The sequence below is a fragment of the Janthinobacterium sp. GW823-FHT06H09 genome, assembly GCF_058794735.1.
In genome coordinates this window covers 1-55,577 of record NZ_JBXAHC010000003.1, presented here as the reverse complement: position 1 = coordinate 55,577, position 55,577 = coordinate 1, and the positions used below count along the sequence as shown (strand labels likewise).

At 64.2% G+C, this 55,577-nt stretch carries 55 protein-coding genes and 1 pseudogene (1 of these 56 running past the window's edge); 37 read left to right on the top strand and 19 right to left on the bottom strand.

What is annotated here, in order from left to right; genetic code table 11:
• Positions 1 to 410: the 3' portion of a helix-turn-helix transcriptional regulator gene (locus AC1Q6X_RS05010; protein WP_492495478.1), read on the top strand. It extends 628 nt beyond the left edge of the window; the window shows 410 of its 1,038 coding nt (coding positions 629–1,038); its start codon lies off the left edge, out of view; it ends in the stop codon at positions 408 to 410.
• A 220-nt stretch (positions 411 to 630) separates the two neighbouring features.
• Here the strand turns inward: AC1Q6X_RS05010 and AC1Q6X_RS05005 are convergent, their stop codons facing one another.
• From AC1Q6X_RS05005 to AC1Q6X_RS04995, 3 genes are all read right to left on the bottom strand, one after another.
• Positions 631 to 3,699, bottom strand: coding sequence for an efflux RND transporter permease subunit (locus AC1Q6X_RS05005; RefSeq protein ID WP_492495476.1), 3,069 nt, complete (start codon positions 3,697 to 3,699; stop codon positions 631 to 633).
• Positions 3,696 to 4,802 carry an efflux RND transporter periplasmic adaptor subunit gene (locus AC1Q6X_RS05000; RefSeq protein ID WP_492495474.1) on the bottom strand — a complete coding sequence of 369 codons (1,107 nt, stop codon included), beginning with the start codon at positions 4,800 to 4,802 and terminating at the stop codon, positions 3,696 to 3,698. Before AC1Q6X_RS05000 ends, AC1Q6X_RS05005 begins: the two co-directional genes overlap by 4 nt.
• An 82-nt stretch (positions 4,803 to 4,884) precedes the next feature.
• On the bottom strand, positions 4,885 to 5,505 hold the full coding sequence (locus AC1Q6X_RS04995; RefSeq protein WP_070218495.1) for a TetR/AcrR family transcriptional regulator: 621 nt from the start codon (positions 5,503 to 5,505) through the stop codon (positions 4,885 to 4,887).
• Between the two features lie 94 nt (positions 5,506 to 5,599).
• Between AC1Q6X_RS04995 and AC1Q6X_RS04990 the strand changes: the two genes are divergently transcribed.
• On the top strand, positions 5,600 to 7,075 hold the full coding sequence (locus tag AC1Q6X_RS04990) for an efflux transporter outer membrane subunit (RefSeq protein ID WP_492495472.1): 1,476 nt from the start codon (positions 5,600 to 5,602) through the stop codon (positions 7,073 to 7,075).
• A gap of 220 nt (positions 7,076 to 7,295) precedes the next feature.
• Here the strand turns inward: AC1Q6X_RS04990 and AC1Q6X_RS04985 are convergent, their stop codons facing one another.
• Entirely contained in the window at positions 7,296 to 7,691 is a 396-nt protein-coding gene (locus tag AC1Q6X_RS04985; RefSeq protein WP_070218572.1) for a winged helix-turn-helix transcriptional regulator, read from the bottom strand.
• A gap of 162 nt (positions 7,692 to 7,853) precedes the next feature.
• Here AC1Q6X_RS04985 and AC1Q6X_RS04980 point away from each other — a divergent pair, with 162 nt between their 5' ends.
• From AC1Q6X_RS04980 to AC1Q6X_RS04965, 4 genes are all read left to right on the top strand, one after another.
• Positions 7,854 to 8,426 carry an FMN-dependent NADH-azoreductase gene (locus AC1Q6X_RS04980; RefSeq protein ID WP_492495470.1) on the top strand — a complete coding sequence of 191 codons (573 nt, stop codon included), beginning with the start codon at positions 7,854 to 7,856 and terminating at the stop codon, positions 8,424 to 8,426.
• A gap of 121 nt (positions 8,427 to 8,547) precedes the next feature.
• Positions 8,548 to 8,835: a putative quinol monooxygenase gene (locus AC1Q6X_RS04975; protein ID WP_492495468.1), complete on the top strand. Its 288-nt coding sequence runs from the start codon at positions 8,548 to 8,550 to the stop codon at positions 8,833 to 8,835.
• 79 nt (positions 8,836 to 8,914) lie between these two features.
• A complete protein-coding gene (locus AC1Q6X_RS04970) occupies positions 8,915 to 9,487 on the top strand; it encodes a hypothetical protein (RefSeq protein ID WP_492495466.1) in 573 nt (190 codons plus the stop codon).
• Positions 9,487 to 9,747, top strand: coding sequence for a hypothetical protein (locus AC1Q6X_RS04965; RefSeq protein WP_492495464.1), 261 nt, complete (start codon positions 9,487 to 9,489; stop codon positions 9,745 to 9,747). The genes AC1Q6X_RS04970 and AC1Q6X_RS04965 overlap by 1 nt, the downstream gene beginning before the upstream one ends.
• 28 nt (positions 9,748 to 9,775) lie before the next feature.
• Here the strand turns inward: AC1Q6X_RS04965 and AC1Q6X_RS04960 are convergent, their stop codons facing one another.
• Complete coding sequence (locus AC1Q6X_RS04960) at positions 9,776 to 10,072, bottom strand: hypothetical protein (protein WP_070218501.1); 297 nt, start codon at positions 10,070 to 10,072, stop codon at positions 9,776 to 9,778.
• A gap of 74 nt (positions 10,073 to 10,146) precedes the next feature.
• Positions 10,147 to 10,494, bottom strand: a complete 348-nt coding sequence (locus tag AC1Q6X_RS04955; protein ID WP_492495462.1) for a hypothetical protein — start codon at positions 10,492 to 10,494, stop codon at positions 10,147 to 10,149.
• Positions 10,495 to 10,991: 497 nt separating this feature from the next.
• On the opposite strand from AC1Q6X_RS04955, the gene AC1Q6X_RS04950 reads away from it, so the two are divergent.
• The gene (locus AC1Q6X_RS04950; protein ID WP_070312467.1) at positions 10,992 to 11,252 is read left to right on the top strand and encodes a hypothetical protein; all 261 of its coding nucleotides are present in this window, start codon (positions 10,992 to 10,994) and stop codon (positions 11,250 to 11,252) included.
• Positions 11,253 to 11,387: 135 nt separating this feature from the next.
• Here the strand turns inward: AC1Q6X_RS04950 and AC1Q6X_RS04945 are convergent, their stop codons facing one another.
• The 6 genes from AC1Q6X_RS04945 to folE2 form a co-directional block, all read right to left on the bottom strand.
• On the bottom strand, positions 11,388 to 12,926 hold the full coding sequence (locus AC1Q6X_RS04945) for a cryptochrome/photolyase family protein (protein WP_492495460.1): 1,539 nt from the start codon (positions 12,924 to 12,926) through the stop codon (positions 11,388 to 11,390).
• A 31-nt stretch (positions 12,927 to 12,957) separates the two neighbouring features.
• Complete coding sequence (locus AC1Q6X_RS04940; protein ID WP_492495458.1) at positions 12,958 to 15,408, bottom strand: penicillin-binding protein 1A; 2,451 nt, start codon at positions 15,406 to 15,408, stop codon at positions 12,958 to 12,960.
• A 74-nt stretch (positions 15,409 to 15,482) separates the two neighbouring features.
• The gene (locus tag AC1Q6X_RS04935) at positions 15,483 to 15,878 is read right to left on the bottom strand and encodes a hypothetical protein (protein WP_083287869.1); all 396 of its coding nucleotides are present in this window, start codon (positions 15,876 to 15,878) and stop codon (positions 15,483 to 15,485) included.
• Entirely contained in the window at positions 15,875 to 16,693 is an 819-nt protein-coding gene (gene blaOXA / locus AC1Q6X_RS04930; RefSeq protein WP_070312470.1) for a class D beta-lactamase, read from the bottom strand. Before blaOXA ends, AC1Q6X_RS04935 begins: the two co-directional genes overlap by 4 nt.
• Positions 16,694 to 16,779: 86 nt before the next feature.
• Positions 16,780 to 16,947, bottom strand: coding sequence for a hypothetical protein (locus tag AC1Q6X_RS04925; RefSeq protein WP_175445233.1), 168 nt, complete (start codon positions 16,945 to 16,947; stop codon positions 16,780 to 16,782).
• Between the two features lie 33 nt (positions 16,948 to 16,980).
• Positions 16,981 to 17,892: a GTP cyclohydrolase FolE2 gene (gene folE2, locus AC1Q6X_RS04920; RefSeq protein ID WP_492495455.1), complete on the bottom strand. Its 912-nt coding sequence runs from the start codon at positions 17,890 to 17,892 to the stop codon at positions 16,981 to 16,983.
• A gap of 127 nt (positions 17,893 to 18,019) precedes the next feature.
• On the opposite strand from folE2, the gene AC1Q6X_RS04915 reads away from it, so the two are divergent.
• The 3 genes from AC1Q6X_RS04915 to AC1Q6X_RS04905 are packed head-to-tail and all read left to right on the top strand — an operon-like array spanning position 18,020 to position 19,100.
• On the top strand, positions 18,020 to 18,352 hold the full coding sequence (locus AC1Q6X_RS04915; RefSeq protein WP_492495453.1) for an ArsR/SmtB family transcription factor: 333 nt from the start codon (positions 18,020 to 18,022) through the stop codon (positions 18,350 to 18,352).
• Positions 18,353 to 18,373: 21 nt separating this feature from the next.
• Positions 18,374 to 18,631 (top strand): hypothetical protein, encoded by a 258-nt coding sequence (locus tag AC1Q6X_RS04910; RefSeq protein WP_121669662.1) that lies wholly within the window; start codon positions 18,374 to 18,376, stop codon positions 18,629 to 18,631.
• A 37-nt stretch (positions 18,632 to 18,668) separates the two neighbouring features.
• Positions 18,669 to 19,100, top strand: coding sequence for a hypothetical protein (locus AC1Q6X_RS04905; RefSeq protein WP_230502793.1), 432 nt, complete (start codon positions 18,669 to 18,671; stop codon positions 19,098 to 19,100).
• On the opposite strand, the gene alkB is transcribed toward AC1Q6X_RS04905, so the two are convergent.
• Positions 19,072 to 19,734, bottom strand: a complete 663-nt coding sequence (alkB, locus tag AC1Q6X_RS04900; RefSeq protein ID WP_492416343.1) for a DNA oxidative demethylase AlkB — start codon at positions 19,732 to 19,734, stop codon at positions 19,072 to 19,074. The genes AC1Q6X_RS04905 and alkB overlap by 29 nt on opposite strands.
• A gap of 83 nt (positions 19,735 to 19,817) precedes the next feature.
• Here alkB and AC1Q6X_RS04895 point away from each other — a divergent pair, with 83 nt between their 5' ends.
• Positions 19,818 to 20,300, top strand: a complete 483-nt coding sequence (locus tag AC1Q6X_RS04895) for a heme-degrading domain-containing protein (RefSeq protein ID WP_492495449.1) — start codon at positions 19,818 to 19,820, stop codon at positions 20,298 to 20,300.
• A 57-nt stretch (positions 20,301 to 20,357) separates the two neighbouring features.
• Here AC1Q6X_RS04895 and AC1Q6X_RS04890 read toward each other — a convergent pair.
• From AC1Q6X_RS04890 to AC1Q6X_RS04880, 3 genes and pseudogenes are all read right to left on the bottom strand, one after another.
• Positions 20,358 to 20,560, bottom strand: a pseudogene (locus AC1Q6X_RS04890) (aspartate racemase); the annotation flags it as partial.
• A 17-nt stretch (positions 20,561 to 20,577) separates the two neighbouring features.
• Positions 20,578 to 21,345, bottom strand: a complete 768-nt coding sequence (locus AC1Q6X_RS04885) for an SDR family NAD(P)-dependent oxidoreductase (protein WP_083293625.1) — start codon at positions 21,343 to 21,345, stop codon at positions 20,578 to 20,580.
• On the bottom strand, positions 21,320 to 22,048 hold the full coding sequence (locus AC1Q6X_RS04880) for a GntR family transcriptional regulator (RefSeq protein ID WP_070218514.1): 729 nt from the start codon (positions 22,046 to 22,048) through the stop codon (positions 21,320 to 21,322). Before AC1Q6X_RS04880 ends, AC1Q6X_RS04885 begins: the two co-directional genes overlap by 26 nt.
• A gap of 143 nt (positions 22,049 to 22,191) precedes the next feature.
• On the opposite strand from AC1Q6X_RS04880, the gene AC1Q6X_RS04875 reads away from it, so the two are divergent.
• Both AC1Q6X_RS04875 and AC1Q6X_RS04870 read left to right on the top strand, forming a co-directional pair.
• Positions 22,192 to 22,632, top strand: a complete 441-nt coding sequence (locus tag AC1Q6X_RS04875) for an acyl-CoA thioesterase (RefSeq protein WP_492495447.1) — start codon at positions 22,192 to 22,194, stop codon at positions 22,630 to 22,632.
• A gap of 151 nt (positions 22,633 to 22,783) precedes the next feature.
• Entirely contained in the window at positions 22,784 to 24,148 is a 1,365-nt protein-coding gene (locus tag AC1Q6X_RS04870) for an amino acid permease (protein WP_492495445.1), read from the top strand.
• Between the two features lie 100 nt (positions 24,149 to 24,248).
• Here AC1Q6X_RS04870 and AC1Q6X_RS04865 read toward each other — a convergent pair whose 3' ends face one another.
• A complete protein-coding gene (locus tag AC1Q6X_RS04865) occupies positions 24,249 to 25,853 on the bottom strand; it encodes a hypothetical protein (protein ID WP_492495444.1) in 1,605 nt (534 codons plus the stop codon).
• A gap of 423 nt (positions 25,854 to 26,276) precedes the next feature.
• Between AC1Q6X_RS04865 and AC1Q6X_RS04860 the strand changes: the two genes are divergently transcribed.
• The 6 genes from AC1Q6X_RS04860 to AC1Q6X_RS04835 all read left to right on the top strand — a co-directional run bounded on the left by AC1Q6X_RS04860 (position 26,277) and on the right by AC1Q6X_RS04835 (position 32,403).
• Complete coding sequence (locus AC1Q6X_RS04860; protein WP_492495442.1) at positions 26,277 to 27,989, top strand: methyl-accepting chemotaxis protein; 1,713 nt, start codon at positions 26,277 to 26,279, stop codon at positions 27,987 to 27,989.
• 24 nt (positions 27,990 to 28,013) lie between these two features.
• Complete coding sequence (gene cysC, locus AC1Q6X_RS04855; protein ID WP_070218576.1) at positions 28,014 to 28,643, top strand: adenylyl-sulfate kinase; 630 nt, start codon at positions 28,014 to 28,016, stop codon at positions 28,641 to 28,643.
• Positions 28,644 to 28,676: 33 nt separating this feature from the next.
• Positions 28,677 to 29,795 carry a sulfotransferase family protein gene (locus AC1Q6X_RS04850; RefSeq protein WP_492495439.1) on the top strand — a complete coding sequence of 373 codons (1,119 nt, stop codon included), beginning with the start codon at positions 28,677 to 28,679 and terminating at the stop codon, positions 29,793 to 29,795.
• Between the two features lie 327 nt (positions 29,796 to 30,122).
• On the top strand, positions 30,123 to 31,463 hold the full coding sequence (locus AC1Q6X_RS04845; protein ID WP_492495437.1) for a sensor domain-containing protein: 1,341 nt from the start codon (positions 30,123 to 30,125) through the stop codon (positions 31,461 to 31,463).
• Between the two features lie 41 nt (positions 31,464 to 31,504).
• Positions 31,505 to 31,891, top strand: coding sequence for a hypothetical protein (locus AC1Q6X_RS04840; RefSeq protein ID WP_492495435.1), 387 nt, complete (start codon positions 31,505 to 31,507; stop codon positions 31,889 to 31,891).
• Positions 31,892 to 31,959: 68 nt separating this feature from the next.
• Positions 31,960 to 32,403 (top strand): DUF411 domain-containing protein, encoded by a 444-nt coding sequence (locus AC1Q6X_RS04835; RefSeq protein WP_070218523.1) that lies wholly within the window; start codon positions 31,960 to 31,962, stop codon positions 32,401 to 32,403.
• Positions 32,404 to 32,511: 108 nt separating this feature from the next.
• Here the strand turns inward: AC1Q6X_RS04835 and AC1Q6X_RS04830 are convergent, their stop codons facing one another.
• Together AC1Q6X_RS04830 and AC1Q6X_RS04825 are read right to left on the bottom strand one after the other, a co-directional pair.
• On the bottom strand, positions 32,512 to 34,743 hold the full coding sequence (locus tag AC1Q6X_RS04830; RefSeq protein WP_070218577.1) for an NADP-dependent isocitrate dehydrogenase: 2,232 nt from the start codon (positions 34,741 to 34,743) through the stop codon (positions 32,512 to 32,514).
• Between the two features lie 308 nt (positions 34,744 to 35,051).
• The gene (locus tag AC1Q6X_RS04825) at positions 35,052 to 35,288 is read right to left on the bottom strand and encodes a hypothetical protein (protein ID WP_070218524.1); all 237 of its coding nucleotides are present in this window, start codon (positions 35,286 to 35,288) and stop codon (positions 35,052 to 35,054) included.
• Between the two features lie 232 nt (positions 35,289 to 35,520).
• On the opposite strand from AC1Q6X_RS04825, the gene AC1Q6X_RS04820 reads away from it, so the two are divergent.
• The 18 genes from AC1Q6X_RS04820 to AC1Q6X_RS04735 all read left to right on the top strand — a co-directional run.
• Positions 35,521 to 35,790: a Flp family type IVb pilin gene (locus AC1Q6X_RS04820; protein WP_219136898.1), complete on the top strand. Its 270-nt coding sequence runs from the start codon at positions 35,521 to 35,523 to the stop codon at positions 35,788 to 35,790.
• 44 nt (positions 35,791 to 35,834) lie between these two features.
• Entirely contained in the window at positions 35,835 to 37,250 is a 1,416-nt protein-coding gene (locus AC1Q6X_RS04815; RefSeq protein WP_492495432.1) for a pilus assembly protein TadG-related protein, read from the top strand.
• Positions 37,247 to 38,149 (top strand): hypothetical protein, encoded by a 903-nt coding sequence (locus AC1Q6X_RS04810; RefSeq protein ID WP_492495430.1) that lies wholly within the window; start codon positions 37,247 to 37,249, stop codon positions 38,147 to 38,149. Before AC1Q6X_RS04815 ends, AC1Q6X_RS04810 begins: the two co-directional genes overlap by 4 nt.
• Positions 38,146 to 38,967 (top strand): hypothetical protein, encoded by an 822-nt coding sequence (locus AC1Q6X_RS04805; RefSeq protein ID WP_492495428.1) that lies wholly within the window; start codon positions 38,146 to 38,148, stop codon positions 38,965 to 38,967. The genes AC1Q6X_RS04810 and AC1Q6X_RS04805 overlap by 4 nt, the downstream gene beginning before the upstream one ends.
• Positions 38,968 to 39,083: 116 nt before the next feature.
• Positions 39,084 to 39,731 carry a hypothetical protein gene (locus tag AC1Q6X_RS04800; protein ID WP_139143145.1) on the top strand — a complete coding sequence of 216 codons (648 nt, stop codon included), beginning with the start codon at positions 39,084 to 39,086 and terminating at the stop codon, positions 39,729 to 39,731.
• Positions 39,728 to 39,916, top strand: a complete 189-nt coding sequence (locus AC1Q6X_RS04795) for a Flp family type IVb pilin (protein WP_070291499.1) — start codon at positions 39,728 to 39,730, stop codon at positions 39,914 to 39,916. Before AC1Q6X_RS04800 ends, AC1Q6X_RS04795 begins: the two co-directional genes overlap by 4 nt.
• A gap of 5 nt (positions 39,917 to 39,921) precedes the next feature.
• Positions 39,922 to 40,857 carry a Flp pilus assembly protein CpaB gene (gene cpaB / locus AC1Q6X_RS04790; protein ID WP_492401110.1) on the top strand — a complete coding sequence of 312 codons (936 nt, stop codon included), beginning with the start codon at positions 39,922 to 39,924 and terminating at the stop codon, positions 40,855 to 40,857.
• Positions 40,858 to 40,928: 71 nt separating this feature from the next.
• Entirely contained in the window at positions 40,929 to 42,458 is a 1,530-nt protein-coding gene (locus AC1Q6X_RS04785) for a type II and III secretion system protein family protein (RefSeq protein ID WP_492495425.1), read from the top strand.
• Positions 42,459 to 42,466: 8 nt separating this feature from the next.
• The gene (locus AC1Q6X_RS04780; protein WP_492496052.1) at positions 42,467 to 44,263 is read left to right on the top strand and encodes a TadA family conjugal transfer-associated ATPase; all 1,797 of its coding nucleotides are present in this window, start codon (positions 42,467 to 42,469) and stop codon (positions 44,261 to 44,263) included.
• Positions 44,260 to 45,132: a type II secretion system F family protein gene (locus AC1Q6X_RS04775; protein WP_492495423.1), complete on the top strand. Its 873-nt coding sequence runs from the start codon at positions 44,260 to 44,262 to the stop codon at positions 45,130 to 45,132. The genes AC1Q6X_RS04780 and AC1Q6X_RS04775 overlap by 4 nt, the downstream gene beginning before the upstream one ends.
• Positions 45,133 to 45,140: 8 nt before the next feature.
• On the top strand, positions 45,141 to 46,058 hold the full coding sequence (locus tag AC1Q6X_RS04770; RefSeq protein ID WP_492495421.1) for a type II secretion system F family protein: 918 nt from the start codon (positions 45,141 to 45,143) through the stop codon (positions 46,056 to 46,058).
• 9 nt (positions 46,059 to 46,067) lie between these two features.
• The gene (locus AC1Q6X_RS04765) at positions 46,068 to 47,333 is read left to right on the top strand and encodes a DUF192 domain-containing protein (protein ID WP_492495419.1); all 1,266 of its coding nucleotides are present in this window, start codon (positions 46,068 to 46,070) and stop codon (positions 47,331 to 47,333) included.
• An 83-nt stretch (positions 47,334 to 47,416) separates the two neighbouring features.
• Positions 47,417 to 52,531 carry a phospholipase effector Tle1 domain-containing protein gene (locus AC1Q6X_RS04760; protein WP_492495417.1) on the top strand — a complete coding sequence of 1,705 codons (5,115 nt, stop codon included), beginning with the start codon at positions 47,417 to 47,419 and terminating at the stop codon, positions 52,529 to 52,531.
• Positions 52,528 to 53,121 (top strand): hypothetical protein, encoded by a 594-nt coding sequence (locus AC1Q6X_RS04755; RefSeq protein ID WP_492495415.1) that lies wholly within the window; start codon positions 52,528 to 52,530, stop codon positions 53,119 to 53,121. Before AC1Q6X_RS04760 ends, AC1Q6X_RS04755 begins: the two co-directional genes overlap by 4 nt.
• A gap of 93 nt (positions 53,122 to 53,214) precedes the next feature.
• A complete protein-coding gene (locus AC1Q6X_RS04750) occupies positions 53,215 to 53,808 on the top strand; it encodes a hypothetical protein (RefSeq protein ID WP_492495413.1) in 594 nt (197 codons plus the stop codon).
• Positions 53,809 to 53,892: 84 nt separating this feature from the next.
• Positions 53,893 to 54,486 (top strand): hypothetical protein, encoded by a 594-nt coding sequence (locus AC1Q6X_RS04745; protein WP_492495411.1) that lies wholly within the window; start codon positions 53,893 to 53,895, stop codon positions 54,484 to 54,486.
• Positions 54,487 to 54,570: 84 nt separating this feature from the next.
• Entirely contained in the window at positions 54,571 to 55,164 is a 594-nt protein-coding gene (locus AC1Q6X_RS04740) for a hypothetical protein (protein WP_070300236.1), read from the top strand.
• Between the two features lie 93 nt (positions 55,165 to 55,257).
• A partial coding sequence (locus tag AC1Q6X_RS04735; RefSeq protein WP_492495409.1) for a hypothetical protein occupies positions 55,258 to 55,577 on the top strand: 320 nt, incomplete at its 3' end.

Sequence of the window (55,577 nt, the reverse complement as noted above, 5' to 3'; positions counted from 1 at the left end):
ACGCCATGCTGGCGCCGCACGCGCTGTGCTACGCGCAGGGGCAATTGCAGCAATTGCAGGGAGCGCAGCTGTTTTCGGCCCGCGTGGAGCAGGCGATCATCGATTTGCTGGGCCGGCAAGACGCCGGGGACGCCGATGGCACCGCATTGCTGCCGGCCCTGTGCGACGGTCTGGCGATGAACCGCTGGACCTTGCAGCGCCAGCTGCAGCAGGAACAGACCTCGTTCCGCGCGCTGGAATTGCGCGCGAAAAGCCGCGAATCGCGCCGTTTGCTGCGCGAAACGAGCCTGAGCGTGGTGGAAATCAGCGAGCGCCTGGGTTTTTCCTCGCAAAGCGCATTTACCCGCTTCTTCAAGACCCAGTTCGAACTGCCGCCGGCGCGCTACCGGCAGGATGCCGCCGGAACCTAGAGAAAGAGACCAGCAACAAGTAGCAAGCAACAAGCAAACAAGCAAACCGGCAAGCCACGAAACGGCCCAAGTCAGAAAGACAGGCCCCCGGGCCAAGCGGACCTGAAAAATGTCGAGGGCTAGGCGCGGCGACGCAGACAGTACGCCAGTACGGCAAGGAAGCCGCAACGCCGCCATCGGCATTTTCTCAGGCCCGCGTCTCCGGCCCGCTGTTTTCAATCTACACCACCCTTGCCTGCGGCCGTATCCTGAACCAGATCGCATACATGGCCGGCAGGAACACCAGGGTCAGCACCGTGCCGGCAAACGTGCCGCCGATCAGGGTATAGGCCAAGGTGCCCCAGAATACCGAATGGGTCAGCGGAATAAAGGCCAGGATGGCCGCCAGCGCCGTGAGGATCACGGGACGCGCGCGCTGCACGGTCGCTTCGACCACGGCGTCGAACGGCGCCAGGCCGGCCGCCTCATTCTGGTGGATCTGGCCGATCAGGATCAGGGTATTGCGCATCAAAATGCCCGACAGCGCGATCAGGCCGACCAGCGCATTGATGCCGAACGGCTGCTGGAACAGCAGCAAGGTGGGCACGACGCCGATCAGGCCCAACGGGCTGGTCAGGAACACCATCACCATCGCCGAGATCGAGCGCACCTGCAGGATGATCATCAGCAGGGTCAGCGCCAGCATGATGGGGAACAGCGGCAGCATCGCTTGCGTTGCCTTCGCCGATTCCTCGATCGAGCCGGCCTGCTCGATGCGGTAGCCGGTCGGCAGCTTGTCGATGACGGCTTGCAGCTGCGCCGTGATGGCGCCCGAGACGTCGGGCGGCTGCATGCCGTCGGCGATGTCGCCGCGCACGGTAATCGTCGGCTGGCGGTCGCGCCGGCGCATCACGGGTTCTTCCGAGCGCACCTCGACGCCGCCCACCTGCGACAGCGCGATGCGCTCGCCATTCGCGCCGGCCAGGGTCAGGTCGGCGATGCGCGCCGGGTCCAGCCGCACGTCGCCTGCCGCGCGCGCCACCACCTGCACCGTGCGGATATCTTCGCGCACGGCGGTGACGGGCACGCCGCTGAGCAGGAACTGCAGCTGCTGCGCCACGGCGGCCGACGTCAGGCCCATCGCCTGCAAGCGGTCCTGCTGCAGGCTGAAATGCAGGGTGGGCGTGCGCGTGCCCCAATCGGTATTGACGGTACGCATCATCGGGCTGGCCTGCATCACGCGCTGCACCTGGCCGGCAATGGTGCGCAGCACCTCGGGGTCCGGGCCGCTGACGCGGTAGGCGACGGGAAACGGCGAGTACGGGCCGAACACCAGTTGCGTGACGCGCACGCGCGCCTCCGGCGCCAGGCCGGCGGCAACGGCCACGCGCAAGCGCTGCTTGAGGCTGTCGCGCGCCTGCTGGCTGTCGGTGCGCACGACGATCTTGGCAAACGAAGGATCGGGCAATTCCGGCCCCATCGCCAGGTAAAAGCGCGGTGCGCCCTGGCCCACATAGGCCGTGACGATCTTCGCTTCGGCCTGGCGCGCCAGCCAGGCTTCCACTTTCGCCGCCGCGCCGCTGGTCTGTCCGATCGCGCTGCCGTAGGGCAGTTGCACTTCGATCAGCACTTCAGGGCGGTCCGAGATCGGGAAGAACTGTTTCTTGACGACGGCCATGCCCAGCACGGCCAGCACGAACAGGCCGATCACGGTGCAGAACACCAGCCATTTGCGGGCGATCACGCGCCCCAGCAGCCGGCGAAAGCGGTGGTAGCGCGGCGTGTCGTACAGCGCATCATGGCCGCCGGCGACCTTTTTCAGCTCGGGCAGCAGCTTCACGCCCAGGTAGGGCGTAAACACCACCGCCACCACCCACGACGCGATCAGCGCGATGCCGACGATCCAGAACATATTGCTCGTGTATTCGCCGGCGCTGGAGCGGGCAAAGCCGTTGGGCATGAAGCCGACGGCCGTCACCAGGGTACCCGCCAGCATGGGTGCGGCCGTATGGCTCCAGGCGTAGGCGGAGGCGGCGATGCGGCTGTAGCCCTCCTCCATTTTCACGACCATCATTTCGATGGCGATGATGGCGTCGTCCACCAGCAGGCCGAGGCCCAGGATCAGGGAGCCGAGGGTGATGCGGTCGAAATTCTTGCCCGTCGCGGCCATCACGATGAACACGACGGCCAGGGTCAGCGGCACGGCGGCGGCCACGACGATGCCGACGCGCCAGCCCATGCTGATAAAGCACACCAGCATCACCACCAGCAGCGCGGCGAGGAACTTGAGCATGAATTCATCCACGGCCGCGCCGATATTGACGGCCTGGTCGGTGACCCTGGTCAGGCTCATACCGAGCGGCATTTCAGTGCCGATGGCCGTCACTTCCCGCTCCAGCGCCTTGCCCAGGTCCAGCCCGTTCCAGCCGTCGCGCATGACCACGCCCAGCAGCAGCGCCGGCTCGCCGCCATTGCGCACCAGGAAACTGGCCGGGTCTTCCTGGCCACGGCGCACGGTGCCGATATCGGACAGGGCCAAGGTGCGCCCCTGCACCACCACGGGCGTAGCGCGGATCTTTTGCAGCGCGTCGAGCGCGCCGTCGAGGCGGATGGACACCTGCGGCCCGCGCGTTTCGACCGAGCCGGCCGGCGTGAGGGCATTCTGGCCGTGCAGTGCCGCGAACACGTCCTGCGCCCGCACGCCCAGGGTGGCCAGGCGTTCCTGCGAAAACTCCACGTAGATGCGTTCGGCCTGTTCGCCGATGATATTGACCTTTTTGACGCCCGGCACGTGCAGCAGCCGCTGGCGCAAGGTTTCCGCCTCGCGCACCAGCAGGCGCTGCGGCTCGCCTTTGGCTTTCAGCGCATACAGGGCAAAGGTGACGTCCGCGTATTCGTCATTGATCATGGGGCCGATCACGCCGGCCGGCAAATTGGCCGCCTCGTCGCCGGCCTTCTTGCGCGCCTGGTAGAACTCGGCCTGCACCTGCCCGGGCGGCGTGCTGTCGAGCAGTGTCAGGGTCGTGAAAGCCAGGCCCGGCCTGGTGTAGGTTTCGGCCCGTTCATACCAGCGCAGCTCCTGCAGGCGCTTTTCGATCTTGTCGGCCACCTGGTCCTGCATTTCGCGCGCGCTGGCGCCGGGCCAGGCGGTGACGATGGTCATTACCTTGACCGTGAAGGCCGGGTCTTCCGCGCGCCCCAGCTTGAAGAACGACAGCAGGCCGGCCAGCGATATCAGGCAGATCAGGAACAGGGTGACGGAACGCTCGCGCACGGCCAGCGCCGACAGGTTGAAGCCCGCCGCGCTCATGGATGCGCTCCCGCGCCGGCGGCCACTGGCACCGGTTCGACCCTGACCCGCTCTCCCTGGTGCAGCAGATGGGCGCCCAGCGCGACGATGCGTTCGCCCGCCTTCAGGCCGCTGACGTCGGCGCCGTCATCGTGCAGCCCCTGCACCTTCACCGGCCGCCAGGTCACTTGCGCCGGCGTACCGGCGATCACCCACACGCCTTGCCCCTTGCCCGCATCGTGCAGGGCCGCCAGCGGCACTTGCACAGTGCCGCTGGCGGCATGCGCGCCGGGCAGGCGCAGGGTGACGGTGGCGCCCAGCGGCGCACTTGAGAGCGCCGCGTCGAGCACATAGCGCGCCTCGAAAGTGCGCGTTTGCCGGTCCGCCGTCTGCGCCAGCTGGCGCAAGGTGGCCGGCACGCTGGCACCCGGCCTGCCGAACAGGGTGGCCTGGGCCTTGGAGCCGAGCGCGGGGCGCACGGTTTCCGGCAACTGGATCGCCGCTTCGCGCCGGCCGTCATGGGCCAGGCGCACCACCACCTGCCCGGCCGCGACCACCTGGCCCGGTTCGGCCATGGTGTCCATCACGACACCGTCGGCGTCGGCCAGCAGCACCGCGTACTGCAACGCATTGCGCGCCACCCCGGCCAGGGCTTCGGACGCTTTCAATTGGGCGCCGGCCGCGTCAGCCGCCGCCTTCACCTGGTCGTAATTGGATGCCGAGATGGCGCCGGTGCCACGCAAGTCGCGGTAGCGCGCCTCCTCGTCCGCCGCCTGGCGCGCGCGGGCGCGGTCGGCCGTGACGGACTCCTGCCGCGCCTGCGCCAGCAGTTGCAGGTCGTCGGCGTCGAGGCGCATCAATGGCTGGCCACGGCGCACGGCCTGGCCGGCGTCGACCAGCCGTTCGCGCACCTTGCCGGCCACGCGGAAACCGAGGTCGCTTTGCACGCGCGGCGCGACCACGCCCGTAAAGCTGCGCGTGCCCGCTTCGGCGCCCTGCACCGGGACGGCGCGCACCAGCGGCGTGGCGATGCGCGGATCGGCCTGCGCCTTGTCGGCGCAGGCGCTCAAGGCCAGGGGCAAGGTGGAGATGACTACAGATGAAGCGAGGCGGCGCCAGCGCATAAGAATTCCATGAATGAGTGATCAGGGTTCTCATTCTGGTACCAGTAACCAAATAAGTCAATGGTCACAAATTAGTGCAAAACTATGGCGACAGGCTGCGCAGCACCAGGCTGGACAGTTGCAGCACCGCCGTTTCGCTGCTGTCGACGCTGTGCTGCAGCAGCAAGGGATTGACGTAGGGGCGCATCACCAGATAGATCGCGCTTGCCGTTTCGTCGAGCGGCGTCTTGCGTTCAAAGTCGCCCGTCTTGCGTCCCTGCTGCAAGATATCCTGCAGCAAGGCGCCCATCGCCAGTTCGTAGGCTTGCACGGCAGGCCAGCGCCCGGTGGCGGCCGAGGCGGCGATGTCGTACAGCTTGCGGTCCTGGAAAAACAGCCGCAAGCTGGCCTCGACGCTGGTCCGGAACATGCGCCGCAGCTGCTCCGGCGGCTGGCCGGCCGCCGCCACCGCGTTTCTCACCTCGGTTTCGATCTGGCGCAGGCAGCTGGCGCAGATATGCTCGCCGATGGCTTGCTTGGATTCGAAGAATTTATAGATATAGGCCTTGGAAAAGCCGATCGCCCTGGCCAGGTCGGAGACCGTCGTCTTTTCATAGCCGTAGCGGCTGAAGTAATCGGTGGCGGCGGCAACGATCTGGTCGCGCACGTCGTGGCCGGCCGGGCCGCGCGCAGGGCTTGGTGTGTCGGGTGTGGTGGAATTCATGGCGACAGCTTAACGCGCCGCGACGGAATGCACAATAAGTGACCAATATGTATTATAGTCACACATTATTTCTTTTTTGAACTGGAAGACCACCATGCCACTGCCACGCCTGCGCCTCCCCTTTCTGCTGATCGCCGCCGGCCTGGCCGCCACCGGCTGCACTGCTGGCCTGGACTACCGCCGGCCCGAAGCGCCGCTAGCGGCGCAGTATCTGCACCAGGCGGCGCTCGGCGCGCGCCAGGACGCGGACGCCGCCGAACTGCGGCAGTGGTGGACAGCGTTCGGCGATCCGCGCCTGACCCGTCTGGTAACGGTGGCGCTGGCGCAAAACCTCGACCTGGAGCAGGCGCAGGCCAGGGTCAGGCAGGCGCGCGCCGCCACCGGGGCGGCAGACGCCGCGCTGCTGCCGTCGGCCAGCATTGGCGGTCAGGCGGCGCGCGCCTACCAGTCGGTGCAAACGCCGCTGGGCAAGGTCTTGAACGCCACGCCAGGCTATGACCGCGCCGGCAGCGCGCGGGAATTGAACCTGCAGGCGTCGTGGGAACTCGACCTGTTCGGCGGCCTGCGCCGCGAACGTGAAGCGGCGCGTGCCGATTACGAGGCCAGCGAGGCTGGATGGGCCGCAACGCGCCTGGCCGTGGCGGCGCAAACGGCGGACCTTTACCTGTCCATCCAGGGCCTGCAGGCGCGGCTCGACCTCGCACGCCGGCAGGTCGACACCGACGCGGCGCTGCTGGAACTCGCCACGCTGCTATACGACAAGGGATTGGCGAACGAGCCGGCCCTGCGGCAGGCCGAAGCATCGCTGGCGCAGGCGCGCGCCGCCGTGCCCGGCCTGGACACGGCGCGCGAGGTGGCGCTGCATGCGCTCGACGTGATGCTGGGCGCGGCACCCGGCACCTACGGCGATGAAATGGCCGCCGCCGGCGTGATGGCGCGCGCGCCGCGTATCACGGCCGGCGGCTCGCCAGGCGAACTGCTGCGGCGCCGGCCCGACCTGATCGCCGCCGAGCGGCGCCTGGCCGCCGCCAGCGCGCGCACCGGCGCGGCCGTTGCCGAGTACTACCCGAAATTCAATTTTGGCGCCTTGTTTGGCAGCGCCACGGCCGGCGGCGCCCTGTTCGGCAGCGGCTCAGGCCAGGCCGCCGGCATGCTGGGCCTGCGCTGGCGCCTGTTCGATTTCAGCCGCATCGATGCGCAGATCGAGGCTTCGCGTGGCCAGGAAGCCGAGCTGCTGGCGGCCTACCGGCTCGCCGCGCTGCATGCTGCCGAAGACGTGGAAAACGCCTGTTCGGCTCTGCTGCGCCATGAAGAACAGGCCACTCTACAGGCGCATGGCGTAGAGGCGCTTGAGCGCGCCCGCGCCGCTTCGCTGGCAGCCTACGAGAAAGGCGTCACCAGCCGGCTTGATGTACTGCAGGCCGATACGAGGCTGCTGCGTGCAAGGGACGCGCGCGCGCAGGCGCAAACGGCGTCGGCGCGCGCGGCAGTCGCCGCCTACCGGGCGCTGGGCGGCGGCTGGCAGGCGCCGCAGGCCGGGGCCGAGGCGGTCGCTGCCAGGTCAATGTGATGGCGGCCCGAGCCACAGCCGCCGTGCCCTCGGTGTTCCACCGCCGTTTGATGCGGGTGGTGGAACAGTAGGAAATCCGCGCCCGCCCGGATGCGCGCAGCATCGAAATCTGCTACAAGCCCGGTAATACCAACGCGAAACAGTTCTATGCCAGCATGGGTTTCGTGGAAAAAGGCATGGATGCGGATGGCAATGACATGCTGGCCGTGATCGAACTAAGCTAGCTGCCTGACGTCGCGCCCGCATCGGCCCTGGCATCGAACGCCAGCCGCGCCGCATCGATGGCGTCGCGGTGGCCGTAGGCCCAGGCGCCCAGCGCGCTGATGGGGATCAATAGCGAACGCCCCAGGTCCGTCAGCGCATAGTCGACGCGCGGCGGCACGGTGGGAAACACGGTGCGCGTGACGAGACCGTCGCGCTCCAGGCCGCGCAGGGTCAAAGTCAGCATGCGCTGCGAAATGCCGCCGATCAGGCGGCGCATCTCGTTGAAACGCTTGGTGCCATTGCCCAGCAACATCACCACCATCACGCTCCATTTGTCGCCCACGCGGGTCAGGATATCCGTGATCGGGCGGCACGAGTCCGCCACGCCCGCATGGCCGCCGTGGTCGCGCATGCGCTTTTCCAGCTCGGCCCCGCGCGCGGCCACCTCGCCCATGGTCACATCCGTGTGCCCCAGTGTGGAAAAAGTGCCTTCTTGTGCGTTCATTTGATAGTCACTATATTTAACCCGGTTACAAAAACATACCACCCGATCATACCATCCAAGAAGGCAACCATGAACATCCTGCATATCGATTCCAGCGTCCTTGGCGAGCATTCCGTCAGCCGCCAACTGAGCGCCGCCATCGTGGCCCGCCTGCAAGCGGCCGCGCCCGGCGCCACCGTCCACTACCGCGACCTGGCCGCCCAGCCCTTGCCGCAATTTACGGCCGCACCCGGTGCCGCCGAAGGCGAAATCCTTGCCGCCGCGCTGGAGCAAGTGCTGGCCGCCGACGTCATCGTCATCGGCGCCCCCATGTACAACTTCGCCATCCCCAGCCAGCTCAAATCGTGGCTCGACGCGCTGGCCGTGCCCGGCAAGACCTTCCAGTACGGCGCCAATGGCCCGGAAGGCTTGCTGGGAGCCAAGCGCGTGATCATCGCCTCGACGCGCGGCGGCTACTACGGCGCCGACACGCCGATGGCCGCCCTGGAACACCAGGAAAGCCATCTGCGCGCCTTCCTCGGCTTTCTCGGCATCCAGCAGATCGAGATCGTGCGCGCCGAAGGCGTCAAGGTCAGCGACGCGGCCAGGGCGCAGGCCATGACGGCGGCCTTCGAGCAGATCGGCGCGCTGCAGGCGGCGTAGGTTCAGCTTGATTCTCTGGCTGCGGCGGAAACTGTTTCGGCGCAGCCAGACTGGGCATGGCGGACAAGAAAGGGCAAGATGCGCTAAGCTGCATCCGCCCCACCACTTTACAAGGACCACCATGACCCTGACCGTCGTCGCCACTATCGATGCCCAAGCCCAACATATCGACGCCGTGCGCGCCGCCCTGGAAGCCGTCGTGCCGCCGAGCCGCGCGGAAAGCGGCTGCCTGCGCTACGAACTGCACCTCGACAACAAGATTCCCACGCGCTTCATCATGCTGGAAGAATGGACGAACAACGCGGCCCTGACGGCGCACTACGCGATGCCCCACTTCCATGCACTCGTGGCCGCCACCGAGGGCAAGGTCGTCAAGATCGACGTGGCGGAATTGAGCAAGCTGAAGTAACAAGTGGCGCGCTGCGCAAGCGCGCGGCCATCTTGGCAAGTTACCATCTATAATATGGCAACTTTTCTTTATGACCATCATGACTCCATTTTCCTGCCTACGCGGCGCCACAGCGGCTGCCGCCTTGACTCTCTGCGCCGGCGCCTCCGCGCAAGCTCCCCTACCCCTGACCAAGCTGGTGGGCGAATACAATCTGCTCTCGTCGAAGACCGTGCCGCCCAGTAACTGGGGCTATTCCAAGGGACGCATCTCGGTCAAGCAACTCGATGAGCATCACCTGCTGATCGTCCTGTCCTGCGAGTGGAAACGCGAGCCGAAGGCCGTCTGCGGCGATTATTTCTACGCCCAGCAGCGCGACGATGGCCTGTACCTGCAGGACATGAACACGTTTGCCATGCGCCTGTACTTCGATCCCGCCACGCGCAAGCTCACCATCATTTCGCGTGGCGCCGACGCCAAGCAAAGCGTGCGCCACGAAGTGTTCGGCACGACGACCGAACCGCTGGTCGATACCGCCCTCGTGCGGCGCATGAAGCGCGAGCAATCGAATGCCGACAGCAAGGAAAACCGGCGCGTGTTCGGGCCCTACACCAAGTGGGACTACAAGGAAAACCGCATCGAATTCCAGCGCCAGGACTTGACGGCGCGATAATGCGGCGACTGATCCAGCCCATGCAGCGCCAGCTGCTGCGCCTCGCCGGCGCTCTGCTGTGCTCGCCCTTGCTCGCGCGCGCGGCCGACAACGAGCTGCCCCGCGCCGTACGCCAGCGCATCCTGGCCACCCTGGACTACCCGATGCCCAAGGTGCTCAATGTGCACCATCTGGCCCTGATACGGCGTTTCAGCATCGGCTGGTCGCCCGTGGAAAGCGGCGGCGCACGCCATGCAAGCAGGAATCTGTTCCAGCGATGACCCGGCACAGCAGCTTATTCCCGTGCTGTCAATCCGATTCGGCGCCTGTCTCGCTCAACCTCGACGGGGGATGATGGGCAGGCCCTTTTTCGAGTCCGATCATTTTGGGCGGCGATGGATCTTTTCTGCGCTCGCAGACCAATACGCGCAGTGCGACAGATAGCGGCACGCCATTTGTATGCAGGTATTTTGCTGCCACGGCAGTGCCAAGCATTTCCTGAAAAATAATCGCCACATCAATTTTTTGTGCTGTCAATGCATCGATCCGCCTGGGATGATCCGGCTCCACCTGCACGGGGCCGCCGATGTAATTTTTAGTCACCATGTCAATTCATGTCAAGTAGAGGGACAAGCACCGCATGCTCCCGCTTCGGGCTACCGCAATTCGGCAGGCCGCCTTTATTGATACTCTTCCGGTCTCTTGCGTATCTCCGCCCTTACTCTGTGCATACAGCTTCGCACTGTTCCCATTCGGTATGCCATCTTTATCGCAACTTCGCCATCGCCCATACCTTCATCCTCACGCAACAATAATGCCTTTCCCAGAGAAGGCAGGAAATGGGCGATAAAAAGAACGATGTTCATTCCAGTTTCCATTGCGCCGAAAATCCCTTCTTCATGAAAAATATTCAACGCATCAATTGCACAATCTACGCCACCAATTAAACCATCAGAACCTGATTTAATTCTGCCAGCATTGCAATAATGGGTTTTATACCATTCGCGGCCATTAACAATCTGAACCATACCATCAATATATTTCTCACGATGAATATATTGGCGCGGAAAATATCGTAGGCGGATACGCTATCTGCTATACGGCACCTCAAATATCTCTTCGTCACCCGCACAAAAAATTTTCCAAAAATAACTTTCATTTCCCATGAGCATGCATCACTCGCCGAAGCCAGAGTTGAGCCATATCCTAACAGCAAGAATACCTCCTCAAATTAATACGCAGAAAACATTGATTTATATCAATATAAGAAATACAAGATAATAAATATTGCAAAACATATAAACACATATCCATCGAGAAACAATTAACCTGAAACTGTTCTGCGATGTGCAAAAATAACGCCACTCCATGGTTGAACTTTAATTTATTAAAAATAATAAATATTTCTTTCGGGAAAATTTTTATAATGCCGTCTTCTTTGTTACATTCGCCTTCGTGCGCGATGGAAATTTTTTATGTAGTAATATTTAAAAAAATTTCAAAGCATTTTGGGTGAGCATTTCCAATGACAAAAAAGACAAGCACTTCATACGTCATCGAGTTTACGCAACGAACGACGCGAGTGTTGAGGTCGCTCAATGTGAAGTCTGGAAGAGTGAAGATTGATATCAAAGATACGGCGATGCCGTTCGACACGCGAATAGTCGATGCCTGGGTCAGCATCGAAGACGGCGTCCTGTGGCTGGAGCATGAAACGGGAGAAGACTATACGGTGAGAATCAGGCTTGCCACAGTGCTGCGCTGGTCACGTCAACCAAAATGGTAGGCAGCCTGCCGCCACCGCTCGGCAGTTTTTCGGGCCTTGCCCGCTACCGTTTCCCATAACATGAGGAAATCCTGAGTCCCGGCTCCATCGTCCGGTTGCACATCCACCGTAGGAAACAGACCACATTGCCCTGCGTTACAAGGAATCGAGCCTGGCCAGCATCGTGGCCGCCTGCTGCCGGAAAGCGGCGACTGTTTCCTCGTCCATTTTTTCCAGCTGGCGATACGCCATGCCGATGCGGGGATTGTGCTCCAGCGTGGCCGCGTTGCGGTGGAAAAAATCCCAGTACAGGGCATTGAAGGGGCAGGCGCGCTCGCCGATGCGCGCCTTCTTGTCGTAATGGCATCCCTTGCAATAATCGCCCATGCGGTCGATATACGCGGCGCTGGAGACATACGGCTTGGTGGCCAGCAGGCCGCCGTCGGCGAACTGGCTCATGCCGACGGTATTGGGCAGTTCCACCCATTCGAAGGCATCGATGTAAATGCCCAGGTACCAGCCGTGGACCTTGGCGGGATCGAGGCCGGCCAGCAGCGCGAAGTTGCCGATTACCATCAGGCGCTGGATGTGGTGCGCGTGCGCCTGTTCCAGCGACTGCGTGATCGCCTGCGACAAACAATGCATCTTCGTCTTGCCGTCCCAGAACCATGCGGGCAGCGGACGCGCATGGCCAAAGAAATTCTTTTCCGCATAACCGGGCATCTGCGCCCAGTAGACGCCGCGCACATATTCGCGCCAGCCCAGTATCTGGCGGATGAAGCCCTCGACCGCGGCCAGGGGAGCATGGCCGGCGTGATAGGCGGCCTGCGCCCTGTCGACGACTTCGCGTGGGTTCAGCATTTTCACGTTCAGCGCGAACGACAGCAGGGAGTGGAACAGGCGCCATGCCTTGCTGCTCATGGCATCCTGGAAATCGCCAAAATGCGGCAAGGCCCGCTCGATGAAGGCATCGAGCTGCTGCAGCGCCTCATCCCGGTTCAGCGCCCAGGCCAGCCGGTCCGCACGCGGCGCGCCGAAGCTTTTCACGCCGGCGGCGACGATGCTTTCCCATAGACGGGAATGGTCATGCACGGTGCGCGGGTCTTGCGGCTCGGCGGGCGTGCCGCGCCAGGGCTTGCGGTTATCGTGATCGAAATTCCACTGGCCGCCGACGGGTTTTTTCGCGTCTTCCATCAACACCTGATGCGTGCCGCGCATCTGGCGGTAGAAAAACTCCATCAGCCACTGCTTGCGCCCGGCGAAAATATCGGCCGCCTCGTGGCGGGCCGTATAGAAATGCTCGCTGTCGACCATCAACCACGGGATGGCCGAGCGTCGCCCGGCCTCATACAGCTGCTGGTCGAGGCGCCACTCGTCGGGCGCCTGGTACTCGACGGCGCCGGCGTCATAGTGGCGAATCAGCGCTTCGATATTCTCCGGTATCGAGCGCGTGCTTTCCGCGTCGCCGATGGCGATGTAATGCACGGCGTGCCCATCCTCGCGCAGCTGGCGCGCAAAGTCGCGCATGGCAGCGAAGATGGCCAGGATTTTCTGCGCATGGTGCAGCACATAATCGGTTTCTTGCCGCACTTCCATCAAGACATAGATGGTGGCGTCATCGACGTCGGTAAACCAGCGGTGCTGCGTATTGAGCTGGTCACCGAGGATCAGGCGCAAGGTGGGCTTCGGTGACATTATTGTCCTGTATCAAATAACATCGTGGCCGCTAGCCTTGCGGCATTGGCTGCGGCGCCGGGACAGGCGCGGGAGCCGGTTCCGGCACCGCCTTGCCATGCGCTTCCTGCCCGCCCTCTTCCGCCGGCACGGCCAGCGGCGCGGGCGGCGCGCCTTCCTGCAACAGATCGCCCGGCTCTTCCACCGGCTCGTCCTGCGGTTCCTCGACGGGTTCCACATGGCGCAGCGGCGGCGGTGGTTTGCCGCCAGGGAAGATGGCGTCGCGCGCGATCTTGCCCGTGTCGAGCGCCGTCTTGAAGAAGTCGCCCACCACCAGCACGGCGTTGTGGCCACCCTGGCCCCAGTAATTGCTGCGCATGGTGACGCGCGCGTCGTTGAAACCCACCCAGGCGCCGCCCACCAGTTCCGGGTGCATCAGGATGAACCAGCCGTCCGCATTGTTTTGCGTCGTGCCGCTCTTGCCGGCCACGTCGGAACGGATGCCGAAGCGGCTGCGGATGGCCGTGCCCGTGCCCCGGTCGATGACGCCGCGCATCATGTCCGTCAGGGTGGCGGCCGATTCGGCCTGCATGGCGCGCTCGGGCTTGTCTTCGCCGAAGCGGGCGATGACCTTGCCTTCGCGGTCCGTGATGTGCGTGACGACGAACGGCAGACGGGCCTCGCCCTGGGCCGCGATGCTGGCGTAGGCGTTGACCATTTCCAGCAAGGTGACGGGACTGGTGCCCAGCGCCAAGGACGGCACTTTTTCCAGCTTGCTGTCGCGGATGCCGAGCGCGCGCGCCAGCTTGATGATCGGCGGCAAGCCGACGTCCTGCATCACCTGCGCCGTGATCGTGTTCTTTGAATAAACAAGGCCGTCGCGCATGGTCATGTCGCGCCCCGTCGTGCCGCTCATGTCCGTCGGGCGCCATTTGGTGCCGTCGGCCGCCTTGATGTCCATCACGGCATCGCGGTAGACGTGCTCAGGGCTCAGTCCCTTTTCCAGCGCCGCGCCGTACACGATGGGTTTGAAGGTGGAACCGGGCTGGCGCGCCGCCTGCGACACGTGGTCGAACTGTTCGCGTGCAAAGTCGCGGCTGCCCACCCAGGCGCGCACGGCGCCCGTGGCCGGGTCCATGGCCGCAAAGCCCGCTTCCAGCCGCGTCTTCGACTTGCGCAGGGCCGCCATGAAGGCGCGGTCGCCCTTCAGCTGCGCCAGCGCCGCTTCGGGCGTGCCGCCGGCCGCCGTCAGCTTGCGGTAGTCGGCGGACTCGCGCACGAAGGCGTCCAGCAGCGCCGGATGCGATTTCCAGAAATAATCGAAGGGCACGCTGCCGCCCTGCATGCCCGCGTACATGCCCGTCGACGTGGGCGACGGCACGCCCGCGCGGCTCCATTCCACGTCGGCGATCGCCTGCAAGGCATTCGCCTGGCGCTCGACGGCGCGCTCGGCCGCCTGCTGCAAATCGTGGTCGAGCGTGGTGTGCACCACCAGCGCATCGAGTTCCAGGTTGTAGTCGTTCTCGTCGGCCCAGTCGATCAGCCACTTGCGCACATAGGCCGTGAAATGGCTGTCCGACTGCGCCCGCTCGCTCTGGCGCTCGAAATGCAGGCGCAGCGGTCGCTTGATCAGCTGCTTGTAGCGCGCCTCGTCGATGACGTCGTGCTTGCGCATCTGGCCCAGCACCACGTTGCGCCGCTGCAGGGAGCGTTCGGGATTGCCGACGGGATTGTAGTAATTCGTGCCCTTGAGCATGCCGACAAGGGTGGCGCTTTCCAGGATATCGAGACGCGCGGCGGGTTTGTCGAAATAGGTGCGGGCCGCCATTTCGATGCCGTAGGTGTTGTACAGGAAGGGAACCGTGTTCAGGTAGGCTTCCAGGATTTCCGTCTTGCTGTAGGTGGCCTCGATTTTCAGGGCCGTGATCAATTCCTTGAGCTTGCGGTTCAGGTTGCGCGAGCGGCCGATTTCCTCGGGAAACATATTGCGCGCCAGCTGCTGCGTGATGGTGGAACCGCCTTGCGGGTTGCCCCCTGCCGTATGCAGAATGGCGCCGGCCGTGCGCGTGAAGTCGATGCCGTGGTGTTCGTAGAAACGGTGGTCTTCCGTCGAGATCAGCGCACTGATCACGTTCGGCGAAATCTGCTTTAACGTGACCCGCTCCTGCAAGCCCTGGTCGAAGCGGGCAAGTTCCTTGCCATCGGCGCTGACCATGGTGGTCGGCGCGGCCGCGCGCGCCTGGCGCAAGTCGTGGATGCTCGGTGTCAGGGGGATCAGCAACAGCATGTACAGGATCACCAGCGCCAGCAGGGCCAGAAACGACCATAAGGCCAGCACCAGCGCACGCCGCACGGGCGGCAAGGTCATCAGGTGCGCGTGGCCGCGCCGGTACAGCGCCACTGCCTTGATCCACGCCACTCCCGCCACGCGCACTGCCTGCGCGCGCGCCCGTATGAACGCCTGCCGTGCTTTTTCCTGAAACTGCTCCATGCCTGATGCCATGCTTATAACCTTGTCTGATGCCGGGGAATCCGTTTCAGCAAGTATATAGGGCGGGCAACAAAGCGGGCCGGAATTTACGCCAGGCAAGCATCGAGGCGCGCCAAGGTGACGCCCACATACGCGCCCACGCAGCGCCCGTCATGCGTCGTAAACGGGTTTTCCAGCTGTAGCAGGCCGCAATCGCAGACGACGGGATCGACCTGGGTCACGATGCCGAGCGCCAGGTAGCGCCAGCCATCGAGGCGCACCAGGCGCTTTTCCCGGCCAGGATTGGCGCGGAAAATGGCATCCCAGTCGTCGATTTCGCTGGCCATGGGCCACAGTTCGAGCTGGACTTGCGTGCCGGCGGCCAGTTGCCCGCCACCGAACTCGTCCATCACGTGCAGGCGCTGGCCGCCCACCTCGATGACGGCTTCCAGGTACTCGCCCTCGGTGGCGATGAAGGTGGCGGCGACGATGCTGGCCGTCACTTCTGCGCCTGCTCCAGCAGGGCCGGCAATTCCTTCAGCATCGCCTCGCGCGTGCGCAAGCCTGCGGACTGCTGGCCCTTCTGCTCATCTTGCACCAGGCGCGCGAACACGATGCTGCGCCCGCCCTTGCTGGCCCATCCCACGAACCAGCCGTAGCCATGCGCTTCGTCGAAGCTGCCGTCAGGCTTGCGCGGGAAGGCGGCGCCCGTCTTGCCATGCACTTGCCAGCCGCCCACGTCCGCCAGGCGCGTCAGGCGTCGCGTCTGCTCCATGGCCTGCTTGGTGACGGGCAATTGATCGTTGACCAGTTTGCGCAAGAAGCCCAGCTGTTCCAGCGGCGAGATTTTCAGCGAAGAGCTGATCCACGAGCGCTCCAGGCTGTTGTCCTTGCCCGGGTCGCCCGACACATCCGCATTGCCGTAGCGCAAAGCCTTGGCGTATTTCTGGAAGCGCTCGGCGCCCAGCGCCTGCGTGATCTGCTGCGAATACCAGACGACGGAATACTGCATCCAGCGCGACGGGTCCGTATCCTGGCGCCACGCTTCGCCGCCCCAGTCCACATAGCCCTGGCGAAATGGCAGGCTGGGCTTGTGCTCGTCCTTGAGGAAGCCGGCGTCATAGCCCATCAGGCTGAGCGCGATCTTGAACGTGGACGCGGGGGTAACGCGGTCGATGCAATTGCCCTCCTGCAGCAGGACGGCGCCTGTCCTGGCATCGGCCATGGCGGTGCAGATGGTGGCGGAATGGGCTTGCGAACCGGCCAGGACGGCGCCTGTCAGGCCGAGGATAAACTGGAACAATGCGCGATATTTCATGGGACTCCGGGGCTGAGGGAGAATGACAAAGCGAAATTGTACCGGGCGGCGCGGCGCGATGCCAGCGCTGATGCAGTGCATGCGCATTAGCGCCCCGCCGGCGCGCCCGGCTGGCGTTCCCGCTTCAAGTGTTCCTCTTCCAGCTCGTCCATGCCCAGCTTCTCCTCGTCGATCAGCGCATGCTCGCGCCGCTCGCGCTCCAGTTCCTCTTCCAGGCTGTCTTCGCCCGGCTCCTGCGTGATGTTCTCCGGCATGCGGTCTTCCTCCACGGTGGTTGAGTGAAAAGCTCAGGCAAGCTGGCCCGCCTGCGCCACGGCATCGTGCGGATGCAGGCTTTCCATATGCCGTACGGTAACACGCGGCTGCGCATAATGCGGCGCCAGTCCCGCCTGCACGCGGCGGGCCGCGTCTTCCACGTACATCAGATTAGCACCATTGAGGCGCGCAAACGCCTGTTCGTCGGCCCGTTTCACGGCCGTCTGCAGGGGCGTCGCCAGCGCCGCTTCCACCCGATCGATCAGGGGGAACAGGTCCAGCTCCGCCTGCTGCGTCAATGGCACGGTCACCGTCGCCGTGCTGCGCTGGCTGTGCGGCGTGGCCAGGCTCGCGTGTTCCTGCAGCCAGTCGCTGGCGGCTGCGCCGTCGATGCCGCCTTTGCCGAACTGCGCCGCAAAGGCCTCGGCCAGCAATTGCCGCGCCAGCGCCGCCGAGCACGGACAGGTCGACGAGTAGCCGATCTCCACCGTCAACGACAGGGCAAAACCCTGCGGAGAAACACTGGCCTGCAGGCGCACGGGATACGATTTCCATCCCGCCAGCCCCGCCGTCAGCAGCGCCGGCTGGCGCCGCAGCAGGGGAAACGCCAGCGCGATGCGCGCCTGCGTGCTGCCGCAGTCGGCATGACTGTCCACCATGCGCCGCAACACGGCGGCCAGGGCGCCCGCATCGAGCGGCTGCGCGGCGGCAAAGGCATCGAGCAGCAGATACAGGCGCGACATGTGGATGCCTTTCACGTGCGGATCGGGCAGATCGACTTGCACGTCGGCCCAGGCATGCACTTGCTGCGCCTGCCCGCCCTCTTCCAGCCACAGCGGCAAGGCGATGCCCTGCATGCCGACCCATTCCAATGGCAAGGGGTGGCCCAGATGGGGGCCGGCCGCCACGTCGGGCAGGGGCGAAGAAAGGGAATCGCGCTTCATGGTCAAGACTCCATATGCAAACAAGTTGCATATCATGGAGAAAATGCGGCGCATTTGCAAGTATCTTGCATTAAAGCGGCGAATGTTTTATCTTGACTCACTAACACATGTCAGATAATGTTGACACATGACAGATACAAATACAGCCCATCCCACCGGCGACCGCTTGCTGGCCATGTTGGCGGCGCTCGACAATCCGCACCGGCTGCGCATCATTGCGGCCCTGGCCAGCGGCGGGCGCAACTACATCAGCCAGCTGGCGCGCGACCTGGGCATCAGCCGGCCCCTGCTGCATTTGCACCTGCAAAAGCTGGAACACGCGGGACTCGTCACCAGCCAGCTGGAACTGTCGCATGACGGCAAGGCCCTCAATTACTTCGAAGCCAGCCCATTTGAATTGCTGCTGACGCCGGCCAGCATCGCCGCCGCGGCGTCCTCGCTCACCCCCAACGCCGATTAATCCTGAACTGTAGAGGTCATCATGTCTGAAAATGTCTTTTTCGCCGCCTTCTTCTTCCCCTGCACGGCTGCCGTCATCATCTTCGCCCTCAAATATACGTCCGGCATCGTGCAGGCGCGCGCCCGGCTGGCGCAGGACGGCGCCTACCAGGAGCTGGCCAGGTCCATGGCCGCCGCGCAGGCGGAAACGGCCGTTTCGCTGGCCGCGCTGAACGCTTCCGTGGCGCAGATCCAGGCGCGCCTGGGCAGCCTGGAAACGATACTCAAAGAAGTCGAGTAAACCCTTTCATAGCCGCCCACGACCAGGAGACCGCACCATGAATACCGTATCGACCGCCCGTCTGTATGCGCTGCGCGCCATGTATCTGCTGGTTGTCCTGGGACTGGGCAGCGTGCTGTGGCCCGGCATCGTCACGCCGCACGCGCCGTGGGAACTGGCGCGGGGCACCGTCAACTGCATGCTGGCCGCGTTTTCGCTGCTATGTTTGCTGGGCTTGCGCTATCCGCTGCAGATGCTGCCCCTGCTGCTGTGGGAGGCGCTGTGGAAGACCATCTGGCTGCTGCTCGTGCCGCTGCCGCAATGGCTGAGCGGCCAGATCGATCCCGCCACCGCGGCAACCGCATTTGAATGCGCGTTCGTGGTGCTGGTCTACCTGGCCATTCCGTGGCGCCATGTGCATGCGCACTACATCGTCAAGCCGGCCACGCCGTGGCGCCAGCTCAGGCAGCCTTGCGAAACGTCAAATTGATGCGCTGCGCGCCCAGCAGCGCGTGTTCGCCCTCCTTCAGCGGCGCCACGCCGTGGAAGCGCAGGCGGTCGGCGCCGCCCCACACGACCACGTCGCCGTGCAGCAGCGCGATGCGGGCCGCCTTGTCGCTGCGCTCGGCGCCGCCGAACAAAAAGGTGGCGGGCAAACCGAGCGAGACGGAAACGATGGGCGCGTTGAAATCGCATTCGTCGCGGTCCTGGTGCAGGGCCATGCGCGCACCGGGCGCATAGCGGTTGACCAGGCAGGCGTCGGGCGTGAAGCCCGGATAGCCGGCCGCCAGCGCCGCCTGCTGCGCCAGGCGCAGGAAGACGGGCGGCATGGGCGGCCAGGGTACACCGCTGGCGGGATCGAGCCGCGCATAGCGGTAGCCGCGCCCATCCGTGACCCAGCCCAGGGGGCCGCAATTGCTCATGGCCACGGACATGCGCAAACCGCCCGGCGTGGCCATGTGGCGCAGGGGCGCGGCCAGCACGATGGCGTCCAGCGCCGGCAGCAGCTCGGGCAGATACGGCAACGCAAAACGGCGCAGCAGGACCGACGCGGACGAGCCGGGCACCAGCGGCACCGGTCCGGTCGGGACGTCGTCTTCATCGGCAAACAGGGACAGGTTCATGCCGCCTATTTTAGCCGCATTACACAAAAAGCCCCCATGGTGCGCTACAGTAGCGCTTCCAGCCACCACCACCCGCCTCCACGATGGATCATTACGCCGATTTGCTGCACACCCTGGCGCAGCAGGAAGAAACCCTGCAATTCGAACGCTTCGACAACGATGCGGCGCTGGCCGTGGGCCTGTGGATCGTCGAGGAAGTGCGCAAGCGGGGCAAGGCCGTCACCGTCAACATCACGCGCAACGGCCAAGTCCTGTTCCACCACGCCATGACGGGCGCCACGGCGGACCAGGCGGACTGGATACGCCGCAAAAACAACACGGTGCAGCGCTTTTGCCGCAGCTCCTACTACATGGGCATCTCGTATAAAAGCCGGGGCAGCACCTTCGAAGACGTGAAGTACCTCGATGACATCGAATACGCGGGCCACGGCGGCGCGTTTCCCCTGCTGATACGCGGCGTGGGACTGGTCGGCACGGTCACCGTGTCCGGCCTGGCGCAGGCCGACGATCACGCGCTGGTGGTGGCCGCCCTGCAGGCGCAATTGGACACGCAGCTGAATAAATAGTCGGGCGTCCAGCGCCCGGCGCAGGGCGGCGCGCGCCAGCAAGTGCGTGGAATCGAGCGCCGACGCCAGCATCAGTTCGGCCACGCCGGCCAGGTCGCCCCCGTTCAGGCAAGCCACATAGCGCGCCAGCGGCGGCGTATGCAGCGTCACTTCCGGATGTTCAACGCTCCCAGCGCATGCGCGCCCTCTTCGCAAATCGTGCGGTAGCACAGGGCCGCGCCTTCGGCCGAGCAGCCGACGATGCCGATATGTCGTGTGATGCGATCTTCCCTGTCAGTTAAATGCGCTGGCCGCCGTCGATGGGAATTTCCGCGCCCGTGATGTACGAGGCGCGCTCGCTGCACAGGAACTCCACCAAATCCGCCACTTCGGCCGTCGTGCCCAGGCGGCGCAGGGGGATTTGCGTGTCGACGATGTGCGAGGTGCCCGGCGATAAAATCGCCGTGTCGATCTCGCCCGGCGCGATGGCATTCACGCGCACGTTCAGCGGCGCCATGTCGTTGGCCATTTCGCGCGTCAGCGAGGCCAGCGCCGCCTTCGAGCTGGCATAGGCGGAGCCGGCGAACGGGTGCACGCGGTAGCCGGCGATCGAGCACAGGTTCACGACGGCGCCGTGCGCGTTCGACAGTTCCTGCGCAAAGCCGCGCGTCAGGGCCAGCGGCGCAAAGAAATTCGTGTTGTACATCTCCTGCCACGTCTGCATGTCGGTCGTCAGCGAATTGACGCGCGAACCTCCCGGCCCCTTCGGCGACACGCCTGCGTTGTTCACCAGCGCGTGCAATTTGGCGTCGCCCAGCATGGGGCGCAGGGTGTCGACCATCTGCCCGATCTGGCTCAGGTCCGACAGATCCATGCACACATGCGTGTTGTGCTCCTGGCTGCGCGGGCAGCCGCCCGGAATCGGGCTGCGCGACACGGTGATCACGCGCCAGCCCAGGCTGCGGAAGCGCTCGGCCACGGCGTGGCCGATACCGCGGCTGGCGCCCGTGACGATGGCCGTTTTCTGTTCAATCTTCTGTTCAGTCTTGTGCGTGTTCTGCGTCATGTGCTTCCTTGTCTAGTTGTGTTGCACCGGCATGGATGCGCTCCTGGCGCATCACATACGCCAGCATCTGCGTGCCGCCGTCGAGAATGTCCTGTTCGATGGCGCGCCGCGCAGCCGCCCCGTCGCGCTGGCGCAGCGCAGCAATGATGGCGTGGTGGTGGCCGACGCGCATGTCGGGCGAAAAGCTGGCGTAGCCGGCGGCGATCAGGGGCGCCGTCTGCATCCACAGGTGGTCGACGAAGCGCTTTAATGTCGGCATGCCGGCCGCCTGCGCCAGGCCCAGGTGAAACGCCTGGTTGCATTGCAGGGCCGCCGGCAGGTCGTGCCGCGCAATCGCCTCTTCGTTCGCCTGCAGCAGGCGTTCGAGGTCGGCCAAGGTGGCGTCGTCGATGCGCTGCGCCGCCTCGAACGCGCCCAGCCCTTCGAGTTCCAGCCGCAGCGCGCGGATTTCCAGGTAGCGCGCCACGCTGAGCACGGGCACGCGGAAATCGCGCGGCGAGCGCAGCACCAGCGCCTCTTCCTGCACCAGCTGCAGCATGGCGTCGCGCACGGGCGTGACGCTGGTACCGAGCTGCAGCGCCAGCTCGCGGATGCGCAGCCGCTCATTCGGCTGGTAACGTCCTGCCGCCAGCGCCTCGCGCAGCATCGCGTACACGGACTTGCCCAGGTTGACGTGCTGCAGACTGTCCAATTGGTGCTTCATGCGTATTTTTGATCTTTTGAAATTATGATGCATCATACATCAATGTGAAAAACAGTGTTTTTCCAGACGTGCGCCGCAGACAGGAAACAAGTAAACACCGCAAGCACGTACAATCAGCCGCCACCGCATCGAAAGGAGCGCACTTGAACTGGGATTATCCGCACGCCCACACCCTGCCCGTCACGCCCGAACCGGACGACATCGACGGCTTGCAGCACACCAACAATGCCGTCTACGTGCGCTGGTGCGAGCATATCGCCTGGCACCACTCGGCCACCCTGGGGCTGGACCTCGACGATTACCGGCGCCTGGACCGTGCCATGGCGATACGCCGCGGCGAATACGACTACCTGCTGCCGACCCGGGCCGGCGAAGCGCTGACCCTGGCCACCTGGCTGTGCGCCAGCGATGGGCGCTCCAGCATGGAACGGCGCTTCCAGCTGATCCGCGACAGCGACGGCGCCACCGTCGTGCGCGGACGCTGGGACTTGATCTGCATCGAATTGAGCAGCGGCCGCGCGCGCCGCCTGCCGCCCGAGTTCCTGGCCGTGTACGAACCGGCCATCGTCGCGGCGGCCGCGTAAAGCGTCGCCCGGGCTGCCGTTTTGCGCGCCGTTCGGCGAAGATGCGGGGCTTTTCTTGCGCCTCCGCAGTGCAACATGCATTTCGCTCCTGATTTGCCCGTGCATGCTTTAGAATCAGCGACCTCAGCCCCGTAAAAACAGGATAAAACATATGACGGCAGTCGGGAATACCGAACCACAAGAGCTCAAGCGCGGCCTGAAAAGCCGCCACATCCAGCTCATCGCCCTGGGCGGCGCCATCGGCACCGGCCTGTTTCTGGGCATCGCGCAAACCATCAAGATGGCCGGCCCTTCCGTGCTGCTCGGCTATGGCATTGCCGGCGTCATCGCCTTTTTGATCATGCGCCAGCTGGGCGAGATGGTGGTCGACGAACCCGTCGCCGGCTCCTTCAGCTATTTCGCCGACAAATACTGCGGCCACCTGCCCGGCTTCCTGTCGGGCTGGAATTACTGGGTGCTGTATGTGCTCGTCAGCATGGCCGAGCTGACGGCCGTCGGCATCTACGTGCAGTACTGGTGGCCCGGCGTGCCGACCTGGGTCTCGGCACTGATCTTCTTTTGCGCCATCAACGCCATCAGTTTGCTCAATGTCAAAGCGTTTGGCGAGATGGAATTCTGGTTCGCCATCATCAAGGTGGTCGCCATCATCGGCATGATCGTCTTCGGCGCGTATCTGCTCGCTTCCGGCGACGCGGGGCCGCAGGCGTCCGTGGCCAACCTGTGGCAGCACGGCGGCTTTTTCCCGAACGGCTGGCAGGGGCTGGTGATGGCCATGGCCGTCATCATGTTCTCGTTCGGCGGCCTGGAGCTGGTAGGCATCACGGCGGCCGAGGCGGATGATCCGAGCACGACGATTCCGCGCGCCACCAACCAGGCCATCTACCGTATCCTGATCTTTTACATCGGCGCGCTCGGCATCCTGCTGTCGCTGTACCCGTGGCAAAACGTCGTCACCGGCGGCAGCCCTTTTGTCCTGATCTTCCATGCGCTCGACAGCAACCTGGTGGCCACGGCCCTGAACGTGGTGGTGCTGACGGCGGCACTCTCCGTCTACAACAGCGGCGTGTACTGCAACACGCGCATGCTGTTCGGCCTGGCCAAGCAAGGCAATGCGCCGCGCGCGCTGCTGCACCTGAACCGCCGCGGCGTGCCGCTGGTGGCGCTGGGCGTGTCCGCGCTGGCGACGGGCGCCTGCGTGGTGGTCAATTACTTCATGCCGGGCGAAGCGTTCGAAGTGCTGATGGGCCTTGTCGTGTCGGCGCTGATCATCAACTGGGCCATGATCAGCTGGATCCATTTGCGTTTCCGCGCGCAGAAAAAAATCGAAGGCAAGACGACCCTGTTCCAGAGCCTGGGCTACCCGTTCACCAACTACCTGTGCCTGCTGTTTTTGGCCGGCATCCTGGTGATCATGTACCTGACGCCGGGCCTGCGCATCTCCGTCTACCTGATTCCCGTGTGGCTGGCCGCGCTGGGCGTCGGCTACTGGATCAAGCAAAACAAGGCCAAGGCATAGGCTGTTTTACACCGCATCAAGCCAAGCAACAAGCAAACAAAAAGCCCGTCTTCGCAGGAAGGCGGGCTTTTTGCATTCAACGCGGTCTCGCCGTCTGTTGTTAAGCGGCGGCCCCGCCCTCTTCCGGCAGCACGTCGGCGCGCCACAGGCCGATGGTCTGGCCCGCATACGATTGCAGCAGCACCTCGTCGCTCAGGGTCAGCATCGCCTGCTGGCGCTGCTCCGCCTTCTTCTCGGGCGTCATGCCCAGCTCGTCCGTCCGGTACGGCCCCAGCACGGGCAGCAAATCGCGCAGCACAGAATAATTGCCTGGTATGGTCTTGTCCGATTCCAGCTTGCCCAAGAAATATTTCATGACATGCTCGGACTGATTGCCCTCCTGCCGCAAGCTCGCCTTCACCATCTTGCCATCCTTGTAGGCCACCTGCGCGTCGCTGCTGGCCGTATCCTCGATCTGGTGATACGTATAGTTCTGCGATTCCGTGCTGGTCGTCAGGCGCAGCGGCACGCCGGGGACGAGGGTCTCATGGAAGCTGGCGCTCAGCTTCGATTGCTGCTGCTGCCTGACCGAACGTGCATCCTGGCTGGCGCCGGCCTGCAGCGTCTTTTGCGACACTTCATAATTGAAGCCATCCTTTTCCGAACTGCGCATGGGATTGCTGAATTTCACGGCTTGCGATACGGAGGCGCTGAAATCGGCCAGCCCCGTCAGGATGGACTTGTCCTCGGCCGCCAAGCGCCACTTGCCCGTCGCGGGCGTGTCCGTGGCCGCTTGCGGCGCGGCGGTATTGCTGTGCAGGGCTGTGAAGCTATCCTTGAGCATGGCCACCAGGCCCGCGTCGCCATGGCCGCGCGACGCCGCCTGGTCGAACTGCTTCATGTAACTGCCCAGCGCCTTGGCTTGCCGCTCCTTGCTGCCCAGGGTATTGAGTTGGCTGGCGTCGACCTTCAGGTCCAGGGAGCCGGCCACGCCGCTGAAGCTGACCTGGCGCTGCGCGCCATCGGCCTGGAAATCCAGGGTTTGCACGCCCTCTACCTCGCCGCGCACCTTGACTTCCGCATGCAGTTTCACCGACGCCAGCAACTGCTGGTCGAACTGCATCAAGCCTTCCAGCTTGATTTTCGGCGTATCCCGTCCCATGCCATCGATGGCGTCCTGAAAACCCTTCGCCAGGTCGCCCAGGGCGCTGGCTTCAGCGTCGCTGAGGTCGCCACTGGTTGTCATGCTCACGGCCAGGCCGTCGCCCTGGCTGTCGAGCGACAGCTTGACTTCCACGCCGCTTTTGGTCGTGATGCTGAGGGTAACCTTGTCTTCGCCATTGCCATGCAGGCTGCCCGGCGCGATGCCGGACGCCGCATAGACATTCGGCGTGGTGCTCGGCGGCGGCTGCCGCATCGCCTGCGAGAAATTGTAGTTGCCCAGCTTGGCCTGCCCCAGCATGGCCGCGCCCAGGCCGCTGAAGCGGCCGCCAAACGCATGCGAAGAGAAGCTCTTTGTCATCGCGTCGCTCACCTTGTTGCGGGTCGCGCTTTCCCATATCGTCGGCGAAGGCAGCAGCTGCGCGACGGCTTGCGTCGCCCCGATGTCAACAATGGAGGACGGGCTCGGCGCCGGAGACGGCGCGGCATCCGCCTTGGTGGCAGCGGCATTGAGCGCGCGTGAGGGACTTGGATTCCAGCTCGGGATCGAGGAGACGGAGGTCATGGGTCTTATGCCTTGCTAAACGAAGATGGATGGTTAGGTAAAGTATGCATAACTTTCATTTTTTGATAACTGGTAGCCGTCGAGTACTGCCATGTTTTCTCAGAGCAAGGGATGGGTCGCATCTCAAGCGCTAAGCAGACACTGCTATAACGACGTGAAATGTGAAATCATGAGCGCAAAGGAGCATGAAAATTTTTCATTCTTGATACAAATCATGCTCCGCCGCCATGCCAGCGTTCGCAGGTGTTCGCCATCTAACTCAATTTAAACAGTTGCCACAAGTAAATTTCTACTGTTGCTCAAATGCTGAAAGTGACGAAGTGTGATATTTCGCCGGCCCGCAATCAATATGATCGCTGAGTGCTTCGTAATAAAGCTGCATATGCTTATTCGGAACCGCAAGCACGGCCTTAAGGAGGCAATATGAAATTTATGCACTTAACCATCGCCAAGCGGCTCGGCATGGGCTTTGGCCTGGTCGCCCTGTTCCTGTTGCTGGTCATCGCGCTGGGGCTGACCAGCATGCGACAAATCCAGGACCGCATGGATGAAGCGACCAAGGTCAACAACGTCGAAACCAGGCTGGCCCAGACTATGGACTTGACAGTGACCGAGCGGGCGCTGGCGCTGCGCAATCTGATTTTGCTGAAGGAGGAGAAGGAGATCCAGATCGAGGTCGCGCGCATCGCCGAGCAGGAAAAAAAATACGCCGCTGCCCAGCAAAAGCTGGGGGAAATGTTCGCCAAGCTGGAAGGCACCTCGAGCGAAGAAAAAAGCCTGCTCGAACAGATCCGCACACAAAGCGACCTGGCGGCGCCCTTCATTCAGCGGGCCGCCGCGCTGGCGCTGGAGCACAAGCAGGACGATGCCTACAAACTGCTGCGCTATGAATTCCGCCCCGTGCAAAAGCGCTGGTGGGAATTGCTGCGCACCTTGATCGCCGTCGAGGAAAAGCAGAATAACGAGGCCTCCAGCATGGCCGAGGCGGCCTACAGCCAGGCGCGCCTGGTGATGCTGAGCATCGGCTCGCTGGCCCTCATCACCAGCCTGCTGGCCGCCGTGCTGATCACGCGCAGCGTGACGCGCCAACTCGGTTGCGAGCCCGACGAAGCGGCGGCGATCGCCGGGCAGATTGCCAGCGGCAACCTGGCCGTGCCCATTCATACCCGACCCGGCGACACGCGCAGCCTGCTGCACGCCATGCAATCGATGCGCGACAGCCTGGCGCAGATCGTCCAGCAAGTTCACGCCAGCACCGAGACCATCGCCACGGCGGCAGGCCAGATCGCCATGGGCAACCTGGACTTGTCTTCGCGCACGGAACAGCAGGCCAGTACGCTGGAGCAAACCGCTTCATCCATGGAAGAACTAACCAGCACCGTGCGCATCAACACCGACCATGCACGCCAGGCCAACGGGCTGGTCGAATCGGCCTCCAATGTCGCCACCAAGGGCGGCGCCGTGGTGGCGCAGGTGGTCGACACCATGGCGGCCATCGATGTCTCGGCGCGCAAGATCGTCGACATCATCGCCGTCATCGACGGCATCGCCTTCCAGACGAATATCCTGGCGCTGAACGCGGCGGTCGAGGCGGCCCGTGCCGGGGAACAGGGGCGCGGCTTTGCCGTGGTGGCCACCGAGGTGCGCAATCTGGCGCAGCGCTCGGCCGCCGCAGCCAAGGAAATCAAGGACCTGATCGGCGACTCGGTCGACAAGGTCCAGGCCGGCAACCGGCTGGTCGAACAGGCAGGATCGACCATGCACGAGGTGGTCGCCAGCGTCAAGCGCGTCACCGGCATCATGTCTGAAATGATGTCCGCCAGCCAGGAACAATCCGCTGGCATCGAGCAAATCAATATGGCCGTGACGCAAATGGACAATGTGACGCAGCAAAATGCGGCACTGGTCGAAGAAGCCGCCGCCGCAGCGCAAGCGATGCAGGAACAGGTCAACAGCCTGAACGATGTCGTCAGCGTCTTCCGCGTGGGCAACATCGCTGGCGGCCGCGATGCGGGACTGCGCCTGGTCAGCCGTCAGCCACCGCCGCCGGCGGCGGTGCGGCGCGCGCCCGCCACGGCAAAGCCGGCCCGTCCGGCCGTCGCCAAGCCCAGCGAAATCGAGTGGGAACAGTTTTAAGCCGGCAACGGGGGAGTGGCACACGTGGGTAAACTGGAACAGATCGCCGCTGCGGGCGAAGTGGTAGCGACGCACATCTTCCCGCATGCAAGCCATATCGGCAAGGAGCAACGGGGCCTGCTGGCCGGTCAGCAAGGCGCGACGCTGTGGCTGACCGGCCTGAGCGGCGCAGGCAAGTCGACGCTGGCGTACGCGCTGGAAAGGCGGCTGCTGGCCGAGGGTCACCTGAGCTGCGTGCTCGACGGCGACAATATGCGGCACCACCTGAATGGAGACCTGGGTTTCTCTCCCCGCGATCGCCAGGAAAACATCCGCCGCAGCGCCGTCGTGGCCAGGCTGATGAACGATGCCGGCATGATGGTCATCTGCGCCTTCATCTCGCCGCTGCGCAGCGACCGCGAGATGGCACGCCAGATCATCGGCAGTGACAATTTTATCGAAGCCTATATCAGCACGCCGAGCGCGCTATGCGAGGAACGCGACCCCAAGGGACTGTACAAAAAAGCGCGAGCCGGACTGATCCCTGCATTTACGGGCGTCTCCGCGCCCTACGAGGCACCGCTGGCGCCGGCGCTTATGCTGGACACGGGCGTGCTGTCGCTGGAACAGGCCTGCGAGCGGCTGTTCCAGCAACTGTGCCCGCACTTCATCTGATGCCGCGCGGCCACCTTTTCGAGGAATGATGAGATGATCAGCAGCCACCATCCCGGCCAAGGCGCGCGCCCGCGCCCCGTCATGATGATCCCCTTGCGCCGCTGCGGCAGCCATGCCCTGCGCCTGCGCCTGAACCTGTCGCCGCAGTTTTATTCGCCGTATCCACTGCACCTGGTTGACATGATGCCGCTGCTGCCCCTGTACGGCGACTTGCGCGATGACCGCGCCTACTTTCGCCTGGTGGTCGATGTGGTGGGCCTGGCGGCGGCCAGCATGGTCAAGTGGCCGGGGGTCGTCTTCGATCCGGTGGAAGTGTTCGAGACGCTGCGCGGCCAGCCGCGCAGCATCCACCGCGTGGCGTGGGAGCTGCTGCTGCGCGCGGGCGAACGCCGCCAGGCGCAGGTGGTGATGGACAAGTCGCTCGACAGCGTGCACTACGCCGACGACATCGTACGGCTATATCCCGACATGCTGTTCCTGAACGTGGTGCGCGATCCGCGCGCGCAAGTGGCGTCGATGAACCGCGCCATCATCCACGATTTCGACACGCTGCTCAATGCCAGGACCTGGCTGGCCGCCCATGCGGCAGCCGACCATGTCGTGCAACGCTATCCGCGGCGCGTGCTGACGATACGCTATGAAGATTTCCTGTCGCGGCAACAAGAGACGCTGGAAACGGTATGTGATTTTCTCGGCATCGCCTTCCTGCCGCAAATGCTGGACGTGGCCGCGGCGGCGGAGGCGCGGCAAATCGCGCAGTTGTCATCGCTCTGGTCGGCCAACTGCCATGCACCGATCGCGACCAACATCGACAAATTCAGGCAGCAGCTATCGGACGATGACATCAACCTCATCGAAACGCTCACCGGCCCGTATATGGACCGCTACGGCTACGCGCGCCTGAGCCGCGGCGACGCCAACATCACGCCCGCGCTGATCGAGCTGGCCGGCAAGCGCTCGGCGCAAGGACGCGAACGCGCCTGGCACGCCTTGGAACAGGATAACTTCCGCGATTACGTGCTGCGCCGCTGCCGCGCCGACTATCTGACCCAGCTGCATGCACGGCTCAGCCAGGCCAGCGGCGCGCAGGGCAGCAGCACCATCGTCACGCTGGATCAACTCGACCAGGGCGCGTTTGTCGTCAGCGACTAACACCTATCAAAACCTACTGCGCGTCGTAATTTGCGGTCTGCGATGCTCACTGCCTCGGCGGCCCCGTACTTCGTACAGTTGCGCTTCTCAACCGCAACTTCCTTCCGCTCGCTACGGTTTTGTCAGGTGTTGTAAGCGCCTGGCCATCGCCTGCCCCAGGCTGCGCTCCTGCGTCTGAATGCGACTTTTTGACCGGATACCTTCCCCGCAACGACAAGCATCAGCATGCCGCCGCTGCCGGCCCGACAAACCATGATCAATGCTCTTTGTTTTCTAAAAACAACAATTTCAATATCGATCGGCAATGTCCACTAGAATGGTGGGCATATGAAACATATGATTAGCGCGCCGGTCGCCAGTTTCACCGATTTGCTGCTTGATGCCGTGTGCATGGTTGACGTGGACGGGCGCTTCGTGTTCGTCAGCGCCGCTTGCGAACGCATCTTCGGCTACACGCAGCAGGAAATGATCGGCAAGCTCATGCTCGACATGGTCGCCCCCGCCGACCGCGCCCGCACCCTGGCCGCCGCGCGCGCCATCATGGATGGGCATGCGCAGACGCACTTTGAAAACCGCTACCTGCGCAAGGATGGCAGCCTGGCCCACATCATGTGGTCGGCCCGCTGGTCCGCCGCCGACCAGCTGCGCGTGGCCGTGGCGCGCGACATCACCTTGCTGAAACAGGCGCAGGCAAAACAGGCAGCGCTGTACGCCATTTCCGAAGCCATGCAGGCGACGCAGGACTTGCCCGCCTTGCTGTACCGCATACAGCACATCATCGGCGAGCACTTGCCTGCGCGCAGCCTGACCTTGCTGCTGCAGGACGAACACGGCGCACAGCCTTTGATGACCTGCCATGCCGGCGACAGCGCGCCGCAGCCGACGCCGTCCCTGGCCAGCCTGCTGTGCGACGAAGTCCTGCGCAGCGGCCGCCCCTTGCTGCTGCAGGCGGGACAACTGGCCGGCCTGCCGCCGGCGCTGCAAACGGCGGCTGGCGCCCTGTCCTCGTGCTGGCTTGCCGTGCCCCTGTATTCCTCGATGGGCAGCATCGGCGCGCTGGCCTTGCAAGGCGGCCAGGATGCCGTCATCGGGACGGCACAAGACCAGGATTTGCTGCAATTTGTCGCAAAGCAACTAGCGACCGCCATCGAGCGCCGGCAGTTGCAGACGCAAATGCAGTTCATGGCCATGCACGATGAACTGACCCGTTTGCCGAACCGCCGCCTGTTCCACGACCGCCTGCACACGGCGTTCGCCCGCGCACACCGCCAGGAAGGCCGGCTGTCGCTGCTGTTCCTGGACTTGAACAACTTCAAGCGCGTCAACGATGACCACGGCCATGCCTGTGGCGACCTGCTGCTGCAAACGGTGGCGAACCGCCTGCGCGATTGCATGCGCGAAACCGACACCTTGGCCAGGATGGGCGGCGATGAATTCGTCGTGCTCCTGGAAAGCAATGTCACACCGGCCGATGTCAGCCTGATCGAGCAAAAGATCCACGCGGCCCTGGCCGCGCCGCTGCACCTGGGTAACGGACAGCAATTGCGGATCACCGTCAGCATCGGCGTGGCCCACTATCCGGAAGACGGCGATACCATGCAACTGCTGTTGCGCCATGCGGACCGGGCCATGTATGCATCGAAGATGCTTGCCGCCGCCTCGCGCTAGCCTGCCCTGGCGACAGTACCCGCATGCTATACTTTCCGGCAATGCTGAGACTCTTCAAAACATGGCTGATCCTGCTGCTGATCGCGGCGGTGCCGCTGCAGGCGGCCGCTGCGGGCGCCATGCGGGCGTGCGCGCCGCTTGCGGCATCGCCTGCCGCCGCGATGGCAGCGGCTTGCCAGCATCACGCCGCGCAGTCATCCGCCATCACGGACAGCGCCGGCACGTCGGAAGAAAACAAGACCCCTGCCAAGCATGCCGCGTGCGGCGCCTGTTCCCTCTTTTGCCTGGGCGCACTGATGCCGCCCGGCCTCGCCCTGCCTGCCGCGCCCGTCAACGGCGCGGAACATGCGGCCCTGACCACTGCCACCTTGCTGCCGGGATTCATTCCCGACGGCCCGCGCCGGCCCCCGCGGCCGCTTTCCGCTTAAATTCCAAGCTCGTCCCAAGCAGGCCACTGCGGTGGCCACGATAGCCCTATTCCGTCTGAAAGCGACACATGATCAAACATTACATACTGCGCGGCGCCTTCGCCGCCATGCTGGGCTTGCCCACGTTCGCCATGGCGGCCCTGCCCGTCATTGAAGTCTACAAGAGCGCCTCGTGCGGCTGCTGTTCCGAATGGATCAAGCACCTGGAAGCGAACGGTTTCACGGTGCGCGCGAAAAACGTCGAGATGCCGGCGCAATACCGCAAGCTGGCCGGCATTCCCGACGCGCTCGGCTCCTGCCACACGGGCCTCGTCAACGGCTACGCCATCGAAGGCCATGTGCCGGCCAGCGACATCAAGCAGCTGCTGCGCGAAAAACCCAAGGCGAAGGGCCTGGCCGTGCCGGCAATGCCGATGGGCTCGCCAGGCATGGAAGGGCCGCGCAAGGATGCATACGACGTCTTGCTGGTCAAGAGCAATGGCAGCACCAGTGTTTACAAGCACTACCAGTAAGATGCAGGGCCAGTAAGATGCAGGGAAAATGAAAAACGCCGCCGGAATCGCTTCCGGCGGCGTTTTTTTTGTCAGGCAGTAAAGAACTTACTGCCTGTCAGGACTGCATCAGATGGTGTCGAGCACGGCATTCAGGCTGGCGCTAGGACGCATGACCGCTTCCGTCTTCGCGGGATCCGGCAGGTAGTAACCGCCGATATCCGTTTCCTTGCCTTGCACTGCTTTCAGCTCGGCAACGATCTTTTCTTCGTTGTCCGCCAGGGCTTTTGCCACTGGCGCAAAGTGCGCCGCCAGTTCCGCATCATCCTTCTGCGCTGCCAGGGCTTGCGCCCAGTACATGGCAAGGTAGAAATGGCTGCCGCGGTTGTCCAGCTCGCCGGTGCGTGGCGATGGCGACTTGTTGTTGTCCAGCAATTTGCCGGTGGCTTCGTCCAGGGTTTTCGCGAGGATCTTGGCCTTCGCATTGCCCGTCTTGATGCCCATGTCTTCCAGCGACACGGCCAGCGCCAGGAACTCGCCCAGCGAATCCCAGCGCAGATGGTTTTCTTCCACCAGCTGCTTGACGTGTTTCGGTGCCGAACCGCCGGCGCCCGTTTCGTACATGCCGCCACCGGCCATCAATGGCACGATCGACAGCATCTTGGCGGACGTGCCCAGTTCCAGGATCGGGAACAGATCGGTCAGGTAGTCGCGCAGGATGTTGCCGGTTACGGAAATGGTGTCCAGGCCGCGGAAGGCGCGTTCCAGCGTGTAGCGCATGGCGCGCGTCTGCGACATGATCTGGATGTCCAGGCCCTTGGTGTCGTGCTCCTTCAGGTAAACCTGTACCTTCTTGATGACTTCGTTCTCGTGCGGACGATAGGAATCGAGCCAGAACACGGCAGGCATGCCCGAGTTGCGCGCGCGCGTGACGGCCAGCTTGACCCAGTCGCGGATCGGCGCGTCCTTGACCTGGCACATGCGCCAGATATCGCCCTCTTCCACCGTTTGCGTCAGCAGCACTTCGCCCGTTTCCAGGTCGGTGATGTTGGCGGTGCCGCCTTCAGGCACTTCAAAGGTCTTGTCGTGCGAACCGTATTCTTCCGCTTGCTGCGCCATCAGGCCCACGTTCGGCACGGTGCCCATGGTCTTCGGATCGAAGTTGCCATGCCATTTGCAGAAGCCGATCATTTCCTGGTAGATGCGTGCGAAAGTCGATTCCGGCATGACTGCCTTGACGTCTTTCGGACGGCCGTCGGCACCCCACATCTTGCCGCCGATACGGATCATGGCCGGCATCGACGCGTCGACGATGATGTCGTTCGGCGAATGGAAGTTGGTGATGCCCTTGGCCGAATCGACCATGGCCAGTTCCGGACGATGCGCGTGGCAGGCGTGCAGGTCCTTGAGGATTTCATCCTTTTGCGACGCTGGCAACGTGTCGATCTTGTCGTACAGGTTGCTCATGCCATTGTTGACATTCACGCCCAGCTTGTCGAACAGTTCCGCGTGCTTGGCGAACGCGTCCTTGTAGAAGATGCGCACGCAGTGGCCGAAGACGATCGGGTGCGAGACCTTCATCATGGTGGCCTTGACGTGCAGCGAGAACATCACGCCCGTCTTGAAGGCGTCGTCGATTTCCTTCTCGTAGAACTCCAGCAGTGCTTTCTTGCTCATGAACATGCTGTCGATGATCTCGCCCGCTTGCAGGGAAACCTTCGGTTTCAGCACGATGGTCTTGCCCGAGGCTGTGACCAGTTCCATCTTGACATCGCGCGCTTTTTCCAGGGTCAGCGATTTTTCGCCATGGTAGAAGTCGCCATGGTGCATGTGCGAGACGTGGGTTTGCGACGATTGGCTCCACTCGCCCATCGAGTGCGGGTGCTTGCGCGCATACTCTTTGACGGCTTTCGGTGCGCGGCGGTCGGAATTGCCTTCACGCAGCACCGGATTGACCGAGCTGCCGATGCATTTGCCGTAGCGGGCCTTCAAGGCTTTTTCTTCTTCGGTCTTCGCATCTTCCGGATAGTCGGGCAGCTTGTAGCCACGGCCTTGCAGTTCGCGCACGCAAGCGATCAACTGACCTTGCGAGGCGCTGATGTTCGGCAGCTTGATGATGTTGGTGTCCGGATTCTGGGTCAATTTGCCCAGTTCAGCCAGGGTATTCGGGACTTTTTGCGCGTCCGTCAGGAATTCGGGAAATTCAGCCAGTACACGTGCCGCCACCGAAATATCGCTGGACACCACGTCCACGCCAGCCGGCGCGGTGAATTTTTTGATAATCGGCAGCAGGGAATACGTCGCGAGCAGCGGCGCCTCGTCAGTCAGCGTGTAGATGATTTTGGATTTTTGTGTTGCCATGTTCATTCCCTTGTATGCGGTGATGCCTGGTGGTTAACTTTCTTCATTCCAAACACAGGACGGTTAGCCTTGCTTTGGACGGCTAGTGTGCCGGCGGTGACGCCGTGCTTGCCCACCGCGTATTTTAGACTGTCCTGCCGCTGTTTGTGTATCCGATGGCGACGAATCTTATATAAGACAGCAAATATCCGGAACTACCGGGCCAGAATGGCCATTTTCCGCCTTGAAATGGATGCGGGGCAGCGGCACGGCATGTATGCCGCCTCGAAAAAACATTCCATATTGACAATATTCAAGTGGAAGCGACGTCACGGTCCCTCGTTCTTGACGATGCCGCGCACATTCGTCAGCGCCAGGCAAACGTTCAGCACGATCAAGGCCCAGGCTTCGTCTTGCCAGCCCCAGCACACCCACAGCACGTTGCTGAACAGGAAAACCCAGAACCCGGCAAGGCGCCGCGCGGCCATGCGCGAGCCCACCAGCCAGGCCGCCAGCAGCGAAGCGGCCATGGCGGGCCATTGCAACAGTTCGATAATGTCCGACATGGCGCCTCCTGTGCATCGTTCAGTTGGCAATATTGTCTGTTGTTTTATCAGCGCACGCCTGCCAATCCCGCCCCACTTCCCCGTAAATCCTCAGTCGGCTTGATGTCGATTAAGCCAGCTTATTAAAACAGCCATACGATGAGCGTGCTTGCTTCTTTTATTCATCCATTGTTTGTCTTTTCTCAACTGAAAGGTATTTCAAATGAAACCTGCTATGCGGAAAATCAAGTCAATGCGGCAACAATTGGGACAGGGCATGACGGAATACATCGTCATCGTGGCCCTGATCGCCGTCGCCGCCATCGGCGTATATCAATTGTTCGGCGCCACCATACGCAACCAGACGGCCGGCATCGCCATGGAGGTGTCGGGCAAGAACGGCACAGCCGCCATCGCCAAGGCCGGCGGGGCCGCCACTAAGGCCGAGACCGCCGCCAAGGACACGGCGAAGAACAGCCTGTCCACGTACGGCGACCAGGCCACCACCGGCAAGCAGGACTAGGCTGACGCCGCCAGCGAGCCAATGAGCGCCTCATCCACATCATCATGACACCGCTACAGGCAGTCCGCCTGCCCCCCTTCGCGCAACGCCGCCAGCAAGGCCAGGCGCTCATCTATGGCATCGTCGTTCTCATGGGCGGCCTGGCCGCCCTGCTCTTCGTTTTCAATACGGGCCAGCTCACGGCGGAAAAAACCAAGCTCGTCAATACGGCCGACGCCGTCGCCTACAGCGCCGCTGTCATGCAGGCGCGCGCCCTCAATTTCGACGCCTACACCAACCGCGCGCTGATGGCCAACGAGGTCATGATCGCGCAAGCCGTCAGCATCGCCGCGTGGTCCGCCCATGTCGTCAAACATACGGAAAACGTCACGCCCCTCAACTGCCGCAGCTATTACTCCGTGCCGGCGGCGCTGCTGCTGATCGATTACATCCCCGTCTGCTACCTGCTCAGCTTGCCTACCGCCAGGAATACCGCGCAAGCCGTCGACCAGGTGGCGCAGCAAGTAGCGCAGGCCAGCGTGCTGGCCTCCGAAGCGGCCAAGGCCGTCCTGCAGGGGGCACAGGCGAACATGGCGGCCACCATCCTGCCTGCCCGTAAAACGCTGATGCAGCAGGTGGCCGACGCCAACTATGCGGGCGACGGCAGCGTACATGTCGACAGCATGCCCATCACCGATACGTTCACGCAGTTCGAGGGAAGCAGCTTCATCCGCGCGTATGCGGGCGCCGAACGGGGCCGCTTCAAGCAGGCGGCGCTCGCGGCCGCCCAGCGCGATGCCTTCGTCCGGCAGCGCTCCTGGACCTCGGCCAATCACCTGCCTTGCCTGTTGGGCAACAAGGCGGAGTTCCGCCGGCGCGGCGGTACGGAGCTCGTCGACTTCGACGAATGGAAAGCCATGGACACGGCGTCGCTGCACCACTGGTCCTGGCATACGCACGGCCTGTTTCGCCTGCCCACCTGCGACGACGATGAAATGCCGCTCGGCTACGGCACGCAGGCGGCGGCCCACGGCAAGCCCGACGACAGCGGCGCCGCTTACGGCCAGTCGCGCCCTGGCAATCCCCGCGCCAGCGCCCTGGCCAGCAGCAGCGACTGGCATTACAGCGGTTTGCCCACCTTTTACGACATCGCCGTGCCGGCCCTGGCCTACGCGTCGACGGACCCGCAGCCGCGCCTGACCTTCGCCATCCGCCTGACGCGGGCGAAAGACCAGCTCAGGACATCCGATGGCAGCTCCGGCATCAAGCCGGGCGGCCGCCTGGCCCTCATCGACGGCAAGCCGTCCCACGACGTGCTGGCGGCAGTGTCCTCCGCGCAAGTGTATTTCGAACGGCCAAGCGGGCGCGACGATGGCATGAAGGAATTGGCCAGCCTGTTCAACCCTTATTGGCAAGTGCGCCTCGTGCCGACCTCGGCGGCCGATCTGGCGGCCGCCACAGCAATGGGAGGCGCGCGATGAAGCCGTTTGGCCTGTCCTTGTTGCTCGTGCTTTGCATCCTGCTGCCGGCCAGGGCCAGCACGCAGGCCGAAGATGCCGTGCGTCAAATGCCCATGGTCCACGAAGCGCTGGCGGCGCGCGACGCCACCGTCAAGGTGCACCTGGTCAGCGCGCGCGGCTACCTGAACGGCAAGCCCGGCGACGCGGCCGGCCTGGCCCGCCTGCACGCGGAAGTACAGGCTTGCGTCCAGCGCAACAGCGAACGGGGCATCGCCTCGAAGCCGCCACACGCCTGGCCCGAACATGTCATCAGCATGCGTCTGGACACCTATGCTGCCGTCAACCGCAGCATCGTGTACGCCGCCGGCCTGTCCTATGCCATCGATCCCCGCGATTGCAGTCTGATGGAAACGCGCACCAGCAAGGCCAGCCTGTCATCGAGCCTGGGGACCTGCGAAGTCGATTTGCTGGCAAAGACGGCGCACGGTCATTGCGATGCCACGGGGCAGGCGCGCGCCGCGCCGCCGCGCCGCCAGCCGCCGATGACGGCGGCGCAAAAGGCCGACATCGTGCGCCTGGCGGCCGGCAGCCCGGCCATGGCCGCATTCGCTGCCGCCATGCAAGCGCACCCGCAGGCGGGCATGGGCGAACGCAAGGTCATCCTCGGCCTGGAATGCGAGGTCCGGCCCAATCCGCTCGACCCGGAAGGCAAGAACTGCGTGTCGCGCGGCGGCTCCTTTTCCTCGCTGGACGCCATCGGCGAAGCAGGCATGTCCGGCATGACCTTGGAAATGAGCTCGCCCAACGGCATCGAGCTGCGCGCCACGCAGGCCATGCTCGATACCCTGGTGCCGAACGCCGTTTTCGCGCCCTACCTCGAGGGCGGCTTTCGCATCACGCGCCCGGAGAACCGGCCATGAAACGGCACAGCTTTCGCCCCAGGCACGACCGCGGTCAGGCGCTGACGGAGTTTCTCGTGCTCGCCGCCGCCCTATTGCCGCTGTACCTGCTGCTGCCCCTCATCGCCAAATACCAGGACATCGCCACGCAGGCCGGCATGGCCAGCCGCTACGTCACCTTCGAGGCGATCACGCACAACGATGCGCAGAGTGCCTGGAAGCCGCCGACAGCCTTGGCCGGCGAAGTGCGACGGCGCTTTTTCAGCAATGCGGACGCCCCCATCAAGACGGGCGATACGGCCGGTAATTTTCTCGCGCACCAGAACCTGTTCTGGCGCGGGCCTGCCGGCATCGCCCTGATCGCGGACTTCGACAGCGACGTGGCCGTCAGTTTTGGCCCCGGCAACGCGGCCAGCCATGCCGGCGCTTTCACGCCCGCCAGCGACGGCGCACCTTTCAACGGCTTGCCGGGCACCTCCGCAGGCCTGCACACCGCGGACGAACTGGGCTTGCCAAGCCGCGGCATTTACCGGGGCAACGTCAGCGTGCGCCTAGCCAGGTTGCCGTCAGGCATCGTCGCCTATCAGCCGTTTGACAGCCTCGAGCTGGCCATCCACCGCCATACGAGCGTCGCCATCGATGGCTGGGCAGCCGGGGGACCGGCCCAGGTGCAGTCCCGTCTCGACAGCAAGCTGCTGGTTCCCGCCACGGCGCTGCGCGATGCGGCGGGCGTGGTCAATGCCAGCGTGACCCTGGTGGAAATGGGGCACATCCAAGGTCCAAAGCTGGGGCAGCTCGACTTCTGGCGCGATGTCGTGCCGCCCGACCGACTCAGGTAGGCACTGCGCCATCCACCTTATCCGCATCAGGGGAGATTGCAGAAATGACAGCAAAACAATATCTTCGGCGCCTATCAGGCACGGCACTGGCGCTGTTGCTGCCCTGCAGTGCCGCTGTGTCGGCGCCGACAGCCTGGCCCGTGATCGCTGTTCCCGCCGGCATTGAAACCTTTGCCACGGGTGGCGAGATGCGCGTCAATGGCCTGCCGCTGCACGTGCGCGGCGTGCTGTCCGCCAGGACGCCGGCCCAGGTGGCGGCGCTGTTCCGCGCCAGCCTGGGACAACCGCTGGCGGAACACACGCGGGACGGCACGCTGGTGCTGGGACGGGCGCTGGGCGAATTTTACGCCACGGTGCAGCTGCAGCCAGCGGGAAGCGGTACGCGCGGCCTGCTTGCCGTCAGCCACCTGGGCGCCGCGCCGGGGCCGCACGATAGCGCCACGGACAGGCTGCTGTCGCGCTTTCCTGCCGGCTCGCGCTTGCTGACGCAAACGCGTTCGGTGGATGGCCCGCGCCGCGCCGAGTTGCTCACTGTCAGCAACGCCATGGGCGTCGAGAGCAATGTCCGTCACTTGCGGCGCGCCCTCGAAGCGCAAGGCTACACGCTCGAGCATGCGGACTCGGCTGCCAGTGCGCCCGGCGGCGCCACCTCGCTGTTTTTCAAGACCTCCGCCAGTGAAGCGCTCGCGGTGATTTACCGCGACAGCCAGGGCCACACGGCCATCGCCCTGAACACCATCACGCGCCTGGAGTCCGCCAGATGAGGCCCCGCTTCCGCCGCCGGCCGCAAGAGGGCCAATCCAGCGTCGAGTACGCCATCGTCTGCGCCGCGCTGGCCATCGCCCTGGGCGTGGGCATGAGCGGCGAGACCAGCGTGCTCAGGCAACTGCTGGCCGCCTTCAAGTCCGTGTACCAGGACTTCAGCTACGCCATTTCCCTGCCCGGTTGAGCATCATGAAAATTCCCTTTCCCCCGTTTTCGAAGATCAACAAGACCTGGGTGGTACTGGGCGCCGCACTCGCCATCGGCCTGCTCGCCGCCGTCGCCACGCGCAGCTTCCTCAGCTCCCGGGTGGCCGAAATCGAGGCGCGCAATGTGCATCAGACGCTCAGCGTCGTCGTCGCCAAGACGGATCTGGCGCAAAACACGATCTTGTCGAACGACAACGCGGCCGTGCGCAAGATTCCCGTCGAATATGCCCACTCGGGCGCCGTGCAGCCGGGCGATTTCGAGCGTATCGCCGGCAACGCCATCGCGTTTCCCGTCAAGGCGGGCGAAATGATCATGTGGAGCCAGATGGCGGGCAAGCGCGTGCCCACCTTTTCCGCGCGCCTGGCGGCGGGGCGGCGCGCCATCACGGTGGTGGTCGATGAAATCAATTCGATCTCCGGCATGCTGGAACCAGGCGACCTGATCGACCTGATGCTGACCATCGACCAGAACGGCAGGAAGGTCGTGCTGCCGCTGTTGCAAAGCATGCAAGTCATGGCCACGGGCCAGCGCTCGGTGGATGACGCGAAAAACGGCGAGGCCGCGCAATTTGCCACCGTCACCCTCGACACCACGCCCGCGCAAGCGCGTAACCTCATCATCGCGCGCGAAAGCGGCAAGCTGACGGCCTTGCTGCGCAATCCGGCGGACAAGGCCGCGCCCGGCCAGCAAGACTATGACCTGTCGTTGCTGTTCGGCGCCCGGCCGGATAGCCTTCCCCTGCCGCAGCGGCGCGGCATCCCCGTGCTGTATGGCGGCAGCGGCATGCCGGCGCCGCCCGACGCCCTGCGCCTGCAGGGGCATCGCAGCGGTACCGATCCGCCAGTGGCAATGCCGCCAGCGCCAGTGGCCGCCCCACCGCCCATTCCGCTCATCAACGCTGCCGCCGCGCCGCCCTGAGGCGTACCGGCGACAGCCTGCCTTGCGCCAGCGCGCAAGCCACCGCACGCCCTTTGTATGGACACAGTCCCATGAAACGCTACTTCCTCACCCTGCTGTCAGCCCTTTGCGTAACGCTCGTGCTGGGCGCAAGCCTGGCGGCACCGGCCTGCGCCCGCGCCCAAACGGCGTCCCAGGGCGTGATCGAAGGCAAGGCGCCGCTCGCAGCCAGGGCCGGCAGCATGCCAAAGACCGCCAATACCAGCAGCGCGGCAGCGCGCTACCAGCCCATCGCCAATCAGGACGATGCCGAATCGGAGCCCGAACTGGAGCTGTACCTGGGCGAATCACGCGTCTTCCCCACGCCGGGCGTGGCGCGCATTGCCGTGGGCAATGGCCAGGTCATCACCGCCAACGCGCTCGACGACAGGGATGTCATCATTTTCGCCAACGGCGCCGGCAACTCCTCGTTGTTCGTCTGGCACCAGGATGGCCGCTACCAGCGCGTAAAAGTCACGGTGCTGCCGCTCGACATGCGCCGCTATGCGCGCGATATCGCCAGCTTTTTGTCGGCCATCCCGAAAGCGAAGGCCAGCGTGGTGGGCGACAAGGTCGTCGTCGAAGGCGATGAATTGTCCGACGCGGACCGCGACAAGGTGGCGGAACTGGCCAGGCGCTATCCGCAAATCGTCAATTTCACCAGCCCCATCGGCTGGGAACAGATGGTCATGATGGACGTCAAGGTGGTCGAGTTCCCCCGCACGGAACTGCGCGAGCTGGGCCTGAAATGGAGCGCCACGGGCGGCGCGGCCATCGGCGGCATCTGGGCGCCGTCCAGCCGCGGCGATGCGGGCCGCTATGCGATCAACGTGCGCACGGGCGAGGCCAATGCGCCGCCGATCACCGTGCCGAATGGCGGCAACGGCGGTTTCGTGCCCCTGCCCTCGAACCTCACCATCCTCAGCGCCATCAACCTGGGGCTGAACGCGCAGTTACTTGCACTACAACAAAATGGCACTGCCAGCATCCTTGCCGAGCCCCAATTGTCGACGCGCAGCGGCTACAAGGCCAGCTTCCTGGCCGGCGGCGAGATTCCGTATTCCGTCGCCTCCGTCAACGGCGTGACGGTACAGTTCAAGCCCTACGGCATCAAGCTCGACATCGAACCCAAGGTGGGCAGCAATGGCGTCATCCGCGCCGTCATCGAGTCGGAAGTCAGTTCCATCGACGCCTCGCTGTCCACCAGCAGCGGCCCGGCCCTGCTGACGCGGCGCACGCGTACGGAGTTCAATGTGCGGCAGGGCGAAACCATCGTCCTTGCCGGACTGCTGCAACGCAATAGCAGCAGCGACGTCGACAAGGTGCCCCTGCTGGGCGACATCCCCATCCTGGGCACTCTGTTCCGCTCGAAGCGCTACCAGAACAAGGAAACGGAGCTGGTGGTATTCGTCACGCCCAGCATCGTCGACAGCCGCAGCGCCGGCCTGGCGGACCGGGTGCGCAGCGTCACGCAACGGCTGGAGCAGCAGCTGGGCCAGCCGCCCCACCTCAGCGACGCCTTGCAGCCCGGCGCGGATGCGGCCCGCTTCAACCAGGCGCCGCCGTCCGTGCCGGCGCAATGAAGGCCATCATGTTCCAGGTCGACATCCTCCACCCCGACGGCAGCGCCAGGCAAATGAGCGTGCCCGACGACTGCATGGTCGGCAGCAAGACCAGCAACGACATCTGGCTCGACAGCTGGCGCATCGGCAAGGAACACGCGCGCCTGCTCAGGACGCCTTCCGGCGTGTTGCTGGAAGACATGGGCTCCTATGCCGGCACCAGCGTCAACGGCGTGCGCATCCGCAGCCAGCATGGCCCGCTGGCGCCTGGCGACGTGATCGCCATCGGCCCCTACAGGTTGCAGGTGCAGGAACTGGCCGGCACGGCACGGCCCGTGCAGGCGGCCGCTTTCCACTCGCGCTCGAGCAGCGCCGCCACGCGCAACCAGCGCGCCACGGCGGAAATCCACGCCTCGCGCCTGGCGGCGGAAAAAATGCAGCAGCACATGCAGCGGCAAGCGGGCGACGGCGCCGCGCCGGAAGAGGACTTTGCCATCATCCTGGCGCCGCAGGCACGCCAGCAGCTGGAATTCGAATGGCGTCAGCGCCTGCACGCGATCTTGCTCGAAACCATGGATTTGCGCCGCCACGACGTATCGAAAATGAGCGATGAGCAATTGCGCGCGGAAGCGCGGCGCTACATCCACGACATCATGCGGGCGCAGCGGGCCGAGATCCCCGAGGAACTCGACTATGAACTGCTGGCCAGGCAAGTGCTCGACGAAGCCGTGGGCCTGGGGCCGCTGGAGGAATTGCTCGACGATGCAGGCGTCACGGAAATCATGGTCAACCAGTTCGACCGGATTTATATCGAGCGCGACGGCAAGCTGGAAAGGCATCCGCTGACGTTTACCAGCGAACGGGCCGTGCTGGGCGTCATCGAGCGCATCGTCGCGCCGCTGGGCAGGCGCATCGATGAATCCTCGCCCATGGTCGACGCGCGCCTGAAGGATGGCTCGCGCGTCAACGCCATCATCGCGCCGCTGGCCCTGAAAGGCCCGGCATTGACGATCCGCAAGTTCGCCAGATACAAGATGACGGCGGACAATCTCGTGCAACTGGGCGCCCTCAGCGCCGACATGGCCGCTTTCCTGCAAGTGTGCGTGGCGGCGCGCAAGAATATCGTCGTCTCGGGCGGCACCGGTTCCGGCAAGACGACCTTGCTCAACATCCTGTCCAACTTCATTCTCGCGGGCGAGCGCATCATCACGGTGGAAGACGCGGCCGAGCTGCAACTGCACCATGAACACTGGGTCAGCCTGGAGGCGCGCCCCGCCAATGTCGAGGGCAAGGGCGCCGTTTCCATCCGCGAACTGGTGCGCAACACCCTGCGCATGCGCCCCGACCGCATCGTCGTCGGCGAATGCCGGGGCGGCGAGGCGCTCGACATGCTGCAGGCGATGAACACGGGCCACGACGGTTCGCTGACCACCCTGCACGCCAACAGCCCGCGCGACGCCCTGGCGCGCCTGGAAACCATGGTCTTGATGGCCGGTATGGAATTGCCCCTGTCCGCCATCCGCGACCAGGTCGCCTCCGCCATCCACCTGATCGTGCAGCAGACGCGCTTTGCCTGCGGCACGCGCCTGGTCAGCAGCATCACGGAAATCACGGGCATGGAAAGCGGCAAGTTCCAGATGCAGGAACTGTTCCGTTTCGTCCACCTCGGCTACGGCGGCGCTGGCGAAAGCCAAGGCGAAGGCGAAGGCGCTACCGTACGCGGCTATTTCAGCGGCTGCGACCTGCTGCCGGGCTTTTACGAAGCCTTGCGCAGCCAGGGCCAGCCGCTCGACACGACGATCTTCCGCCAGCGGGAGGCGACATGAACAGCGCCATGAACGCCGCCCACATGCTGCTGTTCATCACCGCCATCGCCGCCCTGGCGGCGGCCATCCTCGCCTGGCTGGTGATCGACATCGGTATCGCCACCATGCTGCGCTACCGCGCCCACTTCACGGAACGCACGCGTTTCCAGGTGCGCGAATTCTTCCTGTTCGTCGATCCCGCGCGCATCTTCCTGGCCCACGCGGCCACCATGACCCTGGGCGCCATCATCGCCGGGCTGGCCAGCGGCAGCATGCTGGTGGCCGCCCTGGCCTTCCTCGGCCTGGCCCTGCTGCCGCGCGCCGTGTATGCCTGGCTGCGCCGGCGGCGCCTGCGCAAGTTCGAAGAGCAGTTGCCGGAAGCGCTGATGATGCTGGCCGGTGCCCTGCGCGCGGGCCTGAGCCTGAACCTGGCCATGTCGCAGCTGGTCATCGAGGCGCAGGCGCCGCTGGGCCAGGAATTTACCCTGCTGCTGCGCGAGCAGCGCCTGGGCGTGACCCTGGAGCAAAGCTTGAACGGCCTGGTGCGGCGCATTCCCACCCAGACCACGATCCTCGTGGTGTCGGCCATGCGCATCGCCACGGAAACGGGCGGCGGGCTGGCGGAAATGCTCGAACGCACGGCCAGCACGGTGCGCAACCGATTGCACATCGAAGGCAAGATCCGCGCGCTGACGTCGCAGGGCAAGTTGCAGGCGTGGATAGTCGGCCTCTTGCCCGTCACCCTGATGCTCGTGCTCGACCACATGGAGCCGCAGGCGATGGACCAGCTGTGGCACACGCGCATGGGCTGGGGGGCGCTGGCCGTCATCGCCACCCTGGAAGTGCTGGGCATCCACGTCATCCGGCGCATCGTCGCCATCGATGTCTAGGCGCCGCCATGTCTCCCACCCGCATCGAACTCACCATCACTGCCCTGGCCATGCTGTCCGGCCTGGCCATGGCGCTGCTGGCGACTTTGCTGGCCAGGACGGTGGCCGCCATCCCGGCCGAGGACCGCAGCTACAAGGATGCGCCGCCCCTCGCCTTCCGCCTGCTGTGGTGGCCCATCCACTGGGGCGGCCATGCGCTGCGCCCTTTCATTGCCAGGGCGCCCACGGCCTCGCTGCCCGTGCGCTTGCGCAAGGCGGGCCTGGACTACAGTCTCAGCCCCTCGCAATTCGTCGCGGCGCGGCTGCTGTGCGCGCTGATCGTCGCCGCCTTTTCGTGCTGGGTGCTCGATTCGCTGGGCCAGGGCAGCCGCAGCGGCGTCGGCGCCGCCCGCTACTGGCAGGCAGGGCTTGCCGGCGCCGGATCCGGCTGGTGCTACCCGGGTATCTGGCTGCGCGACCGCATGGCGCTGCGCAGGAGCGCGCTGAACAAGTCCCTGCCCTTTTACCTCGACCTCATCACCCTGTGCGTGGAAGCGGGACTCAATCTGCAGGGCGCGCTGCAACAGGCTGCGCTGAAAGGGCCGAAAGGCGCGCTGTGCGACGAAATCAAGCGCGTGCTGCGCGATGTGCGTAGCGGCAAGGCGCGTGCCGACGCGCTGCGCGCCATGATCGAACGGGTGCAGGAACCGGCCGTGACCAATTTCGTCACGGCGCTGATCCAGGCTGAACGCATGGGCATGAACCTGGGACCCGTGCTGCGGGCACAAGCGGATCAGCGGCGCTCCGAGCGCTTTCTGCGCGCCGAAAAACTGGCCATGGAAGCGCCCGTCAAGCTGCTGTTTCCCCTCATCGCCTTCATCTTTCCCTGCACCTTCATCGTCCTGTTCTTTCCCATCGTCGTGCAATTCATGCAGTCGGGCCTATAAGGAGCTGCCATGCCCACACGCCATTCCAGCATCCTGCACACGGCCAGCGGTGCGCACGCGCTGGAACTGCGCCTGGCGGACAGCTTTCTCACGCGCCTGCGCGGCCTGATGCTGGCCGCGCCGCTGCATGGCGCGCAAGGTTTGCTGATCACGCGCTGCGCCAGCGTGCATGCAGCCTGCATGCGCTACCCCATCGACGTGGTCTACCTGGACCGCCACGGCGTCGTCACCCGCTGCGCCGCCGGCCTGCGCCCGTGGCGCGCCAGCTTCGGCGGCCTCGGCTGGCGTGCGCCGCGCACGGCGCACACGCTGGAACTGGCCGCCGGCGCCATCGCGGCCCTGCACATTCGTCCTGGCGACCGCCTGCAGCATCCACGGCTGGAAGCTGCGCCCGCAACGGTGGCCGGCACGCGGGACAAGACCCAGCGCGGCTCGGCGATGATCGAATTTACCGTGGTCGGCCCCATCATCACCCTGCTCGGGCTGTCGATCCTGCAATACGGCATGTTGTTTTTTGCCAGGACACAAATCAACTACGCGGCCTTCATGGCCGCGCGCGAAGGGGCCGTCGCCCATGCCAGCGTCAGCAGCGCCTACGCGGCGTACGCGCGCGCGCTGATCCCCCTGTACGGCGGCGGCCAGACGCCAGCCCAGCTCGCTGCTTCGCTGGCCAAAGCGAACGCAGACCTCGGCGCCAACGGCACCGGTAACGCCAGCATCGAGCTGCTCAACCCGACCCGGCAAAGTTTTGATGACTGGAACGACGTGCACAGGCAAATCGCGCTGCATACGGGCAACCGCCGCGTCATCCCGTACAGCGGCCAGAGCCTGAAGGAGCAGAAAGTGGGCGCCACTTCCGGCCAAACCATCCAGGACGCCAACCTCATCAAGCTGCGCATCACGCATGGCTACCTGCCAAAAGTTCCCCTGGTCAAGAACCTGTATGCCACCTACCTGAAATGGCTGGACCCGCACACGGACGCCTTTCATACCAAACTGCTGGCCAGCGGCCGCATACCCGTGGTCACGCACGTCACCGTACACATGCAGTCCGACGCCATCGAGGGCAACAGCCCCGTTTCCACGCCGGGGCCGGGCAACGGCGGAGCGCCCGTCAACCCCGGCAACCCGCCCGTCACAGACCTGCCGCCGCCCGCGTGCGACAACCTCAGTTGCACCGATCCGCCCGTGACGCCGCCCCCTTGCAACCCGTTCACGGACCCGCGGCATTGCGTGCCGGAACCGTGCTCCATCGTCTGCTGCGAACCGAGCTGAGGTAAACCATGTTGCCATCTCTATATATTCATCGTCTGCGTCCCCGCAGTATCAGCCTGCCGGCCTGGTTCTTGTTATCCTGCATGCTATCTTTTACCTTGCCCGCGCGCGCCTGCGGCCCCGAACCGGGCGGCCCCCCGTCCCCCTGCAGCGGCGCCGTCGCCGGCGTGGGCGGCAGCGGCGGTCCCGATGCGGGCGCGGGCAATCCCATCAACGTCATCACCGGCAATAAATACCAGCGCGAGGAAGACTTGCCCGCCCTGCCCGGCGTGCTGGGAGTGGAAATCGTACGTCACTACAACAGCGCCTACAGCAAGCCAGGCAGCCCCAACGGTCCCATGGGACGCGAATGGAAACTGTCGTATGAAACCGAACTGATCGACAAGGATGGCCGCATCCAGATACTGCAGGCCGACGGCGCCCGCGTCATCTTTGACCGCGATCGACGGCATCCGGACCTGTGCAGCACGGCGCTGCCGGCCTACGGCCGCCTGACGCTGGCGCCCCAGGCCAACGGCGCCAGCGACTACACCTGGACCCTGCCCGACGGGCGCCGCCTGCATTTCAATACCTTGGGCAAGCTCGACAGCATCACGGCCGCCACGGGCGAAATGCTCAGGCTGCTGTATGACGACAACCATCTGCTGGTGCAAGTGACCGACCCGCAAGGCCGCAGCCTGCACCTGCGCTACCTGGCGCCCACCTCGGCAGGCGCCAGGGCCGGCACGCAATTTCGCGGCGTGCAACACATCGACAGCCCCGTGGGACGCTTTTCCTACGACTACGGCGGCGCGCCGGCACCGGGAGCACTGTCCTTCGAGCGGCGCATCCTGCTGGCCAACCTGCTGCGCGTGCACTTGCCGGCGGGCGACAAGGCGCAGCCCGCTGTCAGCCGCCGCTACCACCACGAAGACCCGCGCCTGCCCTGGCTGCTGACGGGCATCAGCATCGAAACCGGCAGCGCCGGCGGCCCGCCCGTGGCCACGCGCTACGCCACCTTCGGCTACGACAGCAACGGCCGCGCCAACCTCAGCACGCATGCCGGCAATGTCGGCAAGGTCACGCTCGATACCAGCGAGGGGGGAAAAACCGTGCTCACCAACAGCCTGGGCCAGCGCACCGTCTACCGCCACGCCATCGTCGGGGGCCAGCAGCGCCTGCTGGAAGTACGCGGCGCCGGCTGCGCCAGCTGCGGCGAAAGCAATGTGCGCTACGCCTACGACAAGCTGGGGCAACTGCTGGAAACGACCCGCCTGGACGACAAGGGCGAGCCCGTCAGTGCCAACTGGCGCGAACTGGATCCGCTGGGCCGCACCGTCCGCGCCGGCAGCGTGACATACCAGCACGGCAAGCGGGGCATCGCGCAATGGCGGCTACGCCTGGAATACGCGGGCGACGATCCCGCGCCCACGCTGATCGCCCGCCCCAGCGTCGTGCCGGGCAAGGAGCGGCAAACGCGCATCGATTACAACGCCATGGGCCAGGTCCTGCGCGTGACGCAGACGGGCTGGGTGCCAGGCCACGACGGCCAGCAGGCAACGGCCGCCATCGCGCGCACCACCAGTTACCAGTACGCCATCATCGCCGGCCACAGCCTGCTGACCCGTACCGACGGCCCCCTGCCCAACGGCAAGACGGGCACGCCGCTGGACTCCGATGTCACCGTGTTTGAATATGGCCAGCCGGCGGACAAGAGCAACGCGGGCAAGCTGGCGCGGTATGACGAGCATGGAACAAGCGACGTCCCCCTGACCGCCATCATCGCGCCTGGCAATCTCAAGCGCGCGTTCACCTATGACGGCGCCGGCCGCATCGCCACCATCTCCGATGCGCTCGGTCAGATCACGCAGTACGCCTACACGCCGCGCGGCCAGTTAATGCGCCAGACGCGCGACGGCGCGACGTATGCGGCGCGCTACGACGGTCTGGGTAATCCGCTCGAAATCGCATACAGCGACCAGGCAGGCCAGCAGTCGCTTGCCCGCCTGGGTTACGACGCCGCCGGCCGCCGCATCTGGAACGCCTCACACCTGGGCATCGTGACGCGCCATCGCTACGACACGGAAAACCGCCTGCTCGACACCACCACGCAATCGAGTACCATCAAGCAAACCCTTGGCTACCGCTACGACCCGTTGGGCCATCTGCTGGCCATGACCGATGCGAATGGCGCGCGCTCGACGATCAGGTGGAACGCACGCGGCCTGCCTGATACGGTGGCCGATGCGCTGGGGCGCGTTACGCGTTTGCGGCATGACGCCATGGGCAATATCGTCGGCGTGACGCAGTGGGCGAACACGCCGGAGGCATTGGGACAAAACACGGAAACCCGCTTCGAACGCGATATCGACGGTCAGCCCATTGCCGTGACAGCGCCAAACGGCGCCACCACCCGCTATCTGCGCGATGATTTCGGCCAGGTCATCGCCACCATCAGCCCCGACAGCGGCATGACACGCCGGCAATTCGACGCCGCCGGCAGGCTGATAGCGGGCACCGACGCCATGGGGAACCAGGCCAGCTACGCCTACGATGGCGCCGGGCGCATCGTGCGCCAGGTCATCACCGATGTCGGCACTCCGGCCGGCCAGCGCCAGACCGTCACCACCTGGCGCTACGCGGGCGCACACCTGGTCGCCATCGATCACCCGCAACAATCCGAGCGCTACAGCCACGACGCGCATGGGCGCCTGTCCGTCAAGACCGTCATCATCACGCTCCACGGCGGCAGGCAGGCCAGCTATCACACCCGTTACCGCTACGACAGCCTGGGGCAGCTGAGCGGCATCAGCTTGCCGGACGGCAGCATGCTCGAATACCGGCGCAACGGCCAGCAGCAAGTAGTCGCGCTTGAGCGCCAACGCGTCCACAGTCCCTGGCTGCGCTGGCTGCTGCCAGGGACAAGCATCGTCAAGGACCTGGAGCGCGACGTGATGGGACTCAAGCGCTACACCTATGGCAACGGCATCGAGGCCCTTTACCAGCGCAGCAAGGAAGGGGCGCTGGCGCGCATCGTCTACCGCAACGCGCGGGGGGACCAATCCGGACAGCAAGCCGTCTTGGCGTTGCAAGCCGTGCTGGGCATCGGCCAGGCCGTGGCCGCGCCGGAATCCGCGCTGCCAGCCGAAAATGCGCAGCACGCCGCTCAGGCTGGCGCGTTGGGCCTGCCACCCGATCCGGCCGCCCTGCTCGATCACCGCTACCTGTGGGACGTGCAGGGCAACTTGCTGTATACGAGGGACAGGGACGCTGCCAGCAGCTACGCCTACGATGCCCACGACCGCCTGATTGCAGCGGCAACGGCCTCCCTGGCCCCGTCAACGGCGGCAAGCTTCGACCGCTACCACTACGACAGCGGCGGCAACCGCCTTATCAGCCAGGAAGAGATCGCCAGCCAGGATGAACTGCGGCGCAACACCGTCCGCGCCAGCGATACGAAAGACGCCCGCTACGACGCGGCCGGCCAGCCGCAGCGCATCGGCCAGCGCCGCTATGCATGGGATGCGCTGGGCCGGCTGCTGGCAGTGCATCAGGGCCTGGACCTGCTGGCGCGCTACCGCTACAACCATCGCGGGCTGCGCATGGCCAAGGAAGTGCGCGGGATGCGTACTTATTATCTGTACGACGACGACAGAAAGCTGCTGGCGGAAGTCGATGCCGACGGCAAGGTCAGCCGGCAATACATCTATCTTGCCGGCCAGCCGCTGGCGCTGATCGACACGGCGGCCGACGCCGCCGCCGAATTACGGGAACAGCGTGGGCCGCTGGCGCAAGCCATGGCCGACATCTCGGCCATCTGGCAAGCCTGGTTCAGTCACGGCGAGAGCATCGCCTTCCTGCACAACAACCATCTGGGGGCGCCCGAGCTGGCTACCGACGCCCATGGCAAGCCCGTGTGGCAAGCCGCATATGCGCCATTTGGCAAGTTAAGAAAAACAAACACCCAGTACGCCTTCCAGCTCAAGCTGAGCCTGCCGGGCCAGTATGCCGACCAGGAAACGGGCTTGTACTACAACGACCAGCGCTATTACGACCCGGCCCAGGGCCGTTACCTGACGCCCGACCCGCTGGGCCTGCGCGCCGGCGCCAACAGCTATGCCTATGTCGCGGGCAATCCGCTCAAGTATGTCGATCCGAACGGGCTGATCCTGTTTGCGTTTGATGGCACGGGCAATAGCGAACATCCGAAGCCGGACAGTTCGATTTCCAATGTGCTGAAGTTCTACGAGGTCTATGACCAGATCAAAAATGGAAAGGCTTTTTATATCACCGGCATCGGCACCACCAACCCGGATATGCCCTACGCCGGCAGCGCCATTACGGGCGAAGGCTTCGACCAGCGCGTGAGCCTGGGGCTTACCTTTCTCAACGACTACATCAAAGAAAGCGCGAACACTGGTCTCCTGGATATTGACGTGGTGGGTTTTAGCCGAGGTGCAGCAGAGGCACGCTTTTTTCTCAATGTCGTTGCCGACAACCTTAAGAAAAATAACGGCGCCTATGTCATCGATGGCAAGAGCCGCTGCCTGAATCTGCGCTTTGAAGGCCTGTGGGATACCGTGCCGCATCTCGGCATACTCCATGAAGATGAAAAACAATACTTCTTTTCAGTACCGGCCGCCGTCAAATACGCGGTGCACGCCGTGGCGCTGAACGAACACCGGGGCGGAGGGGATGACTTCGATCTGCGCTCCATCATGGACAGACCCGGCCAGACCAGTTCGGCGAACCGCCTCGAAAAGGCGTTCATTGGTAGCCATTCCGACATCGGCGGCGGCTTCGGCACCGGCGACCTGTCCGATGTGGCGCTGATGTGGATGGTTGAACAGGCGAAGGGACAGGGAATCGCCATAAGCGAAAAAAAACTAGAAAAAAATGGATGGGACATTATCACTAATCCCATCTTGCATGACCGGAGCGGCAACAGGTTCAACAGCGACGACATTACCGTCACCAGATACGTCGGCTATGAAAACGGCAAGGAAGTATCGCAGACGGACGCGGTCTTCGATGGCAAGCGAACCTCGGACACCAACGATTTCATCAATTTTTTTCCCGATGCTTACAAGTGCGGCACGATGGCCAATCCCGATATCGGGCTGGTGGACATGAACAAATACAAGCTCTGGCTGGCCAGTTATGGCTTAAGCATCACCACCGGCCCCATCGTCAACGCTTCCTGCAAGGCACCATCATGAAAACATATCTGCTCCAGGCAGTTTGCTTCCTGGCGGCCATCGCCCTCTGCACTGCCTGTGCCGCACCACACTCGCAGCAAGGCCCCGGCATGATCGTGACCTTCAGCAACGGCATCAAAGGAAAAGAGGTCGACGTGCTGCGTGCGCGAACGGCGAACGGCGTATTTTTTCCGACCCCTGGCTCCCTGGGACCCGACAAGAATCCCATGACTGGCGGCAAGACCATGGGCGCCGCGCCCGATGGCCGCGAACTGCCGCAATGGGTGGAATTCGAGTGGCAGGTATGGCCCTATCCCTACCCTGTCAGGCCCGCGGACCCTGTAGCGCGGCAAGTCTGGAGTGACGGCGTGCATGCCCTGTCCCGCTCACTGCCCATCCAGACGGCCCGTGTCGCCGTCCGGTCGCGCGTGCCGCAAGACGTCATCGACGAAGTACTGGCGTCGAACAGGCAAAGAGCGCCGCGGGCGCTGCCGGACAAGATGCTGTGGGTGTATTTCATCTGGTACGAGACGGGCATCAAACTCCGCTGGAAGCTGAAAAGCAGCTGCTGTGGCTTGCTGCGCGAAGGCGGCGACGAGCTTGCGCCATGACCAAAACCCCAGGCAACCAGCACCGGCCGGCGCGCCCGCCGTGGCCGCCGTGGCCGCCGCCCCTACCTTCAACGCTTCCTGCAAGGCACCATCATGAAAACATATCTGCTCCAGGCAATTTGCTTCCTGGCGGCCATCGCCCTCTGCACTGCCTGTGCCGCACCACACTCGCAGCAAGGCCCCGGCATGATCGTGACCTTCAGCAACGGCATCAAAGGCAAAAAAGTCTACGTCGTACGTGCGAGAACGGCGAACAGCACGTTTTTTCCGACCCCCGGCTCCCTGGGTCCCGACAAAAATCCCATGACCGGCGGAGCCACCATGGGCGCCGCGCCGGATGGCCGCGCACTGCCGCAATGGGTGGAGTTCGAATGGACCGAATGGCCCTATCCAGCACCGCCTCCACCAACAGAGCCAAGCGCCCTACAGGCATGGAACGACCGTGTGGACTTGCTGACCCGGACTTTGCCGCACAAACGTGCCCGCGTCGCCGTCCAGTCACGCGTGCCGCAAGACGTCATCGACGAAGTACTGGCGTCAAACAGGCAAAGAGCACCCAACGCGCTGTCGGACAAGGATCTCTGGGTGTATTTCATCTGGTACGAGACGGGCATCAAGTTTCGCTGGAGGCTGCTGCAGGGCTGTTGCAAGATGCTGCGCGAAGGTGGCGACGAGCTTGCGCCATGACCAAAGCCCCAGGCAACCAGCACCGGCCGGCGCGCCTGCCGTGGCCGCCGGCCCTACCTTCAACGCTTCCTGCAAGGCACCATCATGCAAAAATATCTGCTTCAGACGATCTGCTTCCTGGCGGCCATCGCCCTCTGCACAGCCTGCTCTGTAACACGGTCGCAGCAAGGCCCCGGCATGATCGTAACGTTCAGTAACAGCATCAAAGGCAAGAAGGTCGACGTGCTGCGTGCGCGAACGGCGAACGGCGTATTTTTTCCGACCCCTGGTTCCCTAGGTCCCGACAAGAATCCCATGACCGGCGGAGCCACCATGGGCGCCGCGCCGGATGGCCGCGAACTGCCGCAATGGGTGGAGTTCGAATGGAAGGTATGGCCCTATCCCTACCCGGACATGCCCGCTGATCCTGTAGCGCGGCAAGTCTGGAGTGACGGCGTGCACGCCATGTCCCGCTCACTGCCCATCCAGACGGCCCGTGTCGCCGTCCGGTCGCGCGTGCCGCAAGACGTCATTGACGAAGTGCTGGTATCAAACAGGCAAAGAGCGCCCAACGCGCTGCCGGACAAGGATCTCTGGGTGTATTTCATCTGGTACGAGACGGGAATCAAGTTTCGCTGGAGGCTGCTGCAGGGCTGTTGCAAGATGCTGCGCGAAGGCGACGACGAGCTTGCGCCATGACCAAAACCCCAGGCAACCAGCACCGGCCGGCGCGCCCGCCGTGGCCGCCGGCCCTACCTTCAACGCATCCTGCAAGGCACCATCATGAAAAAACATCTGCTCCAGGCAGTTTGCTTCCTGGCGGCCATCGCCCTCTGTGCAGCCTGCTCTGTAACACGGTCGCAGGACGGCCCCGGCATGATCGTGACCTTCAGCAACGGCATCAAAGGAAAAGAGGTCGACGTGCTGCGTGCGCGAACGGCGAACGGCGTATTTTTTCCGACCCCTGGTTCACTAGGTCCTGACAAGAATCCCATGACCGGCGGAGCCACCATGGGCGCCGCGCCCGATGGCCGCGAACTGCCGCAATGGGTGGAATTCGAGTGGCAGGTATGGCCCTATCCCTACCCTGTCAGGCCTGCGGATCTTGTAGCGCGGCAAGTCTGGAGCGAAGGGGTACATGCCCTGTCCCGCTCGCTGCCCATCCAGACGGCCCGCGTCGCCGTCCGATCGCGCGTGCCGCAAGACGTCATCGACGAAGTGCTGGCGTCAAACAGGCAAAGAGCGCCCAACGCGCTGCCGGACAAAGATCTCTGGGTGTATTTCATCTGGTACGACACGGGCATCAAGTTTCGCTGGAGGCTGCTGCAGGGCTGTTGCAAGATGCTGCGCGAAGGTGGCGACGAGCTTGCGCCATGACCAAAACCCCAGGCAACCAGCACCGGCCGGCGCGCCCGCCGTGGCCGCCGTGGCCGCCGCCCCTACCTTCAACGCTTCCTGCAAGGCACCATCATGAAAACATATCTGCTCCAGGCAATTTGCTTCCTGGCGGCCATCGCCCTCTGCACTGCCTGCTCTGTAATACGGTCACAGGACGGCCCCGGCATGATCGTGACCTTCAGCAACGGCATCAAAGGCAAGAAGGTCGACGTGCTGCGCGCGCGAACGGCGAACGGCGTATTTTTTCCGACCCCTGGCTCCCTGGGACCCGACAAGAATCCCATGACTGGCGGCAAGACCATGGGTGCCGCGCCGGATGGCCGCGAACTGCCGCAATGGGTGGAGTTCGAATGGAAGGTATGGCCCTATCCCTACCCGGACATGCCTGCCGA

Coding starts and splice junctions, on each gene's coding strand:
- AC1Q6X_RS04905 (WP_230502793.1), top strand. CDS start 18,669: ATGAATACCGTATCGACCGCCCGTCTGTATGCGCTGCGCGCCATGTAT.
- AC1Q6X_RS04780 (WP_492496052.1), top strand. CDS start 42,467: ATGTTCCAGGTCGACATCCTCCACCCCGACGGCAGCGCCAGGCAAATG.
- alkB (WP_492416343.1), bottom strand. CDS start 19,734: ATGAACCTGTCCCTGTTTGCCGATGAAGACGACGTCCCGACCGGACCG.
- AC1Q6X_RS04785 (WP_492495425.1), top strand. CDS start 40,929: ATGAAACGCTACTTCCTCACCCTGCTGTCAGCCCTTTGCGTAACGCTC.
- AC1Q6X_RS04845 (WP_492495437.1), top strand. CDS start 30,123: ATGAAACATATGATTAGCGCGCCGGTCGCCAGTTTCACCGATTTGCTG.
- AC1Q6X_RS04945 (WP_492495460.1), bottom strand. CDS start 12,926: ATGTCACCGAAGCCCACCTTGCGCCTGATCCTCGGTGACCAGCTCAAT.
- AC1Q6X_RS04960 (WP_070218501.1), bottom strand. CDS start 10,072: ATGGTGACTAAAAATTACATCGGCGGCCCCGTGCAGGTGGAGCCGGAT.
- AC1Q6X_RS04850 (WP_492495439.1), top strand. CDS start 28,677: ATGATCAGCAGCCACCATCCCGGCCAAGGCGCGCGCCCGCGCCCCGTC.
- AC1Q6X_RS04740 (WP_070300236.1), top strand. CDS start 54,571: ATGAAAAAACATCTGCTCCAGGCAGTTTGCTTCCTGGCGGCCATCGCC.
- AC1Q6X_RS04760 (WP_492495417.1), top strand. CDS start 47,417: ATGCTATCTTTTACCTTGCCCGCGCGCGCCTGCGGCCCCGAACCGGGC.
- AC1Q6X_RS04810 (WP_492495430.1), top strand. CDS start 37,247: ATGAAGCCGTTTGGCCTGTCCTTGTTGCTCGTGCTTTGCATCCTGCTG.
- AC1Q6X_RS04820 (WP_219136898.1), top strand. CDS start 35,521: ATGCGGCAACAATTGGGACAGGGCATGACGGAATACATCGTCATCGTG.
- AC1Q6X_RS04865 (WP_492495444.1), bottom strand. CDS start 25,853: ATGACCTCCGTCTCCTCGATCCCGAGCTGGAATCCAAGTCCCTCACGC.
- AC1Q6X_RS04895 (WP_492495449.1), top strand. CDS start 19,818: ATGGATCATTACGCCGATTTGCTGCACACCCTGGCGCAGCAGGAAGAA.
- AC1Q6X_RS04940 (WP_492495458.1), bottom strand. CDS start 15,408: ATGGCATCAGGCATGGAGCAGTTTCAGGAAAAAGCACGGCAGGCGTTC.
- AC1Q6X_RS04985 (WP_070218572.1), bottom strand. CDS start 7,691: ATGCGCGACCACGGCGGCCATGCGGGCGTGGCGGACTCGTGCCGCCCG.
- AC1Q6X_RS04925 (WP_175445233.1), bottom strand. CDS start 16,947: ATGCCGGAGAACATCACGCAGGAGCCGGGCGAAGACAGCCTGGAAGAG.
- AC1Q6X_RS04795 (WP_070291499.1), top strand. CDS start 39,728: ATGAGGCCCCGCTTCCGCCGCCGGCCGCAAGAGGGCCAATCCAGCGTC.
- AC1Q6X_RS04990 (WP_492495472.1), top strand. CDS start 5,600: ATGCCACTGCCACGCCTGCGCCTCCCCTTTCTGCTGATCGCCGCCGGC.
- folE2 (WP_492495455.1), bottom strand. CDS start 17,892: ATGAAGCGCGATTCCCTTTCTTCGCCCCTGCCCGACGTGGCGGCCGGC.
- AC1Q6X_RS04885 (WP_083293625.1), bottom strand. CDS start 21,345: ATGACGCAGAACACGCACAAGACTGAACAGAAGATTGAACAGAAAACG.
- AC1Q6X_RS04770 (WP_492495421.1), top strand. CDS start 45,141: ATGTCTCCCACCCGCATCGAACTCACCATCACTGCCCTGGCCATGCTG.
- AC1Q6X_RS04870 (WP_492495445.1), top strand. CDS start 22,784: ATGACGGCAGTCGGGAATACCGAACCACAAGAGCTCAAGCGCGGCCTG.
- AC1Q6X_RS04805 (WP_492495428.1), top strand. CDS start 38,146: ATGAAACGGCACAGCTTTCGCCCCAGGCACGACCGCGGTCAGGCGCTG.
- AC1Q6X_RS04910 (WP_121669662.1), top strand. CDS start 18,374: ATGTCTGAAAATGTCTTTTTCGCCGCCTTCTTCTTCCCCTGCACGGCT.
- AC1Q6X_RS04975 (WP_492495468.1), top strand. CDS start 8,548: ATGACCCTGACCGTCGTCGCCACTATCGATGCCCAAGCCCAACATATC.
- AC1Q6X_RS04840 (WP_492495435.1), top strand. CDS start 31,505: ATGCTGAGACTCTTCAAAACATGGCTGATCCTGCTGCTGATCGCGGCG.
- AC1Q6X_RS04950 (WP_070312467.1), top strand. CDS start 10,992: ATGACAAAAAAGACAAGCACTTCATACGTCATCGAGTTTACGCAACGA.
- AC1Q6X_RS04980 (WP_492495470.1), top strand. CDS start 7,854: ATGAACATCCTGCATATCGATTCCAGCGTCCTTGGCGAGCATTCCGTC.
- AC1Q6X_RS04750 (WP_492495413.1), top strand. CDS start 53,215: ATGAAAACATATCTGCTCCAGGCAATTTGCTTCCTGGCGGCCATCGCC.
- AC1Q6X_RS04830 (WP_070218577.1), bottom strand. CDS start 34,743: ATGGCAACACAAAAATCCAAAATCATCTACACGCTGACTGACGAGGCG.
- blaOXA (WP_070312470.1), bottom strand. CDS start 16,693: ATGAAATATCGCGCATTGTTCCAGTTTATCCTCGGCCTGACAGGCGCC.
- AC1Q6X_RS04970 (WP_492495466.1), top strand. CDS start 8,915: ATGACTCCATTTTCCTGCCTACGCGGCGCCACAGCGGCTGCCGCCTTG.
- AC1Q6X_RS04815 (WP_492495432.1), top strand. CDS start 35,835: ATGACACCGCTACAGGCAGTCCGCCTGCCCCCCTTCGCGCAACGCCGC.
- AC1Q6X_RS05005 (WP_492495476.1), bottom strand. CDS start 3,699: ATGAGCGCGGCGGGCTTCAACCTGTCGGCGCTGGCCGTGCGCGAGCGT.
- AC1Q6X_RS04995 (WP_070218495.1), bottom strand. CDS start 5,505: ATGAATTCCACCACACCCGACACACCAAGCCCTGCGCGCGGCCCGGCC.
- AC1Q6X_RS04915 (WP_492495453.1), top strand. CDS start 18,020: ATGACAGATACAAATACAGCCCATCCCACCGGCGACCGCTTGCTGGCC.
- cpaB (WP_492401110.1), top strand. CDS start 39,922: ATGAAAATTCCCTTTCCCCCGTTTTCGAAGATCAACAAGACCTGGGTG.
- AC1Q6X_RS04965 (WP_492495464.1), top strand. CDS start 9,487: ATGCGGCGACTGATCCAGCCCATGCAGCGCCAGCTGCTGCGCCTCGCC.
- AC1Q6X_RS04765 (WP_492495419.1), top strand. CDS start 46,068: ATGCCCACACGCCATTCCAGCATCCTGCACACGGCCAGCGGTGCGCAC.
- AC1Q6X_RS05000 (WP_492495474.1), bottom strand. CDS start 4,802: ATGCGCTGGCGCCGCCTCGCTTCATCTGTAGTCATCTCCACCTTGCCC.
- AC1Q6X_RS04880 (WP_070218514.1), bottom strand. CDS start 22,048: ATGAAGCACCAATTGGACAGTCTGCAGCACGTCAACCTGGGCAAGTCC.
- AC1Q6X_RS04755 (WP_492495415.1), top strand. CDS start 52,528: ATGAAAACATATCTGCTCCAGGCAGTTTGCTTCCTGGCGGCCATCGCC.
- AC1Q6X_RS04775 (WP_492495423.1), top strand. CDS start 44,260: ATGAACAGCGCCATGAACGCCGCCCACATGCTGCTGTTCATCACCGCC.
- AC1Q6X_RS04955 (WP_492495462.1), bottom strand. CDS start 10,494: ATGGTTCAGATTGTTAATGGCCGCGAATGGTATAAAACCCATTATTGC.
- AC1Q6X_RS04860 (WP_492495442.1), top strand. CDS start 26,277: ATGAAATTTATGCACTTAACCATCGCCAAGCGGCTCGGCATGGGCTTT.
- AC1Q6X_RS04835 (WP_070218523.1), top strand. CDS start 31,960: ATGATCAAACATTACATACTGCGCGGCGCCTTCGCCGCCATGCTGGGC.
- AC1Q6X_RS04825 (WP_070218524.1), bottom strand. CDS start 35,288: ATGTCGGACATTATCGAACTGTTGCAATGGCCCGCCATGGCCGCTTCG.
- AC1Q6X_RS04745 (WP_492495411.1), top strand. CDS start 53,893: ATGCAAAAATATCTGCTTCAGACGATCTGCTTCCTGGCGGCCATCGCC.